The organism is Amycolatopsis palatopharyngis, from assembly GCF_003385185.1.
Classification (GTDB): Bacteria; Actinomycetota; Actinomycetes; order Mycobacteriales; family Pseudonocardiaceae; genus Amycolatopsis; species Amycolatopsis palatopharyngis.
In genome coordinates this window covers 1-55795 of record NZ_PQHZ01000037.1, presented here as the reverse complement: position 1 = coordinate 55795, position 55795 = coordinate 1, and the positions used below count along the sequence as shown (strand labels likewise).

Genomic DNA, 55795 nt, shown 5'->3' with positions numbered 1-55795 from the left:
GGGCCCGTAGCGCGAGGGTCACCGGCCCGCCCAGCACGAGTAGCAGCGGGGCCAGCATGTTCAGCATCATGTGCGAGGTCATGTGCGCGCTGAAGCTCACCGGGGTGTACGCCCCGAGCCCCGATGATGTCGCCACCACGACCAGGGCGCACCCGCCGAGCCACGCCGTGGTGCGTGCGAGCGGCCAACGCTCGCCCCGGCCCCGCAGCCGGCGCACACCGAGCAGGTACACCACCGCGGCCGCGAGGGCGGCGACACCCAGCAGCAGGTCGAGCCGCCAGACGGTCAGCAGGTTTTCGGGAGTGGGGGCCCCGGGCAGCGCGTAGCCGATCGCCACCTCGACCGCCTCCAGGGGCGGGCCGAACCACGACGGCGGCGGCACCTGAGCCATCCCCATCGTCACGGCGATGGTGAGCAGGATCAGCACGACCTCGACGGCGGCCAGCCGCAGCAGACTGCGCCGGACGGTGTCCGCGCGCAGCAGGCGTCGGCGCAGGAGCACACCCAGGGCCCCCAGGAACAACAGCCCGGCGAGTTTCGCCAACGCCATCCGGCCGTAGGCAGTCGTCAGCAGTTGCGCGGGCGACACGAGACTCAACGCCGTCAGCGCACCGGAGATGGCGAGCACCAGCCAGCACGCGAACGCGAACCGGCGGTAGCGGCGGACGGCGATGCCGGGATGGCCGGTCCCCCGCCGCAGGTGCACCACCAGCGCGACCAGCACACCGAGCCACAACGCGGCCGCCACCACGTGGTAGAGCAGGGCGTTGATCGCGTAGTCGTGATCCGGTCCCGCCGCCGCGTTGCCCACGGCTACCGGCGGCAGCAGCCCGGCGACGGCGACCGCGATCAGCGCCACCGTGGACCGCCACGACATCACCACCCGGCAGCATCCGGCGACCACGAGCGCGAGTACCGCCGACACGAGCCACGCCTTCGGCCCGTACACCGAGGAGAACAGTCCCACCAGCCCTGCCGGGCTGAGCATGTCGAGCACGCTGACCCCGATCGAGTCGGCCGCGTCGAACGGGATCAGCGCCAGCGCGCTGGCCGACCACACCCCGGCCGACCACCCACCGAGCCGCACCGCGGCCCAGCCCTCCGCGGACAGCCGCCCTCGCGGGGGTGATGCGGTGAAAAACGCCGCGTACACAAGCGAACCCACACAGATGGCACCGGCGAGATCGACAAGGAAACGCAGCACGTAGGTGCCGGCCTTGGTGACCGTGCCGGGATCGGAGTAGCCCAGTGCGGCGTAGCCGTCGCTCCCGCTGCCGAGGACCAGCGCGAGCACCAGCACCAGCGACGCCACCAGCCCACCGAGCAGCACGCCGACCACGAATGGACGCGGAGTCCGCATCATCCCCCGTCCCTCACATCACGACGAGCATGTAGACCATGCCCGCGGCCATCAGCGCAAGCGTCAGGCGCACGTCGAGTGCCGACGTCGCGTACAGCCCGAAGGTCTGCCCTGCACCATCCGGTGCAGCCGCACCCCCGGCGGCGCCGGCCTCGGCAACGGCAGGGACGGCACCGCGGACGAGGGCGACTCGGCTCCACAGTCCGGTTGTCCATGCGATGGCCTGAACGCCGAGGTAGAGCACCAGCAGGGATGTCAGCGGGGCCGGACGCGACGCCGCCGGGACGAACATGTACGTCATCGCCAGCAGGTCGACCACCACACTCACCCACAGTGGGTTCAGCGCTTGCTCCCGTCGCCTGAGCGAGACGACGATCGCCGCGAGCCCCACGCTCAACAGCGCGAACACCACGAGCCCGACCTCGTACATCCGTGGGGATTCGCTGTGCGGCTGGAGATACATCACGACCATGGCAGCGGCCATGACCGTGTGCGATACATGCCACCACTGTCGCTGCCCACTCATCGTCCACACGTGTCCGATGTGGACCACGGCGACGCCGGCGAGCAGCAGCGTCCACACCAGGCGCAGCCAGTCCGGCAGCAACGGGTTGGTCATCGACGGCATCCCGGCATGCCTCCTCCACTCCGTGAACGCACTACTCGTTCCGATCGTCACGTCGGCCACCCGGCCGGCGTGACGTGCCGAGGGAGTTGCCCGCGCGTTCGGAATCGCGCTGCGGACCGAGGGCATCAGCCCGGTCGTCGCCCTCGTCGAGCAGCCACCACGGCGTCATCGTCGGGCCCGATCCGTACGCCCGGTCGATCTGCCGGTCGGTACGGCGGGCCTCCCGCTCGTCCGACCGCTGCCACCGTTTGAGGAACGCCCCGATGAGCACAGCGGCGGACACGTCGCCGAACGCCCAGAGAATCCCGCCGCCGATGTACTGATCTCGCAGCGGGCTCGGCCCCCAGTCGCGGTCGAGCGCGAGGTAGTAGTCACCGGCCAGCAGGGTGTCCATCAACATGATCGGGATTCCGAGCAGGATGTGGATCGGCGCCAGGCCGACGACCAGCATGAACCGGAACAGAAACGGTGGCCGGTGCGGCACCGGGTCCACCCCGAGCAGTGACCAGTAGAACAGGAACCCGACCAGCACGAAATGCCAGTGCAGGAAGTCGTGCAGCGGCATGCTCCGCAGTGACGCGTCATAGACCGGGGTGTAGTAGTACACGAACTGGTTGGCCGCGAAGATCACGAAGGCCACGGCCGGATGGCCGATGATGCGCGCCGGGCGGCTGTGCACCACCGCGAGCAGCAGCGCGCGCCACCGGACCGGCAGGGTCCGCAGCGCCAGGCTCATCGGAGCGGCCATCACGAGCGGCACGGGCGCGATCATCTGCAGCAACATGTGCTGCACCGCGGGCACCATGAACAGCGTCCTGTCGTAGACACCCATCGAGGAGGACGTCCCGATGAAAATGAGGGCCAGTCCCACGAACCAGGACACCACCCGGGAGCGGCTCCACGTGTCACCGCGACGGCGCAGCTCCCGCACGCCCCACAGGTAGAGCCCTGCCGCCGCCACGAGCGGGAGCAACATCGCCGGGTCGAAGGTCCAACTCGTCAGCAGCCGCAGTGGCGTGATCGGTGGGGGCAGCGTCATCGTGCGGTCACCAGGTCCGGTGTGGACTTGCCTGCCGCTCGCCGTGAGTCCGGAGAGAACCGGCGCAGTCGCATACTGTTGGACACCACGAACAACGACGACAGCGCCATCGCCGCTCCGGCGATCAACGGGTTGAGCAGACCCACTGCCGCGAGTGGGATCGCGGCCACGTTGTAGCCGAACGCCCACAGCAGATTTCCGCGAATGGTGCGAAGCGTGGCGCGGGCGAGCGTGATCGAGTCGGGCACCACGGTCAGGTCGTCGCGCACGAGAATCAGGTCGGCGGCGTCGATGGCGATGTCGGTGCCCGCGCCGATCGCCATGCCCAGGTCGGCCGTCGCGAGCGCGGGGGCATCGTTCACGCCGTCGCCGACGACGGCGACGGCGTTGCCCTCGGATTGCAGCCTGCGCACTTCGCGCGCCTTGTCGTCCGGGAGGACGCCCGCGATCACCCGCTGTACGCCGATCTGCGCGGCCACCGCGCGCGCGGTGGCTTCGTTGTCGCCGGTGAGCAGCACGGTGCTCAGACCGAGCCGGTGCAGCTCGGCGATCGCGCCCTGGGCGGACGGTTTGACCAGATCGGTCAACGCCAGCAGGCCGATCACCCGACGGTCCCGGCCGACGACGACCGTCGTACGCCCACTGGCCTCCCACTCCCGGCGTCGTCGCTGCAGGTCGTCGGGCAACAGCAGGCCGCGCTCGGTGAACAACCGCGCGCGTCCGACGAGTACCTGGTGGCCGTCGACGACACCGCCGGCACCCAGCCCAGGCTCACTCTCGAACGACGACACACGGGGCAGCGGATCACCCAGCTCCGCCCGGGATGCCGCACGGATCGCCGAGGCCACGGGGTGCTCCGAGGACTCCTCCACCGCGCCGGCGAGGCGCAGCACCTCGTGCCGCTCGAAGTCGTCGACGCAGGCGACGTCGACCAGCGACATGCGGCCTTCGGTGACCGTGCCGGTCTTGTCCAGCACCACGGTGTCGACGTTTCGGGTCGACTCCAGTGCCTGGTAGCCCTTGATGAAGATGCCCAGGCGCGCTCCGCGGCCCGACGCCACCATCAGTGCGGTCGGGGTGGCCAGGCCCAGTGCGCACGGGCAGGCGATCACCAGAACGGCGAGCGCGGCACTGATCGACCGCTCGACCGAGCCGTCGACCAGGAGCCATGCCGTCAGGGTCAGCACCGCGAGCACGAGGACCGCGGGAACGAAGTAACCGGAGATGCGGTCGGCCAGGCGTTGCACGGAGGCCTCGCCGTTCTGGGCTTCCTCCACCAGCCGCACCATTTCCGCGAGCTGGGTGTCGCGGCCGACCTTCGTGGCCTCGATGACCAGCGAACCGTTCAGCACCACCGTGCCGCCGACGACCTCGGCGCCTTCGTCAGCCTCCGCCGGTACCGACTCGCCGGTCATCGCGCTGGTGTCGACCGCGGCGCGGCCTTCGACGACCCTGCCGTCAGCGGCGATGGTGCCTCCGGGGCGGACGAGGAACCGCTGGCCGACCCGGAGGAGTTCGGCCGGCACCGACTGCTGCGAGCCGTCCTCCAGCACGACGGTGACGTCTTTGGCCCGCAAGGCTGCCAGCTCGCGCAGTGCGCTGCCCGCCCGGCGTTGCGCCTTGGCTTCGAAGTAGCGCCCTGCCAGCACGAACGTGGTGAGCCCGACGGCCACCTCGAGGTAGATCGCCCCCTCCGAGCGCAGCAACAACCACCAGCCGGACTCCTCGGTGGCCTCGTTGAGCTGAAAGAACATCGCGTACACCGACCACGTCGTCGCGGCCAGGATGCCCAGGGACACCAGCGTGTCCATCGACGATGCCCCTCGGCGGGCGCCGGCGAACGCCGCCCGGTGAAACGGCCACGCTGCCCAGCCCACGACCGGCAACGCCAGGCCGATCAGCAGCCACTGCCAGCCCGGGAAACGCCACCCGGGAAGCACAGTGAAGGTCACCGACAGGTCCGCCACCGGCACGAACAGCAGGACCGAGACGATCAGCCGACGCCACAGTCGTTGGGCGCGGTCGTCTGCGTTCAGGTGTGCGGGAGGCGTCGTGTCCGGTCTGACGATGTCGGCGCCGTACCCGGCCTGCACCACGGTGTCGACCAGTACGTGAGCGTCGACGTCCTGTCCGGCCCGGACTCGCGCGCGTCCCGTGGCAAAGTTGACGCTCGCCTGCACCCCGTCGAGCTTGTTCAGTTTGCGTTCCACGCGTGACGAGCACGCCGCACAGGTCATTCCTGACACGGTCAGTTCGACCTGGCGCTCGGCCACGGCATTCTCGACAGGCGTCGATGTCGACGTCACCAGTACAACCCTTCGCGTCGACTGTGCAGGGCTGCCGTTTCACTCACGCAGCCCACGTGAAAACTACGGCACATAGTATTCCGGGCCAGTCGAGGAACTGTGGTGAGGTCCTGCGAAGGCGCTGTATCCGGTAGTCCGCCGTGGTGTTCGAGCAGCATTCCAGCCACTACGACATGGCCTTCGCTCCTGGACTACGGGCGAAGTCAGCCGCGACCTCGACCTCCTGGCTGGCCGACCCGAAATCGGGGAACGGCACCGGCCCGCGATCCGGGACCGGGGTCTGCGCGCAGCGCACGAGTGTGTGCGGTGATCATGGCCTGCAGGGTTTCGGTCTCGGCCTGGTAGCTCGTGGCGATCGTGCCGGCGAGAGCGCGAACGGGACCGGAGTCCACTCGCTCGAGCAAGTCGTCAACCAGGTTCAGGCCGCCTCGGTGGTGGCGCAGCAACAACCGGAGTAGCAACAGATCGAAGGGCGGACCGGACAGCGTGTGCAGGTGGGCGAGGTCATCCTCGCCAACAGTCGCCGACGCTCTGTCAGCCTCCCCGTCGCCGGGCAGCGATAGCGCGGGTTTCGCGTTCGTCGGCGAGTTCCACAGTTCCAGCCAACCGGCGATGCGCCCGAGGCGTTGCGCGTGCTCGCTCGCGACATCGAACACGTGCGGTGCAGTTGTCTGCTGCCGCTGTGGTCCTGCGCCAGTTCCGCGAGCCGCATCGCCCGCGCCTGATGGGCGGACAGCTCCTGAACCAAGCCGATCCAGGAGGGTACGTCAGGGACGCGACGCCCGTTGCGCACTCGCGCAAACGCCGCTCCGCTCACCGCCCCAATGAGGACCAGGGCGAAACCGAACACCGACAGCACAAGGAGCTGCCCCAGGTACGCACCCGTGAACACTCCTCGATCACCTCAATCACCACAGCGACAGCACAACAGCGCGAATACTATGACACATAGTACGAACTGTGGATGCATCAACGGCGGGGCCGGCAGCGTCGCCTGCAGTGTGGTGCGGCGGGCCGAGCCAGGCCCACGCCACACCTGGGTGGACACCGAGTGCACGTCGAGGTCACCGCGCCGACAGCCCCTGTTGCTACTCCGTTCGGCGCAGTGATCATTACTCCTGCTAGGTTAGTGACCGTGGGAGTTCGTCCAGTCGCTCAGCGTCGCCACATCCTGATGGCGGTGATCGCGGCCGCGGTGCTCGTCCCTTTCGTCGCACTGCACATCGGGCTGTGCGTGTCTGGAACCCACTCCGGTGGTGTCCATGCGACATCCCAGCCGGCCGCGTCAGGGCCTGTCGAACTTGTCGCCGGAAACGACTGCCATCACGAGCAGCCACACGAGATGCATGTGCCTTACGAGCCCGTCCACACTCTCCCCCGGACCGAAGGCCCACGCGACGCACTCGCCGTACTCGGCGCACTGACAGTCACCGCCACTGCGAGCAGCACGGCTCGGTCCAACCGGCGCTCGCCTGCGCGCAGCAGTGGTTCTCGCTGGCAGACCGGCCGCAGGCGGCTCATCGATCTCTGTATCGCGCGGTCCTGATACCCCCCGGTCGTACCGCCGCAGCTCCAGCACGCCGTACGGCCGACCGCCGCCCCTCGTACACCGCTGCGCGTCGCAGCCTGCCCGAATCGAGATCGAGACAGGTATGAGCCACACCCTTTTCACCGCACCACCGGTGCCATCGTCACCAGCCCAGCTCCTCACCACCGCCGCCCGTTGTCACTCACCTGGAACCGCCGTCGGCAACACCCCGGTGCTGTGGATCGGCGAGGCCTTCACGGGCTCCCGCCGAGGCTTCTGGGCCAAACTCGAAGGGGCCAACCCCGGCGGCATGAAGGACCGGCCCGCACTCCACATGGTCGCCAAGGCGAGGGAACGCGGCGACCTGGAGCCGGGCGCGATGATCGTCGAGTCCACCAGCGGCACTCTCGGTCTCGGCCTGGCCCTGGCCGGAATCGTCTACGGGCACCCCGTCACGCTCGTCACCGATCCCGGGATGGAACCGATCGTGCGACGCATGCTCGCCGCGCACGGTGCACGGGTGGAGCTCGTGTCCCGGCCCCACCCGCAGGGTGGCTGGCAGCAGGCCCGCCGCGAGCGGGTCCAGCAACTGCTCGACACCGGCCACGGCGCCTGGTGCCCGGACCAGTACCAGAACCCGGACAACGTGGACGCCTACGCCTCGCTCGCACAGGAACTGATCGCGCAACTCGGCCGCATTGACGTACTGGTGTGCTCCGTGGGCACCGGCGGTCACTCGGCCGGGGTGGCACGCGTACTCCGCGAGTTCTGCCCGCACCTGCGGCTCGTCGGAGTCGACACCGTGGGCTCCACGATCTTCGGCCAGCCCGCCGCCCCACGACTGATGCGCGGGCTCGGCTCCAGTATCTACCCCCGCAACGTCGACTACGCCGCCTTCGACGAGGTCCACTGGGTCGGGCCCCGCGACGCGGTCTGGGCCTGCAGAAAACTGGCGGCCACCCACCACGCCAGCGGCGGCTGGAGCGTGGGCGCGGTCGCACTCGTCGCCGGCTGGCTCGCCCGGAGCAACGACCCGGACACCAGGATCGCCGCCGTGTTCCCGGACGCCCCGCACCGCTACTTCGACACCGTCTACAACGACGAGTACTGCGCCGAGCACGGCCTGCTCGACACCGAGCCACCGCGCGAACCGGACACCATCAGCACCCCATGGGACCACGTGGTGCGTGGTTGGACCCGCTGTACCCACGTCGCCGATCCCACCGCCGCACGGGAGGCTCTGGCGTGAAGCAACTCATCACACAGTTCCGCACCTTCGACCACCCCAGCAGACTGTTGATGATCAACCAGTTCGGCATCAACGTCGGCTTCTACATGCTGATGCCGTACCTGGCCGGTTACCTCGCCGGACCGTTGGGCCTGGCTGCCTGGGCCGTCGGCCTGGTACTCGGGGTGCGCAACTTCTCCCAGCAGGGCATGTTCCTGCTGGGGGGAACACTTGCGGATCGGTTCGGCTACAAGCCATTGATCGTCGCCGGATGCGTGCTCCGGACCGCTGGCTTCGCGCTGCTGGCCGCCGTCGGCTCACTGCCGGCACTGGTGGTCGCGTCCGCGGCGACAGGCTTCGCCGGAGCCTTGTTCAACCCCGCCGTACGCGCCTACCTCGCCACGAACTCAGGAGAGCGGCGGGTCGAGGCGTTCGCGTTGTTCAACGCGTTCTACCAAGGCGGGATCCTGCTGGGCCCGCTCGCGGGACTGGCCCTGACCGCACTCGACTTCCGGCTCACCTGCCTGGTGGCTGCCGCTGTGTTCGCCGTACTGACGGTCGTTCAGGTGCGCGCACTCCCGCAGCAGAAAGCCCGCCGAGCGACCGAGCGGACCTCGGTCCTCGCGGAGTGGCGAGCGGTGGGCGCGAACCGGCCGTTCGTCCTCTTCGGACTGGCGATGATCGGTTCGTACGTGCTGTCGTTCCAGGTCTACCTCGCCTTGCCCCTGCAGGCGCGGCTGATCACCGGGTCCGAAACCGCCAGTACGGCACTGGTCACGTCACTGTTCGTCGTGTCCGGCGCCGTGGCCATCGCCGGACAACTGAAAGTCACCGCCTGGTTCACCCGGCGCTGGGGTCCGGTCCGCAGCATCGTGATCGGGATGGCCCTGCTGTCGGTCGCGTTCGTGCCGCTGCTGCTCGTGCCCTCGCGCGCGGCCTTCGGCTCCGTGCCGGCAGCAGCCGTCGTGCTCCTGTCGGCGGCGTTGCTCGCACTCGGCACCATCGCGGTCTTTCCCTTCGAAATGGACACCGTCGTGCGACTGTCCGGAAACCACCTCGTGGCCACCCACTACGGCTTCTACAACACTGTTGTCGGGGTGGGCATCATGCTGGGCAACCTGTTCACCGGAACCCTGTTCGACCTGGCCAGGCAAGCCGGTTGGCCGCAACTCGTCTGGGCCGGGTTAACCCTGATCGGCGGTGGCTGTGTCCTCGCGCTATACCTGCTCGACCGCAGCGGGCAGCTGACCGCCGAACCTGTCCCCGCATAGGTGCGCACCCACCTCCGCACGTTCACGCACACGAGCGCCGTCGACGCCACTGTGAACCTGGCGGGTTGGCCGGCTCTTCCCACCACTGCCGGAACGAACCGAGAACAAGCAGATATTGTGAAGGCGTGACACCCGAGGGCGCCGCCAGCACCTGGGCACGATGGGCCATGTTGTGTGCCCTCGTGCTGGGGGTCCTCGTCATGCACCACGCCATGGCGACCGACAGTGGCCACACCACGAGTGAGCACTCTGCCGCTACGGTCGTCAGTACCCACGGCTCGGTGGTCGCCCAGTCCGAAGACGGATCTCAGCCGCCTTCCGGTGCGCACGAACTCCTGCATCTGTGCCTGGCGATCTTGGTCGGCGCCTTCGCGCTTGTTCTCGCCGGACTGCGCCGCGAGGTCATCGTGGACAGGTTCCGCCCGGCACACGGCCGGGTCGGTGGATCCACACCTGCGCGTGATCCGCCTCTCGCCTGCGGGCGACAGATTCTTCTCACGGTGTGCGTTCTCCGGGTGTAACAGACATCCGCACTGTGCCTGACCAGGTGCTGGTGCGGACTCTGTCTACCCCAAACAACCACTTCCGTGAGGACACACATGCTACGAAAGACAGTGCTGCGATTCGCCCTGCCCGCGTCAGCCGCAGGCATCCTCTTCCTGGCCGGCTGTTCCGGCGAAGAGCCTGCCGTCAACGCCACGAACACGTCCGCGGCCGCAACCTCAGCCGCATCGGACCAGCAACAGGAGTTCAACCAGGCCGATACGGCCTTCGCCCAGCAGATGATTCCGCACCACCAGCAGGCCGTGGACATGGCCGAAATGGTGGCGTCCCGAACGGCCAACCCCGAGGTCGTCGAGCTGGCAGCACAGATTCAGCAGGCCCAGGCGCCGGAGATCGAGAAGATGACCTCCTGGCTCAAGGCTTGGGGTGCTCCCCTGCCGATGCCCGCCATGGACGGAATGGATCACGGCGAGATGCCTGGGATGATGTCGTCCGAGGTGATGGCCGAACTGGAGCAGGCAAAGGAAGGCGACTTCGATCGCCTGTGGCTGGAGATGATGATCGAGCATCACAACGGTGCGATTGAGATGTCCAACACCCAGCTCCAGCAGGGCGTCAACGCTGAGGCGAAAGAACTGGCGCAGGAGATCATCGATGCTCAGCAGGTGGAGATCACCACGATGACCGGCCTGCTCGCCGCCAACTGATCCGCGTTCACGCTGCTGTAGTGGGATCCATCGTCGCACTCCACTACAGCAGCGTGATGCCACTGAGTACGGATACAGCCGTACTATGACCGATAGTGGACAGGCAGCGCGGCGTTACCTTAGTGTGACCGCGCGGACCGGCGGGGCGGTCCCAGCTGCCAGTCCACGCACAGCCATGAGGAGATTCAGTACCCGTGAAACCCCATGCTCGCCGCATCACCACGCGCGCGTCGGCCGCCACCACGATGGCGTTCGCCGTGGTGTTGAGCTCGACAACTGCCGATGCCCAGCCCCCGACGAGCAGCTCCGATGCCATGGAGCGCTACGAGGAACTGGGAGCCCAGGCAGCGATGGCCGACGAGGACCTGCTCGAGGCCCAGGAAAACCTCAAAGACAAGCAGCGCGACAAGGAAGCTGCCGAAGCCGACCTCGCTGCCGCGACAGCTGCCTACGAACAAGCCCAGGGGGCCGAGGGTCAGTTCCGGGGGCACGTGGACAAGTTCGCCGCGGCAGCCCTGCAAGGCGCTCCCCTCAGCCGTATGTCGGCAGTGCTCACCAGCGACTCCAGCAGCGACCTGCTGGACCGGATGTCGGCACTGGACATACTCGCGGCCGACAAGGCGAATGCACTGGGTCAGCTCAGCGACGCCAAAAACGCAGCAAGTAAGGCCCAGGCCAGTGCCACCGAGGCGCGGAAGCGTGCCCAGCAAGCCACTACTGGCGCCCAACAGCTCGTCGACCAGGTCGAACAGCGCCAAACCAAGCTCGAAGACCAGATTGAGCAAGTGCGCGAAGCGCTGAACGACCTCGCCCCCGCGCAGCGCACCGAACTCGGCACCGTCCAGGACACCGGTTCCTACCTCGGCCCACCCGGAGCGGCCAACGACGCGCTCCAGGCAGCCCTGTCCCGACGAGGATCAGAGTACGAATGGGGCGCCACCGGACCCAGCGAGTTCGACTGCTCCGGACTGACCTCCTGGGCCTACCAGCAGGCCGGCATCTCCATTCCCCGCACCAGCCGGCAGCAGTACCAGGCCGGCAAGCAGGTCGGCCTCAATGAATTGCAGCCCGGAGATCTCCTGTTCTACGACGACGGAACCGGCAACCCCGGCGCCATCCACCACGTCGGAATGTTCGTCGGCAACGGCAAAATGGTTGACGCACCCACCGAGGGGCAACTCGTCGACGTCCGCTCCATGGAAGGCGACGGCCACTTGATCGGCGCACGACGCATGGTCGGCTGACAAAACAAACGAACCGAGAGTGCTCCTGAGCCGCTCACGCTCACCGTCTTCGGGGTGTCACGCAAGCAGAGACGCCCCGAAGACGGCCACGACGACAAGGACACACGCGATCACGGTGACTGCACGGCCCCCGGTGGTTCGCGATTCGGCAGGCAGTGTGACGGTGCCGATTGTCAGGGCCGGAAACGCCCTGGCCTTCCGAGCGCCATTCCCAGGAACACGCCCGGAGTTGTCACGTCCAACAACGCTCCTACGGGTAGCCGAAGCAACAGCGCCCACTCAGCGTCAGAGCACCGACTACCACCACCAGGAATCCTAAGCGAACCGCGACCGAGTAAGGTGTCGAGTTCTACCGTGCCGAACAAGTACGTCACGGCAAGGCCCTGAAGCTCAGCTTCCCTGAGCATGACCAGAGCACTCCCGCGGGCACAGCGCTGGCGACTTGGCCCTGGCAGACTACTATTAACAATAGTTGCAACATCGGCAAGCCGCTGCACGAAGGAAATTCTGGAACCTACTATCGGATCTAGTTCAACAGGCTGCCATTGTCATGGCTAGTAGCTAGCGCTCGCCTGCGGTATGCGCAGCCTGCACATTCGAGAGCGACAGCTGCCGTAGGATCGCCTGCATGAGGAGGCGCCATGCACGGTCTCGGTGAGCTCGAAGCAGCGGTGATGGATGTGCTCTGGCACGCGGAGGAGCCGATCAAGGTTCGCGATGTTCTGGAGCAACTCGATACCGGTAAACAACTCGCTTATACCACGGTCATGACCGTACTGGACAATCTCTATCGGAAGGAGTGGGTCGAACGCGAACTGCACGGCAAGGCCTACTACTACGAACCGACCTTCAGTCGTGAGGAAGCCGCCGCGCAAGCCCTGCGTGACGTGCTTGACGCCTCCGGTGACGCTGAAGCCGTGCTGATGCACTTCGTCGCCTCGGTTTCTGACGACGAGACCGACCTGCTCCGCAGTGCGTTGCGCCGGAAGCGCGTCCGTCGGCGATGACAGCCGCTCTCGCGCTGCTTGCAGGCGCGGTCGCGGTCGGCTGGCTCGCGCCGGCCGTGATTCGTCGTGCGGATCTTCGGTCTGGCGACCCTGTGCTGCTGATCGTGGTGTGGCTGGTGTCGATCGCCGGCGTTCTCCTCGGCGCCGCCGTGGGGGTCATGCTGCTGCTGATTCCGAGTCACGGTCCAAGCACCACGCTGCTGGCCGCCATCGATCAGTGTTGGTCGGCGATCCAGCACGGCTCACCGCCCCGCGTCGAGGAGCTGGCCGGCCTGCTCGGAGTAGCACTGCTGGTCGCCTTCGTAGCTCGCCTCGTCGTCGTGTTCGTCCACGGCGTTCGCATTAGGGCCCGGAAACGGCGCGAGCATCTCGCGATTCTCCGACTCGCTGCACGGTCGGAGCCCGGTTCGCCCGGCACGTTATGGCTGGCGCACGATCGGCCGCTCGCGTTCAGCCTTGCCGGTCGTCCCGGCGTCGTCGTGGCGACCGAGGGCCTCGTTCGTCACCTCGATCGTCCGGCGGTCGATGCCGTCTTCGCGCACGAGCGCGCCCACCTCGCCGGCCGCCACCATCTGCTCGTCGCTACCGCTGGGGCGTTTCGCGCGGCAGTGCCGTTCCTTCCGTTGTTTCGCCAGTCCCCACAGGCGATCAGTGAACTCATCGAGCTTGCCGCAGATGTGGCGGCTGTGCGTCATTGCGGCAGGGCCGCGGTCCGGTCTGCCTTGCAGGCGGTATCGAGTCACGGCTCACCGAGCACGTCGCTGGCAATGGCGCAACATGGGGTCGACATGCGAATGGTCCGCCTACGGAGCGGTCCCCCACCCCCTGGAAAGCTCCGACGCATGGCCTCGTGCGCCATGGCAGGCATGACCGCTGTAACTCTCCCGTTCCTCGTCGGGACCGGGCTACTCGTCGGACTCGCGCTGTTCAGCTGTCCCGCACCGTTGTGATCGCATTCACGGGAAGCGCATCAGCCTGTGGGACGCAAACCAGACAGGACAACGGCCACGAGGCGGTTCAATTCTACCTCTGATCGCAAGCTGCATGCTGCGGCAAGCGCATGGACGCAGTAGTTGGCGAGCTCATCAGCCGGCACGTCGTCACGCACGTTACCGGCATTCACAGCAGCCACGATCAGATCCGTGATCACTTGGTGAACCTGGTGCTCCGCGTGGGCAACGTGCTCATCCCGATGTACGAACGCCGATAGTTCATTGCCGTAAGGCTCGCGCCGGTGGTGGTGTACCCGCCGTTGATGAATTACAGCGTAGGCATAGAGCACGGCTTCGAGCCGACTGCCGCCATCGGAGGCGTGATCTCGGACCTCGAGGAGGTGCTCGAGGTGGCGTGCAACCTGACGCTCGTGCCACGCCAGCACGATCGCTTCGACGTCTGGGAAGTACTTGTACAGGGTCGCACGGCCGATATCGGCCCTCTCGGCGATCTGCGACATCGTCACCGACAGCAGGCCGCGCTCGGCCACCAGTGCCGAGGCGGTCTCCAGGATCGTGTCCCGCACCTCGCGGCGATGCGCCTTGATCGTCTCACTCCAGAGCTTCGGCACGAATCCAGGATACGCGATGATCGCAACTCGACACTCTGCATCGACAGAGACAGATTGTATCGATAAACTCTCTCAGTGGGTAGTTCGGTAACTGAGCGCCGTCCGAGGAGATGAAGATGAGTGAGATGTCCCGCCGCCCTGGTGCCGAGTCCGGCACCAGGGCTGAACCTGATCGTGGATCGACCAACGGGACTCCGCGTTGGGTGAAGGTGTCGGCGATGATCTTTGGCGTCCTGGCCCTGCTGATCGTCATCGTGCTCATCGTCGGCGGGGGCAACCTTGGCGAACACGGCCCTGGACGTCACATGTCCGGGAATCAACCCGTCGAAAAAATCGAAGCGCGGGCGCCTTTCAGTCCTCCGCCAGGTGCGGGCCCCAACCGATGACGATGTCGCCTCGAACGCGCAAGGCGGCCCTCACTGCACACGTCATCTCCTCGGTCGGCTGGCTCGGCGCGGTGGTTGCCTTCCTGGCTCTCGCTGTCGTCGGCTCGACCAGCCAGGACGACCAGTTGGTCCGTGCCGCTCTCCTTGTGATGCAGCCGATGACCTGGTTCGTCCTCGTCCCGTTGGCCTTCACTTCGCTGTTCACCGGGCTTGTCTCGGCACTGGGAACCACCTGGGGGCTGATCCGGCACTACTGGGTCCTGTTTAAACTCCTGCTAACCCTGATCGCCACCGTCGTCCTACTCGTGTACACGCAAACCGTCGGCTTCGTCGCAGACACTGCGGCCGAGGGCGCACTGTCTGGTAACAACCTGCGGGCGCTGGCCGGCTCGCCTCAACTCCACGCCACGCTCGCACTGCTGGTACTACTCGTGAGCACCGTGCTGGCGGTGTACAAGCCGCGGGGACTGACCCCGTACGGGCAGCGCAAGCAACACGAGCAGCGACGGCGAGCGAACCGTGCGGTATCCACGCGGTAGTTGCCACCACCCGTTCCCGAGGCTGAACGCGTTCTCCTACTGGCTGTACCTCTTCGGTGGCCTGACCGTCGTCGCAGGCTTTCTCACCCCCGGTGGCGCCGCCGACTTCGGCTGGTTCGCCTACACCCCACTGTCCAGCGCCATCAGCTCACCCGGCGTCGGCGCCGATCTCTGGATCACCGGCCTGCTCGTGTCCGGCCTCGGCACCATCCTCGGTGCAGTCAACATGGTGACCACAATCGCCTGCGCTCGACTACCACCTCAGCACCCTGCTCACACCCGTGCGACCACCCGGCTACCTCGAGACCCGTTACCTCGAAGCCCAGCCCCCAGGGTCGTGGCTGCATCCCGTGGCACTACTGGCCGCCCTGCTCGATAAACCATCCACAGTAGACAAGGTGCTGGACACCTGTGCCAGTTGCCGAGGGTTGGGCAGAAGCCGCACACCATTCGCCGCCGACGGCTTCGCCACCGGCGCCTACGTCGTTCGGCGGCGTGCACGTGGAAAGAAGGAGCGACCACGTCAAGGCGGCGAGGGCGGGCCGACCTCCACAGCGTTGCCCACACCTACTACGACAGCTAGTATGCAGTTGGTAGCAGGACCGTTGCGAGTCGTGGTGAACACGACACCGCTCTGTGCGACGGCTGACGCAGCCGTACGGGAGGGCCGATGCGGGCACGGCATCTCGTCCTGCTGCTGTGCCTGCTCGGCGTTGTGATGGTCGTGGTTCCTGTTGTCTTCATGACGGTCCTCGTCGCGGTCCAGCCCGCCGTCGGGCAGTCTTCACCGTCACGGGCGGGAGTCGCGGTAGCCCGGCTTCCACCGCTGGCCAGGAGCATGCTGCCTCTCGTCACTACACGAGTAAGCGAGCGCTGTCCAGAGTTGAGCGTAGTCAGGGTGCTCGCCGAGGTGCAGGCAGAGTCCGGCTGGAATCCCCGGGCCTGGAGTGCTGACGTGAACGGCGGCGCAGCTGGTCTGCTGCAGATCAACCAGGCGAACTGGGTCGGGCTGGGTGGTCAGTCGTGGCCCAGCAGCCCGCCACCTGCGGAGGCGGATATCTTCGACGCCAGTACGCACCTGACTTTGGGCATCGACTTCCTCTGCACCAACCTCCGTGCCATGGCTGAGTACCTGCAGCAAAGTGGCAAGGCGACCGACCCACTGGATGCCATGAGCATTTGCCACATAGCGGGATGCAGCCGTGTGACGGGTAGCCGCACCGGGATTCCGGTAGCCGGTGAAGCGGGTTGCGGTGCACGGTGCACCTCACTTATTCGACGGTACATCAGCAACATTCACCGTTACGAGAGTGAGTGGATGTCCACCCCCAAAATCGGTGGGTCGGAAGGCACTGTTCCACCAGGAGTCGACTTAGATCAACTTTCGGCGCCCACCCCGTATGTCGGCGGACCAACCGGATGCACTGAACCCGACCCCACCACGAGTGGTTGCCTGACCGCCGCCACAGCGAACGGCGTAGGAGAAATCCAGCGGACCTTTGAATCGCAGATCCGATCTGCCGGCTGCTGGGCTCCGCGGCCGTGGAACCCGACCAGCGACCACCCGAAGGGTCGGGGCTGCGACCTCTTCCCTGATCGGTCCGGCATCTTTCCCAGCGGCGAACAACTAGACGCCGGGTGGCGGATTGCTGCGTGGCTGCGCGTTCACGCCGAGGCTCTCCGCGTGAAGTATGTGATCTGGCAGGGCCGCTACTGGGATCCAACCACGGGGGATCGAGGCGGATGGGGCGAGCCGTACACCGGTGGCGGCGTGTATGACGCCAAAGACGCAACTGGCGGACACTATGACCACATTCACGTCAGCTTCAAGGAGTAGTTCAAAATGTGGGGAGCACGTCCGATTGCCACTGCTGTTGCGCTGGTCACCGTAGGCGGTGTGGTCTGGCTCCTGGCCGCGAACAGTCACTCCAGTGATCCCACAAGTTCCTTGCCTTCCTCGCCAGCCATCGAGCCGACAGCCCGTCCGATCGGACCACAGGCGCGGGACGCCGCGTCCGACCAGCAGCAACTACCAGGGACGCCCGACACGAGTTTCTCGCCTGACGTCGACTTTCGGCAACCGCAGGCTGTCGCTCGCGCCTACCTCGTCGCGGCACATACCGTGACGGCGGCCGACCGGGGCAAGAGCAACCGACGGGTTCTGCCGTACCTCGCACCCGACAACCCGGCCAACCCACGCGGGCTGGTCGTCGCGGAAACCCCGACAGTGGGCCGCTTCACGGTGACGGTTGACCAACTCACTGTCGTTGGCTCAAACGAGTCGGGGCGCCGGATCGCTTACGAAGCACGGTGGTCGATCGCGGCCGACGAGTCATCCGAACCGGGCCGGCAGCGAAGCACTTTTGTCGTCTTGGCCCGCCAGCCCGACGGGCGCTGGCTGGTTACCCAGGAGACAGCACGTATCCAGCCAGGCGACTGAAGCCCTATCCACTACCCGTTTCTACGTCTCCGATTGCTTCCCAGCAGCGGCGAGTCGTGGGATGACTGATGGGGATTGACGCCGAACGTGTGCTTGTAGGACAAATTGCCGCCGAGCCAACCGGTATAGCCAAGGATCGCTGCTTAATGCGGTGAGCACCAGTCCACACGAGAGAACCGCGCCTGCGACCTCAATCAGCCGCAGCAGGAAGGAGACCAGAAGCAGGATTAGCAAGACACCTGTACCGCTGATCAGTCCGGTCGGTGCGGATTGGGTAACCGCGAACTCCACGTATACGCTCACGCCCAGATGAACGCTTCACAGGGCCGACTGTGAACACTAAGGTAAGTAGTAGATGCTTGCTACAGCCTCCGTACGAGTTGCGGGGAGGTGTCGTAAGCAACCTCGTAGCAGGTCGCGAAGCCGACCCTGTTCGGGGGCCCATCTCGAAGACCCTGTCCACGATCGTCGGGACCTCCGAGCCCCGCGGCTATGCGGTCGAGTTCGGGATCGCTCTGGGATGGACCGAACCTGTTCGACGGTTCGGAGAAGATCACCAGATCCGGTTGCGGTACCCATTCGGAACGGACAGCGGTGACCAGTCGGTCGGCTTCGGCAAGGTGGTTGGCCCGGATCGTGGCACTTTCCCCAGCAGCCCGATACCGAAGGTCGGGGTCGTTCCCTGCACCACGGCGACCGTCGCGGTACCGGCCGGCGTCGGGCTCGGTCTCCAGGGCCAGGAGGCTCGCCAGGCCGGCCACGAGCGGGATCGCGGTCAGCGCGACAGGAGTGACCCACCGACGCGGGCCCCGACGAAGATGCAGCAGGCAGGACCGCAAGACCACACCCGGTGAGCGCGACCCCGAAGCTCACCAGTGACGCTCCTCAGAATGCGGCAAGGGCCAGGAATTCTCCCTCCGGCTGGGAGAACGCAATACGCGCCCACGGGAAACGGCCGTACGGTACGCGGGAGCGCGAAGTACAACAACTCCAACACCACGAGGCCGAGCCAGGGCCAGACGCCGAAACCGGCGCCGAAGAACTCGTAGAGCCAGCTGAGCAGCGGCAGCAGATACGCGACGCCGAAGAGGAAACCGTAATCGAAACCGGCACGCGCAGGGCGGCCGTTCAACGCCATCGCAAGCAACGCAAGACCCAACGGCGCCAACCACCACAAGGGTCGAGGCGGGAGGCTACGTAGAGCACCCCTCCACGGAGATCACCGCCACGAGACGGACGCACGTACTCACCCACGATGAGCGGGACGACAGCGCGCTCCGTTGGTTCGTCGCTTCCGGATGAGATCGTGGCACATCGGTGTAATCGCTTCATGTGAACGAGCCGTGCGAATGCTACGTGGTCCAGACCGCATGCTGAGCAGACGTTACTTTTCCGCAACGGAGCGGAGGTGCGTGGCAGTAAATCATGACTACGTCTTGATACCCCTACCTCCTAACTGTATCTTGTTGCCAGCTTGACCGGCTGTGTCGCCAGCTTGATGGGCAGCATGGCCAGTTTCCGGGCGCACGACAGCTCATACGCACCACCACAACGTCGTGGAGGCAAGTATGTTTCTCAGATCTCGTCGTCGAATCCTCGCAGCGGTGTCTTCCGCCATCGTGGTCGCTCTGGCACTTTCCGGGTGTGGTTCCGGCGAATCCTCGCCGACAAGCCGAAGCGGACCACAGCAAGCGAACGAGGTGATAATCGGTGTCGGCGGCGACGAGGGAACTTTGACTCCGTACACTCAGCAGACCGGCTTCCCTGGCAACAATCTGGTCGCGCTGGTCTATGACAAGCTGCTGGAACGGGACGCGAAGAACGACCTCAAGCCGTTGCTGGCCACGGGATTCGAAGCCAATCCCGACAATACGGCGTTCACCGTGCAACTGCGACCTGACGTGAAGTGGCACGACGGCAAGCCGCTCACAACCGAGGATGTCGCGTTCAGCGTTGACTACTACCGGCAGAACCCACAGGGCGACTCGGCGCCCTCGATCCAGGGGATCCAGGACGTCACCGCACAGGACGACACGGTGATCTTCACCTTGACCTCGCCCGATCCCGACTTCCCGAATCGGCTCCTAGCCGACATGCGGATCCTGCCGAAACACATCTGGCAGTCCATCGACAGCCCGGAAACCGCGACCGTCGAGCAAGCGGTCGGCACCGGGCCATACAAGCTGGTCAGCTACACCAAGGACCGAGGGTACGAACTCGCGGCAAACCCGGATTATGCGATGGGCGAGCCGAGGATCCAGACGATCAAGATCTCGATCATTCCCGATCAGCAGACGGCGCTTGCTGCGTTGCGAACTGGCGAAGTCTCGATCCTCACGCGAACGATTCCCGAGGAGCAGGCGACCGGGCTGGAAGAACAGCGCGGGGTGAAAATCCAGCGCGGATCCAGCTTCACCAGCATTCTCCTCGCGTTCAACAACGGTCACCCGGCTTTCGAGGAACCGAAGGTACGATCCGCGATTTCGTCCGCAATCAACACCCAGAGGTTGGTTGACACTGTCCTGCGCGGTCGCGGCCTGCCGGGCAGTCCGGGATTCTGGCATCCCGAAGCGCCCGGGGCGGACACCAGCCTGAACCACCAGTACAACCCGCAGCGTTCGGTAGCACTCCTTGAAGAGATTGGCGCTCAGCCCGGGCCGAACGGGATCCGGGTGCTGGACGGCACACCGATGAACTACACCCTGCTGGTGCAGTCGAGCAGTCCGGAACGCATACGCAGCGCCGAGTTGATCCGAGACATGCTCAAGGAGGTCGGCATCGGCGTCGAGGTGCGCTCCATGGACTCCGACTCCGTCGACGCCAAGGTATGGCCGGAGCTCGACGTCACCAAGGGCCGGGACTACGACATGACGATGTGGGGCTGGTCGGCCCCGGTCATGCTCGACAAGACGTCGATCGCGAACATTCTGGACTCCGACACCAGCGTCGGACGATTGAACATCACTGGCACCAACGACCCGGACATTGACCGGCTCACAGGTGAGCTACGCAGTGCGACCACAAGCGAGGCTCGGCAGGAAACGCTCGACGACCTGCAGGGGACGGTGGCTGAGAAGGTGCCATTCGTCACTCTGTACTACCCCGAGAACACTTACGGCTATCGGCAGGACGCCTATGGAGGGTGGGTGTACCAGGACGGACAGGGTCTGTTCAACAAAATGTCCTTTGTGGATCTGGGATGGTAGTCGCACGACATCTTGCCGCGCGATTCGGCGAGTACGGCATCGTGCTGGTGTTCGCCCTCGCCATCAACTTCGTGTTGCCGAGAGCGCTGCCCGGTGGCCCACTGAAGACACTCGGCGGTGGAGAGAACGCCGGCGCTCTGTCAGCCGAGACGCAGGCGCAGATCCTCGCCGAGTACGGTCTCGACCGCCCCCTCTGGGAACAGTTCCTGGTATATCTCGGTAAACTCGCCACCTTTGACCTCGGAAACTCCTTTGTAGATGGCTCACCGGTCACGGACGCCATCGGCAGAGCTCTGCCGTGGACGCTACTGCTCGTGGGCACGAGCATCGTGCTCACTTTTGTCATCGGTGTATCCACCGGAGCACTGGCCGGGTTCCGCCGTCGCAAGGGAAAGGGCAGTGGCCTGCTCACCGGTGCGCTGCTGTTCGATTCGATTCCGTCGTTCTGGCTGGGTATGTTGTTCATCGCCCTGTTCGGTGTGGTGCTCGGCGTGCTGCCGACGTTCGGTGTCGGCGCCGGCTTCGCCGAGCCCACCGAACTGGCGCAGTATCTCGTGCTACCGGTACTGACGCTCACCCTCACCGGGTTCGGGCAGTTCTTCCTGGTCACGCGGTATTCGATGCTCTCGGTGCTGGCTAGCGATCCCATCGAGCACGCACGGGCGCGGGGAATCCCCCTGCCGAGGCGCATCTTCCGGCACGCATTGCGCCCGGCCTTACTGCCAGCACACACCGTGCTGCTGATCGAGATCGGCTACCTCGTCGGCGGGGCACTCGTGGTGGAGACGGTCTTCGCCTACCCGGGCCTCGGCCGCGTCACCTTCGAGGCCATTCGCGCCCGAGACTTCCCCCTCATGCAAGGAACCTTTTTGGTACTGACCGTGGCGGTCGTGTTGGTGAACGCGATCGCCGACGCGACGTACGCGCTGATCGACCCCCGGGTCAGGAAGCAGGCCGCGACGACATGACGAGCACGGAAGTAGTCGCGGAACCAGCCGACCCGGTGACCTCCGGAAAGGCTCGCCGCAGCGCACGTGACCTGCTCGGCATCCCTGGGCTCCTCGGCGTGACGATCCTCGGGCTGCTGATCCTCGCTGCCCTCGTGGGTCCACTGTTCCTCTCCAACGAAGGCCTGTCCCCAGTGGCGGAACCGTGGGCGGAGGCAAGGCCCGGGCTCTGGCTCGGCGGGGACGATGTCGGCAAAGATCTCTTCGCCCAGCTCGTCATCGGCAGCCGCGCGTCCCTGTTCGTCGGCATCGCCGTCGCGTCGGTCGTGACCGCCACCGCCGCCCTGATCGGCGGGTTCGCCGCCGTCGGGCCACGCTGGCTGTCAGCCGTGCTGATGCGGTTCGCCGACGTAACACTCGCGCTGCCGATGCTGCCACTGCTGATCCTCGCGGCCGCGTTCCTCGGTCCCGGCGTCGGCGTGCGGGTGCTGTTACTCGCCGCACTGACCTGGGCGGGACCGGCCCGCGTCATCCGGGCAGGCGTGCTCGCGGCCTGGTCCGCACCGCACGTCGAGGTGGCGAAGGCGATGGGCGCGCCGGTGTCCCACCTGCTCGTGCGGCACGCCTCCTACGCCGTCGCGCCACTGCTCATCCCGATCTTTGTCCGCGCCGCGATGGGCGCCGTCATCGCCGACGCCAGCCTTTCCTTCCTCGGTCTCGGCGACCCGACCTCACCGAGCTGGGGAACGATTCTGTACTGGGCATCCACCAACGGTGCGTTCCTCACCGACGCGTGGGCCCGCTGGGCACTGCCACCCGGACTCATCATCACCCTGACGGTGGTGGCACTGGGTTTGATCGGGGTCGCCGTGGAGGAACGGATCAATCCGACGTTGCGGAAGGTGCGCTGATGCTCGAGATCAAATCGCTGCGCGCCGGTTACGTTCCCGGGGTGGCCGCGGTACGCGACGTCGACCTCCGGGTCGCGGCCGGTGAAGCCCTCGCGCTCGTCGGAGAAAGCGGTTCCGGCAAGTCGACGATCGCGAAGGTTCTGCTCGGTCTGCTGCCGGGCGGCAGCTGGGTCAGTGGGTCCGTCCGCCTTGACGACGACGAGTTGGTGGGCCGGGGCGAGCGGGACTGGCAAAACCTTCGTGGCCGCCAGATCGGCATCGTCCCACAAGGAGCGATGGGCGGCCTCAATCCGGTTCGTCGCATCGAGGCCCAGTTCGTCGAGGCGGTCCGGCTGCACACGCATGCGTCATCCACCGCTGCGCGGACGCGTGCTCGCGAGCTGATCAAGTTGGTGCAGCTCGACCCTTCGGTGCTCGGCGCCCACCCGCACCAGCTCTCCGGTGGCATGCGTCAACGGATCGCGATCGCACTCGCGCTCGCAGGGGAACCGCGGCTACTCGTGGCCGATGAGCCCACAACCGGCCTTGACCTGATCACACAGGAACGGCTGCTGGCGCTGCTCGCCGAGCTGCGTACCACCCAGCACCTCGGAATGTTGGTGATCTCCCACGACCTACCCGGTTTGCTCTCCGTCGCCGACCGCGTCGCCGTGATGTACGGCGGGCGGATCGTGGAGCAGCGGCCCGCAGAAGCGTTGCGCGAGAATTGCCACCACCCCTACACGCACGGCCTGCTCGCGGCGACCGCCTCCGTCGAACCAGACACCACATGGGCGGCCATTCCGGGCGCCGCGCCGCCGCCGGGTGCAGAAGTGCAGGGCTGCCAGTTCGCGGCTCGCTGCCCAATCGCGATACCCGAGTGCGAGGACGCGGAGCCGGCGCTCAATCAGCACCGCGACGGTGAGGTGGCCTGTCTACGAGTCGGGCACGCACCGGTGCCCGAGTTCCCCGCGGTTCCTCGAGGGCACGTCACTGACGCCCTCGCCGCGCCAGTTGTGCAGGCACGCGGTATCAGCATCACCTTCCGCAGCCGCCGACGAGAGGTGCAGGCCTTGTGCAGTGTCGACCTGGCCCTGCGCCCGGGCGAGATACTCGGCGTTGTCGGTGAAAGCGGCTCGGGCAAGAGCACGCTGGGCCGGGTGTTACTCGGCCTGCTCGCGCCGTCGAAGGGCACGGTGATCGTCGGGGGCGTCGAGCTGACCGGACTACGTGGAAGACGGCTACGCTCTGCCCAGCGCAGAATCGGGTTCGTGCACCAGGATCCGTACGGGTCATTACACCCGGCGATGCCGGTGTTCTCGCTGGTTGACGAGCCGCTGAAACTTGGCGGCGTGGAACGAACCCGGCGTAGCAACTTGGTCGCTGACGCACTCACGGCAGCGGGGCTGCCGACCGATCCGGACTTCCTCCGTCGGCTGCCCGCTGCCCTGTCCGGTGGTCAGCGGCAACGGGTTGCGATCGCTCGTGCGCTGGTTGCCGACCCCATCGTCCTCGTCGCGGATGAGGCCACCTCGATGCTCGACGTCTCCACGCGCGCCGGGATCGCCAGCACACTGCGCCGGCTCGCCCACGACCGCGGCCTTGCCGTACTTTTCGTCACCCATGACCTCGGCGAGGCCATGCAGTCCTGTGATCGCGTGGCGGTACTTCGGGAAGGAGTGCTGGTCGAGTCCGGGACGCCGCGCAGTCTCGCCGAACAGCCGGAGCACGTCTATACCGCCGCGCTGATCGACGCCGGTCGCCAGCGAGCGAACTGAACAACCAGGTGCGATTCCAGTGTGCACCGTCCGTCGAGAGGAGAGTGTGCGATGAAGGTGTTGATGCTCGCGAGCTTCGGCCTGGAGATCGTCGAGTGCGCCGGAGCTTTGGCGAAGGCTCTCGCTGCCGGCGATGAGGTGCACGCAGCTGTGCTGCTGTCCCGGAAAAGCAGCAGACCGCAGATCTCCGAAGCGGCGAAGATCATCGGGATCGAGGACGTCACTTACCTTGGTGCGGCCATCGGGGAGATCGAGGTGACGCCGACGGCAAAGGTACCGATCGTGCGGCTACTCCGAACAGTTCGTCCCGAAGTCGTCATCATGCAGGACCCGGAGCATGCGCAACATGATCTCGATCCCGACCGAAGGATGATCGCACTGCTGTACGCGGAATCCCTCGCGATCGCCAGTCGCGACTGGCGAATCGACGAATGTGGTGGAGGTGATCCGCTGCAGGTCCCCACGATCTTCTACATGACGCCCGAGCGGCCCAACTGCGTCGTCGAGATCTCCGACGTCCTTGGCGTCAAACAACAGGCACTCGATGTGCTGGCACAGCAGAATTCCTTCAGCGCACAGCACTGGCGTGCCCAGGCCGCCGACACCACCCTGCAGAAGGTCGCACCAGGGTGGACGCCAGGAGACACTGACGAGGAACTCGGCCGCCTCGGCGAGCGCCAGATCTTCCTGTCACTGGCAGTGGCCAGTGGCCTCGGCAGCCACAGCGGTGCCGTACTCGGTGAGCCCTACCGGCGCGAAGGCACCTTTCTCCTGGACCGGCTGAGTAAGTAACCGACATGGGTACCACTGCCACTCATTCCGGAATTGGCCACGACAACGGCAAGGAATGGCGCAGGGACCTGGTGACGTCATTGCTCGGAGTCTGGTTGGTCGGTGCGGTATTCAGCGACGGCTGGGCGCACTTCAATGTTCCCGAACTGGAAAGCTTCTTCACGCCATGGCACCTGGCTCTGTACTCGGGGTTCACCGTGACGGCCGGATGGATCGCATTCCTCACCTTGGGAAACCGTCAGCCAGGCGTCCCCGTTACCGCTTGGCCGCCCTACGGCTACCGCGCGGCGGTCCTTGGCGTCGTTGTCTTCGGAGTTGGGGGCGTCACCGACCTTGCCTGGCATGAAATATTCGGCATCGAGATCGCCGTCGACGCCCTCGTCAGCCCCAGCCACTTGCTGCTGGGCGCCGGTGGCCTGCTGATCCTGACCAGCCCACTGCGCGCACAGCGGGTGCTGGCGCCGGCCGGTGATCGCTACCCAACGCCGCCATGGACATTTCCATCCGTGCTCTCGCTCGTGTTGACGACGGCACTGGTCGCCTTCTTCCTGCTGTACACCTCGCCGTTTTCTACGCCGGCGCCGGTCCAACCCTTCGTACCCACGCCGGCGAACTCCCCTGGGCACCAGGCGGCGGAGTTACCGGTAATCGCCGCACTGGCCGGATATCTCGTGGCAACGGTGACGATCACTGTGCCGTTCTTGCTGATGCTGCGCAGCCACGCGGGCCTACCTCGCGGCGGGGTGACGCTACTCGTCACCACCGTCGCGGGGCTGTCGGTTGCCGTGGTCGACTTCCCGCCGATCGCCGTAGCCGGAGCCATCGGCGCCGCCGCCGGAGCCGTGGTGGTGGACGTAGCGCTGAGGTTCCTTCGTGTTCGAACAGCCCGCGGCGCTGCACGGCCCGCGCTCCTCGGCGCCCTGGCGGCGACCACGATCTGGTCCGGTCAGCTTGTCGGTCTCGCATTGGCCGACGCGCTCCGCTGGCCCCCATCGCTTTGGCTCGGCCTCGTCGTCCTCAGTGCGTTCACCGCTGCAGCGTTGGGCTTGCTCGTCTCCTCGTCGAATGCATCGGGAACACGTTCCGAGTCATCCGCCAGACCTTCCCGTTCCTGATCCAGTTTCCCGCACCGCTTCGAGCAGCAGTTGGATCTCCCGCTCAGTGTTGTAGTAGTGCACGGAAGCGCGCACGAGCTCATCGATCCCGCGGTTCTCCATGTCGAGTCTTGTGGAGGGCACCCTGGACACACTGACGTTGATGCCGCATACCCCCAGCCAGGCCTTCACATCTTCGGGCGCAACGCCCTCTATCGTGAACGTGACGATCCCGCAGAGCTCTGCGCCCACGTCCCGCAGTGTCACGCCGGACACCCCGGCGAGTCCACGCCGGAGTTCCTCGGCCAGGGCGTACACCCGGTCGCGAATACACTCGACTCCCCAGTCCAGCGCGTAGTCGATGGCCCTGCCTAGCCCGATCTTGGCCGCGTAGTTGAACTCCCACGACTCGAAACGTCGGGCGTCTGAGCGCATCCGGTACTCGTCTCGTGCCACCCAAGTGGCGGCGTGCAGGTCCAGCATCGGCGGAGACAGTTCGTCGAGCACGTCGCGACGAACGTAGAGCAAGCCCGTGCCACGCGGCCCGCGCAGGTACTTGCGTCCCGTTACCGACAGCATGTCGCACCCGATCTCGGCGACATCGAGCGGTAACTGACCGGCCGACTGGCACGCGTCAAGCAGGTAGAGCACGCCTGCTTCCCGGGCTACCTTCCCTACCTCTGCCGCAGGGTTAACCAACCCGCCGTTGGTCGGTATGTGGGTCAGCGACACGAGGCGTACCCGCTCGTCGATCAGCTCTCGCAGTCTGGACACCGAGATCTGCCCGGACTCGTCGTTCGGCACGACCTCCACCGCGAGGTCGTGCCGCTGCGCAAGTTGCAGGTAGGCGATGAAGTTGCTGGCGTACTCCGCCTCACTTGTCAGAATTCGGTCGCCTGGGGTGAAGGGGATGGAGTAGAAAGCCATGTCCCACGCGCGAGTGGCGCTGTCGACCACGGCGACCTCGTCGGACCCGCAACCGAGCAGGCGTGCCGCCGAGCCGTAGACCGCATCAATCTGGCCTGCGGCCGCCGCGGCAGCTTCGTATCCGCCGACGCGGGCCTCGAGCCGCAGGTGCGCAACGGTGCTGTCCAGTACCGGCGCGGGCATCAGCGCGGCACCGGCGTTGTTGAAGTGGACGACGTTCTCACAACCTGGGGTCTCCCGCCGCGCCCGGTCCACGTCGAAAGTGTGCACGGCAGTCACCGTCATACGACCTCCTCTCCGACCCGGGGCGCGGGCGCGTCCGCCAGCGCCCCGGAGTGATCGACCAGCCGGAGGAACGATCGCACTCGTTCCTTTGCCGGACGGGTGAAGAAGGTCTCGGGCGAGGCCTCCTCCACCACCACTCCCCCGTCCATGAACACGATCCGGTTCGCGACTTCTCGGGCAAAGTGTGTCTCATGGGTGACGATCACCATCGTCATGCCGTCGGCGGCCAGCTCCTGGATCACTTCGAGCACCTCGGCGTGCAGCTCGGGGTCAAGTGCGGAGGTTGGTTCGTCGAATAGCACGGCTTCTGGTTCCATGGCGAGCGCTCGGGCGATCGCGACCCGCTGCTTCTGCCCACCGGACAGTCGCGAGGGATGCACATCGCGCTTGTCCGCCAGGCCTACCCGTTCCAGCAGCCGCTCGCCGAGGGCAACCGCTTCGGGCATGGGCAGCTTCCGCACCTGTCGCGGCCCCTCGATCACGTTGCCCAGTGCTGTCATGTGTGGGAACAGGTTGAACTGCTGGAACACCATGCCGGTCCGCTGCCGGGCGCGTTGCATCAACTTCGCCCGTCCACGACGGTCGCGACGTGTACCGCACTCGAAGGCGCAGTCGCAGATCCGCACGTGACCGGCGTCGGGCTCCTCGAGCAGGTTCATACAACGCACCAGTGTGGTCTTACCCGACCCGGACGGGCCCATGAGCACGACAACCTCGCCGCGCTCGACGGAAAGGTCGACCCCACGCAGCACCTCCAGGTCGCCGAAAGCCTTATGAATGCCGCTGAGTTCAATGGTGGTGGTAGTCATACGTACGCCTTTCCCATGCGCTTCTCGAGTATCCCCTGGCCCACAGACAGCAGCGAGTTGATGATCCAGTAAATTGCTCCGATCATCAGAAACGCTTCCATGTACCGGAAATTAGAGTTGCCGATACTTTCCGCCACCCTGGTCAGCTCCACGACAGTGACCACCGAGGCAAGCGAAGTATCCTTCATTAGCGCGATGAAGCGCCCGCCGACCGCCGGAGTCGCGACTCGGATGGCCTGCGGAAAGACTATTCTGCGGAAGGTCCGCCAGTAGGGCATGCCAATGGAAGATGCGGCCTCCCACTGTCCGTTGTCGACTCCCAGAATTCCGCCGCGGAAGTTCTCGCTCAGGTAGGCCGCGCCGAAAAGGCTTAAGGCGAGAATCGCCGACGGTATCGGCGTAAGTTGCACTCCAAGTTGTGGCAAACCAAAATAAATGATCATTATCTGGATCAGTAGGGGGGTGCCCCGAAACACCGAAACGAACGCGATCGCGGCACCCCTGAGAATCTGAAAGTCTGAGATTCGTGCTAGTGCGACCAGTGCACCAAGCACGGAACCCAGCACAAAGGACACCACGCCAAGCAGCAAGGTGACGCTCAAGCCGCGGAGCACCATGGGGAACGAGTTGACTAACATGTCCATTGTGGTGCTCCTAACCCTGATCGGCGGGCAGGGCCTGCAGTTCTTGCGTCATGTCGAGGTCGAGCCACTGTTGGGAGATGCGGGTCAACGTGCCGTCCGCCATCATGTCCGAAATCGCCTGGTCGATCTCCTTCTTGAACTCAGTCGAGCCCTTGCGGAACGACATCGCGTTGACCTCGCTCTCCAGGAGCTTCCCGACCGGCCTCACCTGCAGCTGGTTCTGCTTGGCAAGGTAGGTTCCCTGGAAGCGAGAGACCAGCATCGCATCGGCGTTGCCGCGGGAAAGGTCGGTAAGGCCCAGTGTCGCGTTCTGGTACGTCTTGACCTGCACACCCGGGATCTCCTCCCTGGCGAACTTCTCCTGGGTGGTACCGGCAGACACCGCGACGGTCTTTCCCTCCAGATCTGCCAGGGAGCTGACTGCACCGCCTGCGGCGGGCACAAAGATCGAGACACCGTTAACCTGGTAAGGACGGGAGAAGTCAACCTGCTTCTTCCGCTCATCGGTGATCGTCTGACCAGAGATCACGATGTCGAAGCGCCCGGCGCGGACGCCTTCGATAAAGCTCTGGAAGTTCGAGGCGACGAACTCTACGTCCTCGACGCCTATCCGCCGAGCCACCTCGTGCGCGACGTCCACGTCATAGCCGACGGGCTTGCCCGCATCGTCCAGGTAATTCCACGGCGGGTTGGCCTGGGTCAGCGCGACACGCAGTGTGCCGTTGTCCTGAACACGCTGCAGCACGTTGTCGGTGCCCCCACCCGAACAACCAGAGAGAACTGCGCTGGCCGTAACAAGAAGTAGTGAGATGGCCGCTCTAAGTGGCCTTTGGACTGGTGGCATTCCCATGACGTCTCCTCGACAGTGAATCCGCTGACAAGACGGCCCATCGCACGGGATGAGCCGGCTTCGCCGTGTTCGGTCGGGGCCCTGGTTTCAGTCGCGCGTCGCGTCACTCGAGTAGGTGAACACTATGCCCCCGTTGGGTATACAGTCAATGACCGCCTGAGATACACGGCAAGAAGTAACGCTCACGCGACAGTCGGGGCGTGCAGGTGCTCGTCTACAGTCGAACGATTGCCCAGGCTTATTACTACACGTGGTCTCCCTTGCCGAAGCAGGGTCCTGCGCCGAATCCTCAAGGCAGCGCCCGGAAAGGAGGTAACAGCCTCCGGATCACACCCAAGGTCCCGACTTCGGCATGTCCTCCTACCCATTGCCAGCTATCGATCCGAGCCAGCCCACAAGGCCGGCCAGGGGACGCAGCACCTGCGAGAGGTGTTCGTGTAGGTACAGCAAACAGACGAAGAAGTGCTCTGATCGCCGGCGGGGTTGGTCGCGAGACTCGCCGCGGCCATCTGGCCGGCGTCCGCAACGGAGCTCACGGCGATCCAGATCGTGATCAAAACACTTCGCTGTCTGCACAGCGTGATCCTGCTGGACGCACCACGAAGTTGTGGCAGACGACCGGGCGTGGGGAACGCCTGCTACCAAAGGCACGACGGATGTGTGGGAGCACGACAAGTTCGCCTATCTCGGTATGTTCGACGAACCCTGTGGCGACGGCACCGGAGAACTGCTACGGGATTCGAGACCGTTACCGACGAGGACGCCATCGCCGCCGCACAGGACCGTCAGCCGAGTTCCACGGATCACGATGAACACGCAATCCGCGGTTCTCGTCACCCTGTCACAATTGCTCAGTCGGCATCCGATTCGACGGCGCAAGTGTCCGTTCTGCACGTTCGCTTCCGCCATCTCAGGATCACCGCCGCGATAAGGACAGCCAGCGACACCACCGCAAGTGCCGGTTGGATCGGTGCCCACAGTCCCAGTGCACCTGATACACCGAGAAGTCCGATGACGATCTTGTTGCAGACCGGACACCCGACTGCGAGCGCGGAGAGCAGCGAGGACCCGAGAACACGTGTGCGGCCACGATCACCGGCGGAGCCCTGGACGACGATCGCAAACCACAGGCCGGTCAGCCCGACCGTCAGCAACAACGCCGGGTATTCCCACCAACGCACGGGAGTCATCCTCGTGAACCAGTCGGTATCGATCACATCCGTAGGAACGCCAACGATCGCGGCACTGACGAGCGTCGCCCCGACTCCCCTGCCCCATCGCCAGGACGGTACGGCGACAGTAGTGCGAGACAGCGGAAGCTGGACCTGACCCATCCGCACACAACCTCGTCTCCGGCTCCCGCGCACAACTACGACCTATATTAGTACATCAGAGCGGCTCAGACCCGGTTTCGGTCGTTAGATGTCCGCGCCCGCCTCCCGTAGCCAGGCCAGCGGGTTGAGCTTCTTACCGCTCGGGCCCCAGACCTCGAAGTGCAGATGTGGTCCGGTGGACCTGCCCCGATTCCCAACCTCCGCGATCACGTCGCCTGCCTCGACCCGCTCCCCTACGCTCACCGAGTACGAGTTGATGTGACCGTAGACGGTGACACTGCCGTCCTCGTGCTGAAGGCGAACCCACAGTCCGAATCCACTTGCGGGTCCGGCATCGAGGACGACACCCGTCATGGCCGCGCGGATCGGCGTCCCAATCTCGTTGGCGATGTCGAGGCCGTAGTGGGTGGCGCCCCATCGTGGCCCGTAGTTGGAGGTGATCCTTCCCTGAACGGGCGCCACCACGCGCCCGCGGGCGGCCTCTTCCGCCGCTTCCCGCTCCTGCCGTTTCTTCGCTTCCGCCGCTTCCCGCTCCCGCTGCCGCCTCTCTTCCGCCTCGCGGGCGATTCGCTCGTTGCTGACCTGCTTCGCGGCCTTGAGATGCGCCGCCTCGTCCTGCGGAGGCATCGTCTGCGGCGAGAGGAAAACACCCGCCCCTGTGCCGTCTCCGCCCACGCCGGACCTGCCACTTGGGTCGTCTGCGTCCATCGCGAGCAGTGTGATTCGCGGCTCGTGATGAGTAACCGGCGGCTCGGTGAGAACTTGGAGGGCTGCGGCACCGGCGCCTGCGGCGACACCGACGACCACGGCGGCCGCACGCAGGTTCGGCGTTGGTCCACGTCGACTCGAGACCACCAGAGCTGGCACCCCGTCGGAGTATGTACTTGCAGTGGGGGCTGTGGGCTTGTCCCGAAGGCCGGCAGGCCTGGACGATCGGTGTCGGGGCACGCGCTGCCTCTCCGTGTCGGGTTGCCAGCGACCTGGCTCCGTTGCGCGAACGTTACCACTACTGCGCATAGTAGGTCGCGGGCGGTGTGACACGGTCCATATCCCTGCCGAGGCGTGTAATGCACGAGAACTCAGGTTCGACCCGTCGCCCACCGTCTACAATCACCTCTTCCTCCGGCGGGATTCGAAGATCAGGAGCGGCGCGGAGCAGGGCAACATCTACTATTATTAATAGTACTATTGTATATAGTACCCACCGTTATTCGTAGCTCGTTAAACAGACTTCGATCTTTCGCTGGGGTTCGTTCCTACGACCGAACTGTAGGACGCGCTCGCGTTGACCGCCCACGCGACACTAGGAAGCGATAGGGTCACCGCGGTTTCCACTCGCCATCGTGCTGACAGCTGCCAGGATCAGAACGAGCACTCCGACGATGACGTTGTTCCAGTACACCGGCTCACTCGGACTCGTCTCACTGAGTGGCAGGACAAACGGCGCAACGATCAGCCACGCGCCGAGCACGAAGTTCGTCCAACTCAGTTCCGAGAAGTTGGCTGGTGACGCGGTACGAACTAGTGCCATCACCGCAATCGCGAGGCCGATAATCACCTGGTTCCAGGCCGCGTTGTCCTGCTCGCTGTAGTTGAGCACCCAGGGTGAGACGGTCAGCCACACACCGAGGAGAACATTCGTCCCGCTAGTGAAGGACGTAACCGACAGAGCTGAGGCGGAGGAACGGTTCGAGGTACTCGAACTTCTGTCGGCCTGGTTTCGTGGTTCTGTCATCGTGAACCCCGCCTCGGTAAAGGACACGCCGGTACAGACCACGACTTCCCGCCGACGAACCATCGAAACACCTCGTGTGGCAAACCTCGGGTCGACGAGCTGCCCGACCCCACCCGAAGCGCCATGTCAGCGCCTTGCAGGACAGGCAAGGGAAGCCAACAGGGTGTGCCCGTCGGCCGCTGCGGACGGGCACACCCTGCGTTTCCTACATCACCTGGCGGCGACGGGCTCCTCGACGGTGAGGGCGTCGGTGGTCTCTGGCGTCACGGCGTCTGTCGTCGTGCTGGCACGGAACCTCCGGAGTCGGAGGCTGTTGCTGACGACGAACACCGAGCTGAACGCCATGGCCGCACCGGCGATCATGGGATTCAGCAGACCGGCTGCGGCCAGCGGCAGGGCTGCCACGTTGTAGGCGAATGCCCAGAACAGGTTGCCCTTGATGGTGCCAAGGGTCCTGCGAGCCAGCCGGATCGCGTCGGCCGCCACCCGGAGATCACCACGTACCAGCGTCAAGTCGCTGGCCTCGATGGCGACATCGGTGCCGGTACCCATCGCGAGGCCGAGGTCGGCCTGCGCGAGGGCGGCGGCGTCGTTGATTCCGTCGCCGACCATCGCCACGACCTTGCCCTCGGACTGCAGGCGCGTCACCACGTCCACCTTGTCCTTCGGCAGCACCTCTGCGATGACCTCGTCGATGCCCACCTCGATGGCCACCGACCTGGCGACCGCTTCGTTGTCGCCGGTCAGGAGCACCGGGGTGAGCCCGAGCTCGCGTAGCTGCGTGATGGCTTCCCGAGAGGTCGCCTTCACGGTGTCCGCGACGACGAGGACGGCACGCGCCTGCCCGTCCCAGCCGACGGCGACCGCGGTCTTGCCTTGCTTCTCCGCGGCGGCCTTGGCCTCGGCCAGTTCGGCGGGTAGGTGCTGGCTCCACTGCTCCAGCAGTGCGGTACGCCCGACCAGCACCGCCCGGCCTTCGACGTTGCCTTGGACCCCGAGGCCCTCAAGGTTTGTGAAGTCCTCGACAGCAGCCAGTTCCCCGACGCGTTCCTCGGCGCCGCGAGCGATGGCTTGCGCGATCGGGTGCTCGGAGGCGTTCTCCAACGCACCCGCGAGGCGCAGCACCTCCTGGACAGCTACATCGTTGGCAACGTGCACCTCGACCAGCGCCATCTTGCCGGTCGTGACAGTACCGGTCTTGTCCAGGACAACGGTGTCGATTCGCCGCGTGGACTCCAGCACCTCCGGCCCTTTAATAAGGATGCCCAACTGGGCGCCACGCCCTGTTCCCACGAGAAGGGCCGTGGGCGTGGCCAGGCCCAGAGCGCACGGGCAGGCGATGATGAGTACGGCTACCGCAGCGGTGAACGCCGCCGACACCGAGCCACCGGCGCCTAACCAGAACGCCAGCGTACCGACGGCGAGGGCGATGACGATGGGCACGAACACCGCGGAGATCCGGTCGGCCAGCCGCTGTACGGCCGCCTTGCCGGTCTGTGCCTCCTCCACGAGCTTGGCCATCTGTGCCAACTGGGTGTCGGACCCGACTCGGGTGGCCCGTACAACGAGGCGTCCACCCGAGTTCACGGTCGCGCCGACAACCGTGTCGCCGGGACCGACCTCGACGGGGACGGACTCGCCGGTGAGCATGCTCGCATCGACGGCCGAGCTACCTTCCTCGACGACGCCGTCGGTCGCGATCTTCTCGCCCGGCCGGATCACGAAGTGGTCGCCGACTGCCAGTTGATCGGTGGGGATGCGCTCTTCGCGGCCGGCTCGCAACACCGCGACTTCCTTGGCGCCCAGCTCCAGCAGCGCCCGCAGGGCCGCGCCTGCCCGCCGCTTCGAGCGTGCCTCGAAGTACCGGCCGGCGAGAATGAACGTCGTCACGCCGGCGGCCACCTCGAGATAGATGTTGCCGTCGCCGCTCATACGCTGGACCGTGAGCTCGAACGCGTGGGTCATCCCGGGCACACCCGCGCTGCCGAACAGCAGTGCGTACAGCGACCACAGCAGCGCCGCCAGGGTGCCCATCGAGATGAGTGTGTCCATCGTCGCGGCGCCGTGCCGTAGGTTGGCCCACGCCGCCCGGTGGAACGGCCACGCGGCCCAAACCACCACTGGCGCTGCCAGGGTGAGGGAGATCCACTGCCAGTAGGTGAACTGCAACGCCGGGATCATCGCCAGCAGGATGACCGGGACCGACAGCACGATCGCCCCGATAAGCCGCTGCCGCAGCGAGCGGATCGGGTCCTCCGGTTCCTCGGCGCCTTCGCCGGCGGCACCTGACTCCACGCCTCGGGCTGCGGGGAGCGCGGCGGAGTAGCCTGCGGCCTCCACCTGCTCGACCAGCTGCTCCGGTTCCACCCCGTCACCAAAGCTGACCTTGGCCTTCTCGGTGGCGTAGTTGACGGTGGCGTTGACCCCGTCGAGCTTGTTCAACTTCCGTTCGATCCGCATGGCGCACGACGCGCACGTCATGCCGCTGATCGCCAGTTCGATCTCGTGACCGGCATCCGGCTTCGAGTTCGTCACGTCAGAGGTCATCGTGATGTTCCTTCCTCGATCCGGGATCAGTGGTGATCGCCATTGGTCGCGACGGTGAACTCGGCGGTACGGACCTCGCCCTCGTGCCGGAAGTCCAGGAACAGGCGGTACGTGCCTGCGGAGGGAACCTCGGCAAAGAATGTGACCTGGGGACCGGGTGTTGTCCTGCCGTCTCCCGGCGTTCCTTCGGGGTGAACGTGCAGGTAGGCCAGGTCTCCTTGCCGCAAAGCAACCAGGTGCCCGTAGGCGCCGAGGTAGGGCTGCAGGTCGCTGATCTCACGTCCGTCCTTGGTGACCGTCAAGTTCACCTTGGAGGTCTGTCCCGGCACGAGGTCGCCGTTCAGGCGCACCTGGTAGCCGTCGACGTTCGACACCCTGGACGGCTCGTAACTGGCCGGCCGGTAATCGCCTGGTGCAGCCAGATCGACGCCCAGCGTCACACCCTCATCGCCTGCGGGCACGAAGTCGGCGAACGCCCGGTAACTTCCGGCCTGTGCGAGCTCGAGCGGGACCGTCCAGGTGCCGCCGGTGCTCATCTCCGGATGCACGTGCTGGAAGCCGGCAGTGTCGCGCCGCACGACGATCAGGTGCATGCGTTTCTCGTGCTCGACGTCGAAGCGGGTCAGCGCCTCGCCGTCGCCACCGAGGATGCGGAAGGAAAATTCTTCGGTTGTCCCGGGGTTGAGCGTCGTGCTGGTGGGCGTGAGGGTGTACCCGCCCCTGGACGACGCCAGCCCGCCGGGCTGGTCGGGTTGCACGGCCTCCGCGACGGTGCCGCTGTGAGTGTCCCCGTGCCCGGCGTCCTCGGTGCCGTGCGCGCCGGCCTGACCGGCGAAGGGACCGACAGCGGTGCCGGTCGTCCAGCCGCCACCGGCGACCAGGACGAGCGCTACACCGTAGGCGGAGAGCTTCCCTGCTGTGTTCATGTCCGTCCTTACCGCGGGCCGCTGCCCGCAGATCCAGAAGTGACCGCTCAGGCGGTCAGTTCATATCCAGCCTCTTCGACAGCGGCGCGTACGTCGTCGGCCTCAATGTCCTTCGCACTCTTCACGGTGACCGCTCCGGTGGGCAGATCCACCAGAACCTCGGTGACCCCATCGATCTCGCTGACCTCTTCGGTCACCGAACGCACGCAGTGGTCGCAGGTCATCCCCTTGACGGTGTAAGTGGTCTCGGCCATGACACTTCCCTTCGATCTCTGGTTTCTGTTGACAGACGGTCACGACCGCACGAGTCGCGCGATCGCTTCACTGGCTTCGCGAACCTTCTCTGTGGCAGTGTCACCACCTTGCTCGATCGCTTCGGTCACACAGTGCTTGAGGTGCTCGTCCATGAGGCCCAGCGACACCGACTGCAGCGCCTTGGTGGCCGCCGAGATCTGCGTGAGCACGTCGATGCAGTACTCGTCGTTCTCCACCATCCGCTGCAGTCCCCGCACCTGTCCTTCGATGCGACGCAGGCGCTTGAGCAGGTTTTCCTTGTCTCCGGAGTATCCCCGCATGTCATTTCTCCTCTACTTCATGCCGACGAGCCAATGTTACCCCTTACCCGTATTCGGGCGAGTAACCATGGACCTCACCGCGCCTCTATGTATACCGTAGGGGGGTACCGCAGTCAAAGGAAGGGACGAGCGATGCATGTCACGATCGACTTCGACAGGTGCGAGGGACACGGCCTCTGTGCGCTGGCCGCTCCGGCAGTTTTCTGGATCGACGATGAGGGCTACACCCAGTTCGTGGCCGAACCACCAGAAAACGAGCGGGACAAGGTCATCAGCGCAGTCCAGGAATGCCCGGCACGCGCGATCCAGCTTCGCTCGCCGGGCCCAGCATGAAGCGCCCGACCGGGCGCGTGGTCATCGTCGGGGGTGGCGTTGCGGGTCTGCGCGTTGCCGAAGCACTCCGCGGCCATGGCTTCAGCGGTGAGCTGCTCGGCATTGGCGCCGAAGAACACGCCCCGTACCCACGTCCACCGCTGTCCAAGGCTGCGCTCCATAAACCGGGCGGGGTCGAAGTGCTGACCAACTCGGCTACCGATGTGCGCTGGAGCTTCGGTACCGCGGCCGTAGACCTCGACCTCGCAGGTCCGTCCGTGACGCTCGACGACGGCCGACTCATTGAGTCCGACGCCGTCGTCATCGCAACTGGCGTTCGAGCCCGCACACTTCCCGGCACGGCAAGCGCGCTGTCACTACGCACTGTCGAGGACGCAGAGCGAGTGCGCGCCGTCCTGGCCGGAGCTCCAGGACATCTGGTGATCATCGGCGCCGGATTCATCGGGTCCGAGGTCGCCGTCGCCGCTCGCGTAAGGAATTGGGAAGTCACAGTGGTCGACGCGCAGACCACCCCGCTGGCCGCTGCGCTCGGACCGGCCGTCGCACAATGGCTGTGGGAACAGCATCGGGCACGGGGTGTGCACATCCGCTTCAGCCAACCAGTTCGCTCCGCGGATAAGGTCGGCACGCGATGGCACGTATCACTCGACAACGGCGCCGTACTCGAGGCCGACGCCGTCATAACGGGTCTGGGAGCGAAGCCCAACACCGAGTGGCTCGGAATGTCCGGACTGGATGTCAGTGACGGGGTGCTCACGGATGCGCGACGACGGGCAGTGACCGCGGACGGCACAGTAGCCGGCAACATCATGGCTATCGGCGACGTCGCGCGCACTCCGTCCCCGCTGACCGGAGGCCGGGCGATCCGCTGGGAGCACTGGACTGCGGCGGTGGCCGATGCGCGCCGCGCGGCAACAGTACTCGTTGGACTGGAGCCACCTCCCGAGTTACCGACCGTCTTCTGGACAGACGTCTACCAAGATCGGATCCAGGTCCTTGGCCTACCTCGCGGCACGGAGTCCGAGCCCGAGCCAGGCCCGCGTGGTTTCTGCGTGCGCTACGACAGTGCGGGCATCCTCAGCGGCGCCGTGGCGGTGAACTGGCCGCAGCGGCTGGCCGTGCTGCAGCGGGAGATCACCAGGGCCGGTGTGGCGACATGAAGGAGCTATGGAAAGCAGGCCACCACAAGCACGTCCGCGGCTCGACGGTCTCGGCGGAGGCCATACTGCGCCTCTGCTGCGGCATGCTGCTGCCCCTGGTGCGGGCACGCGTCCACCGTCGCGGTCGTCAAGTGTCGATTGACGCTGTGGTCAGCGTCTCGGCGACCTCCTCCTGCGCCAGCCGCGACTGATCTGCCATGTTCGCCTCGCCTACCACCTCACCCTCCTTGAAACGCTATACCCAACGGGGGTACTGTGTATGGAATTAGCCGTCGAACACGAAGAGGACCAGAGAATGAGCACTGACGTGTACACCGTAAAAGGCATGACCTGCTCGGGCTGCATGAACAAGGTGACAGCCGCAGTGACGTCCGTGGCAGATGTCGACGATGTGGACGTCGACATCTCCAGCGGCGAAGTCACTGTCATCAGTAAAGTTCCGGTCGACAACCAACTCGTTCGTGCGGCCATCAACAACGCCGGCTATCAGATCGTCGACTGAGCATGACGGGTGAGCAGCAACCCCAGGCGCCAGTAGTCATCAAGACGGTTGACAACGGCCCCTACCAGATCAAGGGTCCGATCCAGGTCGTGGACCACGACAACAACACGTTCGAGATCGGCGCAGGACGCACGCAGTTGCTCTGCCGCTGCGGCCAGTCCGCCAGGAAACCGTTCTGCGACGGTTCCCACGCGAAAACTGGCTTCCAAGCCAGCGAACGATCCGTTCTGACTGCCGAACAGTAGACCGGCGGTGGGTGTGGGCGCGGACACGACCACACCCACCGCCAATCAGCATCACCACGTCACCACAGCTCGCATCTCGGGTATCCGGGGATGTTGCCACGAGCACGGCTGCGCTGCCCAGTGAATGTCCGATAAGGATAGTGGGAGCGGCGAGCACGGCACGAAGGCTATTCGCAGCGGACACCACGTCATCGAGATTGGATCCGAAGTCGGAGTTGCCAAAGTTGTCACCGGACTCGCCAAGGCCGGTGAAGTCGAATCGTAGTACCGCGATCGGCGGACTCCGTTAGCGCGCGAGACAGTCGGACGCCTGGCGATACAGGGAATGTACGAGGCGCACTCATCGGTACCGTCGCGAGCCTTACGGTGATGTTGTTCGCGATGACGCTGTTGATCCAGCACCCGGTCTCCGCTGTCGGTGGAGTGCTGCTGTACGGGATCGCGGCGTTCTCCGTCGTGGCCCCGCTCCAGCTGCGGGTGATGACCAAGGCGGGTGACGCACCCGATGTTGCCTCGGCCGCCAACATCTCGGCGTTCACGCTCGGCTCCGCACTCGGGATCTGGCTCGGAGGCCTTGCCATCGACTCCGGACTCGGTGTGGTCTCGGTGAACTGGATCGGCGGCATTATCAACGGCGCAGGCCTCCTGTTCGCGGTGTCGTCGCTGTGGCTGGACCGCATCATCCCGGCACAGCCTTTCGAGGAGCAGCCGACTGCCGTCGCACATCACCACTGATAACGAAGCTGAAGGCGGGCGCCCACCTTCACCGGTGTCGAGCTGAAACTCGGCGTCATCCAGAGCGCGAGCAGGCTAAGTCGGATGCAGCCCAGCCTGCGGCGAAGCCCGTAGACGAATATCCTCTGCGATCGTGAGTAGTAGACACGTCGCAGTTCGACGGCGACAGAGTTGGAGGTGTGGTCCAAGGTGAACGTCGGCGGCGCACTTCTCCTCTTCGTCCTGATGTTCATCATCGCCTCGGGTCTGTACGGCGTCGCGTTTCTCGTCCGGCTTGGCAAGACGATGACCGAGGTGCGGCCGTTCCTTTCTGGCCACGACCCGACCGAGCACGCGGTGTCCCGCTATCACGTCCGCTGGTACGCCATCACCATGGTCCTCCTGGCGTTCGACATGGAGATGGTGTTCATGTACCCGTGGACACTCGTCGTGGCCGAGAAGGGCGTCTCGTCGGTCGTCGAGATGTTCGTCTTCCTCGGGATCCTCATGGCAGGGGTTGTCTACGCGTGGAGAGAGGGAGCCCTGCGATGGACCTGACCTCGTGGCTGTTACGGCACACCCCGCCGCGCCCACTGGTGGTGACCACACCCGGTGGGATCGGGGCGCGACTCGCCGTCGAACGCGTCATCCGGGAACGCGGCTGGCGAGTAGCAGCCAGTCCTGCCGAGGCGAACATCCTCGTCGTGGCCGGGCCGATCACCAGGCAGATGCAGCCATACGTCCAGCAGGTATGGAGTTTGGTACCGGCGCCGCGCGTTCGCGTGGACGTCGACACCGCGGCAGCCGCATGGGCGGAACTGGATGCGGCGACGAGAACACTTCGAGATGCCGGCCAACAGCGTGAGCAAGCAGTCCGCGCCTCGCAAGACACGCACGAAACGCCTGGGCACGAACAGCACGAGCACGAGGGACATGAGGGGGACGGCGATTCAGGACAGTCCGAACACGGCCAGCACGAGCAGCACTCTGGTGAGCACGACCAGCACGAGGAATCCGACGACCAGGGCCACAACCATCACGGCCACGACATGGGCGACATGGAAATGCCTGGCGGCGTTCCGATGGCCGACCGGGCAGAAGATCGCGACGGCCTCATGCTCGACCAGCTCCACGTCCCACTCGGCCCATTGTTGCCGGAATGGCCTGCCGGTCTCGTCATCCGGACGACCTTGCAGGGCGATGTCATCCAGGAGGCGACAGCCGAGGTAGTCGGTCTCGACGGCGCACCACGGGAGCCATTCTGGACAGACCGCAGTTCACCGCCGGTGGAAGCAGCACGCCGAGTGGCTGCTCGACGGCTGGACTCCTGTGCGAAGTTGCTGTCCATCGCCGGCTGGCCTGACGCCTCGTCGCAGGCGCGCGTGCTACGGGACCAGGCCCTACGCGGAGAGCACGTCACAGAGACAGCCAAGTCATTCGCCCAGTGGGCCCGCCATGTGCGGCGCTCCCGCATGCTCCGCTGGTCGTTGACGGGAGTGGGAGCCACTCCAGACGACCCGTCCACTCCCCCGGCACTGGGAGATGACGCACTAACGCGACTGCACACGTGGATCGCGTCGGCGTCAGCTGCGTTCGATCAGTCGAAGCTGGCCGAAGTCCACGAATCCGAACTCGACGGAGCCCAAGAGGCCCAGTGGACGCTGGCTGTCCTGCCCGCTCTACTCGAAGGCCAGGAACTCGCCAACGCCCGCCTGCTCGTGGCGAGCCTCGATCCCGACCTCGAGACACTCACCCACCACGAGGTCCACCATGGTTGAGGCGACCGGCTGGCTCGGGGCACTGCTACTGCCGTTGGTGCTGGTGGCCTTCGCGCTGGCGGCTGTCGCGCTGGATACCGGGCTCGCGGCGCGAGCTGCTGGAAGCAGCGGTAACTTACGTGCGACGGCGACAGCACCGTTGCGATCCGTGGCCGGCTTACTCGTGCAACAGCGGCGACGCACTCTCGCCGCCGACACCCTGCTGTGGCGGGGCTCCGGCATCGCGTTGCTGACCGCGGCCGTGGCGGCTTCGTTCGTCACGCCACTCGGGCACTGGGCAGTGGGAGACCTGTCCGTCGGGGTCGTGTGGTTCAACGCGATGGAGATCGTCGCGTGGGCTGCCGTCTGGCTGGCTGGCTGGGGAGCCAACTCGGCGTTCGGCCTGGTGGGCGGCTACCGGTTCCTCGCCCAGGGACTGGCGTATGAGCTGCCGCATATGTTCGTGCTGACGACCGCGGCACTCGGCGCGGGCTCACTGCGGATCGCGGATATCGTCGCGGCACAGCAGGACCTGTGGTTCGTGGTCTGGATGCCGATCGCGTTCGTCGTGTTTCTGGCCTCGGTTCTTGCGATGGCGTTCTTCAGCCCGTTCGACCATCCCGTGAGCCGTGACATCGCCGGCGGGGCAATGGCGGAGATGTCCGGTGTGGACAGGTTGGTGTTCGCCGGGGGACGCTGGCTGCTGCTGGTGTCCGGAGCGGCGATGTCGGTTCCCCTGTTCCTCGGCGGAGGATTGGGACCGGTGCTACCGGCCTGGCTGTGGTCGCTGGTGAAGACCGCTGTGGTGCTGGCCGCGCTCGTCTGGGCCGGACGGCGGCTGCCCACCATCCGGATGGACAGGTTCGAGGAGATCGCGTGGATCGTGCTCATTCCCGCGACCCTGCTCCAGGCCCTCGTCGTGGCTGTCGTCGTCATATGAAGGGCTGGACATATGTGGTCTGAGATCGCGTTCTGGCTGTGCGCCGCTGGGGCCGTCATCACCGGCATTCTGGTGTTCCGCGTGGACTCCATGGCGCGGGCCACCTTCTCGCTGTTGGCATCGTTCGTGTTCGCGGGGGTCACGCTGCTGCTGGTGGAACTCACCTACCTGGGCGTGCTGGTCATCCTTATGATGATCATGGAGATGGTCATCATGGTGGTCTTCATGCTGATGTACATGATGAACCCTGCCGGTCTCATGCCGATGTCCATGGTGCACAACCAGAAGGGGTCGCTGGCGATCTCGATCGGAACGTTCGCCGTACTGGCCACCGGAATCTTCCTGATCGACTGGCCCACCACCTCCGCGCAGCCGCCACCGGACCCAACGCTGGCGCTGGGCGAAGCCCTCATGGGTTCGAAGATGCTCGTCATGATCGTCCTTGGCCTTGCCCTGTTCGCCACGATCATCGCCACCGTTGTGCTGTCGACGCAGCGGGGCCGCTACGACCGCTTCGGTGACCGACTGGATCGCAAGCGCCCCGACGACCCGGTCCGGGGAGGTGTCGGTCAATGACCCTGCAGGACTACCTGTTGCTCGCGGCGGCGCTGTTCAGCGTCGGGCTGTACGGCGCGTTGTCCCAGCAGTCCATCGTCATGATCATGATGGGGCTCGAGCTGATGATCAACGCGGTGATCGTCGGCGGCGCCGGCTTCTGGTACTTCACTTCGCCCGCTCGCGCGGACGGCCAGGTTTTCGTGGTGCTTGCCGTCACTGCCATGGCGATCGAGATGGCGGCCGGATTCGCGGTGACCACGGCAGTGTTCCGAGCGAGGGACGTTGACATGACCGACATGGCCGCGGATCTGAAGGACTGAAGCCATGCTCTGGTTGCTTGTCGGGATTCCGCTGGTCGTCGGAACAGCCCTGCTCCTGTCCGGCCGCCGCGCCGACCCCTACGCCGGAGTTGTTGCGATCGGCGCCACCGTGTTGACGCTGGCGGCGTCGATCCTCGTGGCCGTGGACCGGCCCGCGATCTCGGCCTCCTATCTGGAGGGTGTCGCCTTCGGCCTGCAGGTCGACGGGCTGTCGGCGGTCATGGTGATCACCGTCGCGGTCGTCCTGCTCGCGGTGCTGGTGTTCGCGGCGGGTGAGTTCGGCCGAGACGAGGCGCGGGCGCGGTTCTTCGGGTTCATGCTGGTGTTCGCGGGCGCGATGCTGGTGACGGTCACCGCAAGCACCATGGTTGCGCTGCTGATGGCGTGGGAAGTGATGGGCGCGATGTCCTACGCGCTCATCGGCTTCTGGTGGCGCGATGCCGGACGCGCGAGCTCGGGAACTGTGGCGTTCCTGACCACGAGGGCCGCTGATCTCGGTCTCTATCTCGCGGCGGGCGCCGCGCTGGCGGGCGGCGCGGGGGCGCTCGAACTCAGCGAGCTGGCTCGGCTGCCGGACGGCTGGCGGGACGTGGTTGCCGCGGGTGTTGTGCTTGCCGCGATGGGCAAGTCGGCGCAGCTTCCGTTCAGCTTCTGGCTGTCTCGGGCCATGGACGGCCCCAGCCCGGTGTCGGCGCTACTGCACTCGGCCACGATGGTCGCGGCCGGGGCGTACCTGCTGTTGCGGCTGGAGCCGCTGCTTTCGGCCACCGCGTGGGCGGCAGTCTTCGTCGCGTGGCTCGGCGCGCTCACCGCACTCGCGCTTGGCGCGGTAGCGCTGGTGCAACGCGATCTCAAGCAGTTGCTGGCAGCGTCCACGTGTGCCCAGGTCGGGTTCATGGTGCTCGCCGCGGGCGCGGGCGGCGTAGCGGCCGGAAGCGCACACCTGGTGGCACACGCGCTCACGAAGAGTCTGTTGTTCCTGGCCGCGGGGGCCTGGCTCGCCGCGCTGGGCACGAAGAACCTGCCCGACTTGCGTGGGGTAGCCAGGCGATACCCGGTCGTCGGGGCCACGTTCACTGTCGGCGCGGTGACTCTCGCTGGGATCCCACCGCTGTCGATCTGGGCGACCAAGGACGTGGTGCTGGCGGCAGCGCTGCACGAGTCGACACCGCTGTACCTGCTGGGGCTTGCGGCTGCCGCGCTCAGCGCCGCCTACGCGGCGCGCGCCGTCGTCCTCGTCTGGTCCGCACCCGCTCTCGACCCAGCGTGGGACACCGACCGGCAGGGAACCCGCCAGGTCACCCCGTGGCAGCGTCACGCTCTACCACCGTTGGCGGCGGGCGCGGCGCTGCTCGGCATACTCGCCGTGCACAGCGTGTGGTCTGAGTTCGCGGCCATCGTGGCCGACGGCCAGGAGCCGACGCCGGTGTGGTGGGAGTATCTCCTGTCCGCAGTGGTGGCCGTGGCCGCCGCTGGCGCCGCGGCCGGCGTGGTGTGGCAACGCGGCGACGTACCGATGCAGCAACGCCTCGGCGAGTGGCTCGGTCTGGAGGCGCTCGCGCGCGCCGGCGTCGCCGTTCCCGCTCAGCGGGCTGCCGAACTGCTCGCCCGGTTCGACGACCGGGTCGTGGACGGTGGAGTGCGCGCCACCGCCGTGGTCGGCACCTCGTTCGCCGGCACGGTAGACGCGCGACTGGAGTGGTCGGTCGAGGCAACCGTGCGGGCATTGGCGAGCGGTTTTCGCAAGCTCGGGAGGTTGGCCCGGCGGCCCCAGACCGGCCAGCTCCATCACTACTACGCCCAAGCCGTCGTCGTTCTGGCGGCGCTGGCAGTCCTGCTGGTCGTGTTGTGATGCGTAACTCTTCGCCTGGCAGTAACACCAGCACAGATTGGAACGGGAGGTGAGCGTGCTCAGCATCGTGGTATTCCTGCCGCTAGCGGTCGCGGCCGGGCTGCTGGCCATGCCACGGATCAGCGACGTGGTAGTGCGCTGGACCTGGATTACGGCCAGCGCGGCGGAAGTCGCCATGGTCGTCGCGCTGTGGGTCAACTACTCCCCCGGCCAATCCGGATTCGGTTACGAGGTCAATCAACGTTGGATCCCGACCGTGAAGTCCGGTTACCACATTGGAGTCGATGGACTCAGCCTGCCGTTGGTGGGCGTGACCACGGTGCTCTTCCTTGCCTGCGCGATCTACTCCCTGCGCCAGACCCATAGGGTCCGCGCGTTCGCAGCGCTGTTCCTGTTCCTGGAAACGGTCAGCCTCGGCCTGTTCGTCTCGCTGGACCTCATTCTCTTCTTCGTGTTCTTCGACCTGTCCATTGTGGGCATGTACTTCGTGATCGCCGGCTGGGGCCACAAGGACGCGGCTCGCGCCGCGCTGAAGTTCTTCCTCTACACCTTCGTGGGCTCGCTGGCGCTGCTGCTCGGCTTCATCGGCCTCTACGTCGCCGCCGAACCCAGCACGTTCGACATGGTCCAGTTGAGCGAGCAGAACCCGCTCGCGGGCAAGGGCACTCTCGGTGCCCTGGTGTTACTCGCGATCGTCGTCGGCCTGGCCATCAAGACACCCACGGTGCCGTTTCACACCTGGCTTCCCCCCGCGCACACCGAAGCACCAGCCGCTGGATCAGCGATCCTGGCTGGCGTACTGCTGAAAATGGGAACATACGGTTTCGTCCGGATCGCGATGCCGATGTTGCCCGACGCCTGGCGCACCTACGCTCCGGTCATCGTGATCGTCGGAGTGGTCAGTGTGCTCTACGGAGCGCTGGTCGCCCTGGCACAGCGCGACTTCAAACGAATGATCGCCTACACCTCGGTCAACCACATGGGCTACATCATCCTCGCGGTCGGCGCGGCCGGGCTCGTCGCCTCGTCGGACTCGCAAGCACATGACCTCGCCGTGACAGGGGCGGTGACCCAGATGGTGAGCCACGGGCTAATCACGGGGGCACTGTTCCTGCTCGCAGGCGTGCTGTACGAGCGGGGGCACACCTACGACATGAGCTCGTACGGCGGGCTGGCCGCCAAAGCCCCGAAGTTCGCCGGAGTGACCGCCGTCGCCGCTTTCGCGTCACTGGGCTTGCCCGGGTTCTCCGGGTTCATCGCCGAGTTCCAGATCTTCACCGGCTCGCTCGGCGGTGCGCCCGTCGCCACGGCACTGGCCTTCCTCGGCATCCTCATCACGGCCGCGCTGTTCCTGCGGGCGTACCAGCGGATCTTCCTGGGGTCGCCATCAGCCGGCAGCAGCGGCACCGGCACCACTGACCTGACCGCCGCCGAGACGGTGTCGATCGTGCCGCTGATGGTGTTCGCCGTCGTGATCGGACTCTTCCCACGCTTCCTGCTGGACCTCATCGAGCCCGCCGCCAGTACCCTCGGCTCCCTGCTGAGTCGCTGACATGGACGCTTCGATGACTCAGGAGCTGACCTTTCTGCTCCCCGAACTGTTCCTCGCCGGCGCCGCCGTTTTCGGTTTGCTGCTGGGTTCCTACCTCCCCCGGCAGTGGCAGTGGCTGGTTCGTGCACTTGCCGCGGCCGCATGCGCGGGTGGGCTCGCGGCAACGGTCGCCAACTGGTCGCGGCCGGGCATGACGGTGTTCGAGGGCACCTATTCGATCGATGTGGCCACCAACGCTGTCCGTGCGATGGTGCTGGTGTCGGTGCTGCTGGTGCTGGGCCTGGCCGCTGCGGACATTCGTGGCGATCGGCGGGAAGCCGAGTTCGTCGTCCTGCTGCTGCTCGGCGCGCTCGGCGCAGTGCTGCTCGCCGGCGCCAACGACCTCCTGCTGCTCGCGGCCGCCTACCTCTTAGCCAGCGTGCCGCTTTATGCGCTGACCGCGTTCGCCAAGGACTCTCCGGGCACCGAAGCCAGCATGAAGTACTACCTCATGGGTGCGCTGGTCGGTGTGACGATGCTGTTCGGGCTGATGACCCTGTTCGGCGTCGCTCGTTCTACTGCCTATCCGCAACTGTCCGAGTCGCTCCCGTCCGCTGCCGGGGGCGCCGTCGCGGTCGGTGCCCTCTTGCTCCTGGCCGGGCCACTGTTCAAAGCCGGCGCCGTACCAATGCACTTCTGGGTACCCGACGTCACTGAAGGATCTCGCCCGCCGGTCGCCGCCCTGATCACCACCATTCCCAAGATCGGCGCCGTCGTCGCGATCTACCGATTCGTCTCAGCGGCCCTCGCCCCGACGGCGCTGGACTGGGGACTGTTGATCGCGGTACTCGCGGCCCTCACGATGACGCTGGGCAACCTTGCCGCCTTCTTCCAGGACAACGTCCGACGGCTGCTGGCGTACTCGACCATCAGCCAGGTCGGCTACCTACTCATGGCGGTCGCGGCCGCCGGAAGCGCGCCCCTAGCACTGCCCAGCCTGCTGCTCTATCTCGCCGCCTACGCCGTCACCAACCTCGGAGCGTTCGCCGTCGTCTGCGCTCTACCCCGCGCCGCGACCATCGTTGACTACCGCGGGCTACTACGCCGACATCCCTGGCTCGCGCTCAGCCTGGTGGTCTGCCTCCTCGGGCTCGTCGGCACACCACCAACCGGCGTGTTCGCCGGCAAGCTCACGGTGTTCACCGCGGCGTTCGATGCGGGTTTCGGCTGGCTCGTCGTCCTGGCGATCGTCAACACCGTCGCCAGCCTCTTCTACTACCTGCGCTGGATTGCACCGACGACGCGCAGCGAACCCGGCACCTTCGAACAGGTGAACCGGTGGCCCGCCGTTACGGCCTACATTGCGGCGCCGGTCTCACTCGCCATCGGCCCGCTGGCCGGACTCATCCTGACCGCATTCGAGGGAAACCTCATCCTCTCCTGACCGGCCGACGCGGCTTAACGTCGCGGGCCTGAGGAGGCACCCACGCGAACGCCAGGCCTGCGAAGTGCATAAACAGCGGCGTGGGTATGCCGAGTGCGACTGTGTCTCGTAACCGAGCACCCGCCCGTCTAGAGGTCTGCAGGATCCTGCCAAGCCTGCCCGAGATGCGAGCCAGCTTCTCGGTTCGCGGACGGCGGGCAGTGTCGTAGGCTCGCAGGCCGCCCTTGACGCCGTGTTCGTCGAGCCCGGACGCGATGCTCCTTAGAGTCCGCACAAGGTCCACGGTCACTGCCGTCACTTTCGATGATCTGCCCGAGACGCTTTGGATATCCAGTTGCAGACGTACCCCCTACCCGTATAGTGTCGCGGCGGCGAGGAGGTCGTATGCGACGTTTAGCGGAAGTCAAACCCGAGGACGCTCCAGCCCGATCACGTGAACTGCTGACCGACATCATCACCCGGCGCGGAAGTGTCGGTCCCATGGTGTCGACCATGGCGCACTCCCCCGCGCTTCTGCAGGGGTATCTCGAATTTTCCCGTGCCATGAAACGCGCCAAGCTGCCCCGAGCACTCGGCGAGAAGATCTCTCTGGCAGCACAGGAGTGGATCGGGTGCGACTTCTGCCTCCAGGCCCACGCAGCCGCCGGACGGGCAGCCGGACTTACCGACAACGACATCGCGCTCGCCCGGCAGGCAATGTCGACCGACGCACGGGAGACGGCTTTGATCTCGGCTGCCCTACGGATCCTGGCCGAACCATCATCGCTGAGCGACGAGGACGTGATTCAACTGCGATCGCACGGCTGGAGCGACCGGGTAATCGTCGAGGTCGTGGGCCTGGTCACCCTCAACCTGCTCACCGGAGCCTTCAATCTGGTGGCCGGACTGGAACCGGAGACCGAAGACCACAGCGGAGACATCGCCCAACTCGGCGCTTCCTGATCCAGCGCAGTCGACGCACCAAAGCCGAACCAACCGAATAACGAGAAAGGCACCACCCTTGTCCGACGTCCAGCACCACCATCCCGCCGCGGGTCCCGCTCCACATCCCGACCACGATCACCACGGCGCCGATCAAGACGAGCACAGCCATGCGAACCACCACGGCTCACACCCAGCCACGTGGGCGAGCGCCGCTTCCGCGACCCTTCACTGCCTCACCGGATGCGCCATCGGCGAAGTGCTCGGCATGGTCATCGGTACCTGGCTTGGCTGGAGTGCGGTGGCCACGATCGCGCTGGCGGTCGGGCTCGCGTTCGTCTTCGGTTACGCGTTGAGCATGCGCGGAGTGCTCCGGGCGGGCGTCGGGTTCAAGCAGGCGCTCAAGGTGGCACTGGCTGCCGACACCATCTCGATCACCGTCATGGAAATTGTCGACAACGGCGTGATGGTCGTCGTTCCCGGGGCGATGGAGGCCGGGCTGGCGAGCGTGCTGTTCTGGGGCGCGCTGGCCTTCGCTTTCCTCGTCGCTTTCGTGGTGACGGTACCGGTCAACAAGTGGCTGATCGGCCGTGGCCTCGGCCATGCGGTCGCCCACGCCTACCACCACTGACCGAACCACGGGGCGACGCTAGAAACTTGGAACCCTTTCGCAATCAGCTTCTCCGTGGCCGATCTGCCAAAGCGAAAGGTCGGCCACGGAGAGACGCGACATAACGCCTGGAGTGCGGTAAGCAAGCTGATAACCAGCACAGCCGCTCATCTACGGAAGCGGTGCCAACTCGTCAACACGATCTGTGTGCATCTGGCCGTCCCGAAAGGCGCGGCCCACGCGCAGTCGGATACCGCGGTTCGCTCGTGTCGCTTTGAGTACATCCAGGACCTTAGGGGTCGCGCCAGAATCGAGATACCGCGCAACACCATCGTCGCCAACCACCCCGTACCCGCTTTCGACGCAGTGCCCCATGAGCGCACAATCGAGAGTATGCCTACGGGCTTTCGACAGTAGCGCGTTCTGTGGGTACTTCCGCAAGCACGCGATGTCGACGACATAGCCCTCGAACGTCTCCTCGTCGGCCATCAGTCCTCCGTCGCGATCTTGTGTCCCGAGAATGTCGTCTCCGTCCTACCCAACCCAGACTCACGGAAACCTCAGTACTGCCCGGAAGCAGCGCAATGCGTAGCTGCTTCGCAACTTGTGCCGTGGCTGCGTGATTCGGCAACGACTCATTGTGCGACAGACGACGATGCCTTCCGCTGGGAAGTAAGGTTCCAGGGTGGTGCCGTGCGCTGCCGCTCCATCGATACGACTTCGGTAGGCCGTGACGTTCTCGCGAACGAGAAGTCGACTTCCTGCATGGCTTTCACTGGCATGTCGTAGATCGGCGTCTGACTCATCGCGGCACCTCACCCAGCCCTATAGTGCGCTTCATCCCCGCTCTTGTTGTTCGATCCTAAGACTAGGTAGGTGCCGCGGGCGCGGAAGGAGTACCGCGCCCGCGGCTCGTCGGTTCGGGAGCCGACGGCGGGGTCGCACGCAGGCAACGCACCACCCCTCTTCTTACTATACCAGATAGTAGGCCCGGCAAATCGGCAGCGGAAACATCCGGAGTGACTGCTGGGGCCGCTGTTGCAGTTGAGACAGATGTGGCCAAGGTATACACTTTCGACAAGTACTAGCTCAGGTAGTTGGTAGTGAGGCGGGAGTAGGTCATGAGTCCACGTAGACCTTTTGCGTGTGTTGTTGTGGCCATGTCAATTGCGACACTCTCGCTCGCCGGTTCGCCCGGAACAGCTTTCGGAACCCCACCTCCACCGAACCCGAGCGACGGGGAACTCGCGGAAGGCCGCACAGCGGTGCAGACCGCAGCCGAACAAGTTGGCGTCCTGGCGAGTCGGGTGGCCGCGGCGGGAGCGGCGCTGGATGCGGCACAACTGGAACTGGCCGCCAAGTACGACAACGTCACCGTGGCGCAGCGGCAGCAGAAGGTAACGCGAGAAGTAGCAGACGCCGCACAAGCGGCCGCCGAAGGCGCCCGAGTCGAAGTCGAAGCCGTGGGTGCACATATCCAGCAGGCACAACGGCAGGTCGACAAGTTCGCTGCCGCTAGCTATCGGCAGGGAAGTGCGGTCGGGTCGATCAGCGCATACCTGGGCGCCGAAAGCCCGAAAGACCTCCTTGCCCGTGCCGATCTGTTGAACGCCATAGGTGGCGCAGAACTTGATGCGCTCGACACGATGAGTCGCGCCCTTGTTGACAAGGCGAACCTGAACTCGGCAGCCCGTGCCGCGTTCGCGGAAGCCCGCACGCGGCAGCAGCAAGCCGAGGAAGCCGAAGCCGCGGCGACAGCGGCGTATGAATCCGCGGTGGCCGCCGAGGCCGCTGCTCAGAGACGTGCGGTCCAGCTACTCTCCGATCAGGACGAACTCGAGCAGCAACTTGCCGACGCGCGGCGCAATCTCGCCGGCTTACAAGGCCAGCGCGACACGTTCGACAATTGGGAGGCTGCTCAGCAGGCAACGCGACAAGCGCCTTCGCAACCGACACAAGATGGTCAGAGTGCCGCTCCCACACCCAGTTCGGCCACAACCGGGACAGCGCAGCGACCACCCGGCCGGGCATTGGCACCGACCACGGGAACGATCACCTCAACTTACGGGCCACGCTGGGGCAACATCCACTACGGACTCGACATAGCCAACAGCATCGGCACACCCATTGTGTCCGTCCTGGACGGCCGAGTCGTTTCATCCGGCCCCGCCAGTGGGTTCGGGTTGTGGGTTCGAGTGCGCCACGACAACGGCACCGTCACTGTGTACGGCCACATCAACCAAGCGCTCGTCAGCGTGGGTCAACGCGTCGGCGCCGGTCAGCGGATCGCCACTGTGGGAAACCGTGGCCAGTCGACGGGACCGCACCTGCACTTCGAAGTCCACAAAGGTGGACGCAAGATCGACCCGCTGTTGTGGCTGCGCAGCAACGGTGTCTCCATCTGAGCTGGAACAGACTTGCGGACAGCGCAGAGTCAAGATCCTGAGCGGCATGAAAACCGGATTCGGTGGCGACCTAGACCTTGGTTGGACCGCTGGCGCTGCCTGCCGCCAGGTGTGACCACTCACGATCGCGGCGATGCGGTGTGCGGCCATGTTCGTGACGTGCTGCAGAAGCGCCTGGATGACGTCCGCGGCCAGATCGCCGAACTCGTAGGACTGGAGGGCCACTTGGAATCGCTGCTACACCGAGCCGAGCAGAAGCCTCCCAGTGAACACGACTTAACCGCCGTCTGCTGGATCCTTGATAACGAACTCGGCAACACCGGCTCGCCAGCTTCCCGCGATGCCGACGGCCAGTCACTGACGTGCACCCTAGCGTCCTCGGCCATGCTGATGTCATCGCGCCCTTATACTAACCTACGTCGTAGATACGTATCAGGCAGGTAGAAGCTGATCGAGGAGCGGGCATGCGGCACCAGCGGCCAGAAGCGATGACTACGTGGATCTGACCGAGTTGGCTTTCTCCGGCCCCCTTGTGGTTGGCCGCACTGCTGTCGACGGCGGCTGGGACGGTGTCGTTCGCATCCCCCTGCTGCCTTCCGTTGGTGCCCGGCTATCTGGGCTACCTCGCCGACCTTGTGGGCGCCGATGCGCCGGAGGTCACGGATCCAGGCCAGTGGTACCCAGGTTGGCCCCGCCACTGGCCGCGGCCTACTGCTCATCCTCGCCTACTGCCTCGGTCTCGGTCTCCCCTTCGTGCTGCTCGCACTCGGTGCGAATTGGGCAGTACGTGCCACCACTTGGCTGCGTCGCCACATCCGCCGCGTTCAGCAAGTCGGCGGCGCGTTTCTCCTGGCCCTCGGCGTTGCCTTGGTCACCGGCCTGTGGGGTCAGCTCATCAGCTGGCTCCAAGGCCCCATCGCCGGGTTCACTCTTCCGACCTGATCTCAGGATCGGCACCGCGTTTACCCGAGCTTCCTGCGGGGACACGCGCTTTGCACCCGTGACCAACTACTAGGGTATATAGTAGCTGGTTTGCCGTTCAACGTTGGACTCCAAACCAAGAGTGGCTGTTGCCTACTCGATGTCGACCGCCGTGTCCGCAAGCGTGAAACCAGCCTTTTCCAACCGCTCCACCAACATTGCGGGAACCAGTTCAGCGGGGTCGTACGACACCGCCACCATCCCACTCGCGTGACTTGCCCTTGTGGCAAGCACTCCGTGTACTCCGGTCAACGCCATGGCCGCCCGACGCGCGCAACCGTCGTCGTGGAGGCCGGCAACGATGAGGCAGATCTCGTCCTGCATCTCATTCCCCTTCGTCAAGCAGATTCTGACCACATCGGACGACGGTGAAGCGCCTGCCAGGGACTGAGCGCCAGAGATGACGATGGCCCGCCTTTAGTGACGTCGCAACTCGGAGGCCATGGCGAGCGCGAACGGACACGCGCCGGGGCGCGACCGGCGACCGAGGCGGCAATGACGAGTGTCGGGCAGGACAAGCAAAACGACGCCCACCAGTCGACCACGAGCCAACCAGTCTCCTAAGTTGTATAGTAGAGTGGTCGGCGGGAACCGACTCCCAGCGTATGGAGGAAGCATGGACTCACTGCTGTACACCGTTGCCATCCTGGCTTGTCCGGTGGGGATGGGCGCGATGATGTGGATGATGATGCGCGGCCAGGGCAAGAGCTCCAGTAGCGGACAGTCGGAGCAGGTGCAGCAGCTACGCTCCGAGATCGATGAGCTCAAGGCGGAGCGCGAGTCTCGACGCGCAGAAGGATCTCGCTGACATGCCTACCTGGTTCTCTGCGTTCGTCGCAGTCGCCGCGATCACCGCTGTCTACTTCTTCTGCATCCGCCCGATGCGCAAGGGAAACTGCGCGATGATGCCTGGTTCCAAGCACGATGCTGACCTCGATCGACAGATCGCGGACCTGCAGGAAGAGCTTCGGGTCCTGCGTGCGGAGGACTCGCTGGAGTCAGGGCGGCTTCCCCGGCGACCAGCGCCACCCACTGAGGGGTAGTCCCGCACTGCTGTTGAAAGGTAAAGCCCATGACCGGCTCGAACGTTCGGGCGTCGGACGCTGACCGGGAGCAGGCAGTCACCCTGCTACAGCGGGAAGTCGGTACCGGGCGGTTGACCCTGGACGAGTTCTCTGAGCGCTCAGCCGCCGCCTACCAAGCACGTACTGTCGGCGATCTCGCGACCTTGACCAGCGATCTCCCGCGCACCGATCCGGCCCCGACGCCGCGTACCCTTCGTATTGATTCGCGCAAACTCATGTCGCTCGCGCTGCTTCTGGGCATCGCGTTGCTCGCCTTCGCCGGTCCACTCGCGGCGGGCGCCATGGCCGAGTTGACGACGCTCCTCTCAACAACCTGCCACTGAGGAGTGGTCTCGTTCCAGATCAACCAGGATCCAGACCGGAGTCTACAGGGGTACGCACTTTGTGCGGCTCTGCGCAAGCACCGAACTTTGTTCCTCTCGGTAGATGCCTGTTGCGCTCGGAGTTGGTTGTGGACCTCGGCATCCTTGGGCAGCTGACCTCTGCGGACGAGCCGGTGGAAGATGCGACGCGGTTCCCGCGACGCCATGTCCTGCGGCGGCGGCGAAGTCGACTCGTCCACCGCGGAAGCACCTCGACGACGACCCGTCGGTGGGCACCTTCTCGCCCGGCCGCACCGCCAGCGACTGCCCGGGTTCGACCTCGTCCAGATCGACCAGTTCCTCGGTGCCGTCGTCACGACGGACCCGTGCCTGCTTCGCGCCCAGCTCGAGCAGTACGGCGATGGCGCGTGACGCCCGTCCCTTGGCGCGCGCCTCGAAGTACCGGCACAGCAGGATGAACGCCAGGATCAGTGCGGCAGTCTCGAAGTAGAGATCGCTGCGGGCACCCGCAACAGCTGCACCAGGGAGAAGGTGTAGACCGGCAACTGCCCAGGGCGGTCAGCGAATTTACGTTCAGCTGACGATGCCGTGCGCGGGCTGCCGCGTCGGTCAGGATCGGCCAGGCCAGCACCAGCACCAGCACGGCGATTCCCAGCGGCCCCACACCACACCTCCGAACGTCACCAACTAAGCTACTACGTAGACTAGTTGGTGACCGTCGCAGGAGGCACTGCCGGGTTGTGTGACGGGAGGCGCCAACGACCGGCGGCACTTACGATGGGTCTTAGGCCGACTGACGGAAAGGCGGTGATGGCCTTGATGAACGGCATGATGGGAATGGGCTGGTGGATGGTGCTCTGGGGACTGCTCGGACTGGCGGTGCTCGTGCTCGTGGTACTGACGATCGTTCGGCTGGTCCGCTCGGACTCCAACCGTTCCGGCACCCGAGCAGGCGAGGATCCAGCCCAGCTCGAGCTGCGACGTCGTTACGCCGAGGGGCAGATCGACCAAGAGGAGTACCTGC

General features: G+C 65.5%; 60 protein-coding genes and 4 pseudogenes (1 of these 64 cut by a window edge). 41 read left to right on the top strand and 23 right to left on the bottom strand.

Translation table 11 applies throughout. The features are described 5' to 3' along the window. From D0C15_RS24330 to D0C15_RS24310, 5 genes are all read right to left on the bottom strand, one after another. Positions 1 to 1363: the 5' portion of a bifunctional copper resistance protein CopD/cytochrome c oxidase assembly protein gene (locus D0C15_RS24330; RefSeq protein ID WP_245976180.1), read on the bottom strand. The gene continues 602 nt to the left of window position 1, outside the view; the window shows 1363 of its 1965 coding nt (coding positions 1-1363); the start codon lies at positions 1361 to 1363; its stop codon lies beyond the left edge, outside the window. Positions 1364 to 1373: 10 nt separating this feature from the next. Beyond that, positions 1374 to 1988, bottom strand: a complete 615-nt coding sequence (locus tag D0C15_RS24325; protein ID WP_116049730.1) for a DUF5134 domain-containing protein — start codon at positions 1986 to 1988, stop codon at positions 1374 to 1376. A gap of 31 nt (positions 1989 to 2019) precedes the next feature. Beyond that, complete coding sequence (locus D0C15_RS24320; RefSeq protein ID WP_116049728.1) at positions 2020 to 3027, bottom strand: cytochrome c oxidase assembly protein; 1008 nt, start codon at positions 3025 to 3027, stop codon at positions 2020 to 2022. Beyond that, positions 3024 to 5333 (bottom strand): heavy metal translocating P-type ATPase, encoded by a 2310-nt coding sequence (locus tag D0C15_RS24315; protein WP_245976178.1) that lies wholly within the window; start codon positions 5331 to 5333, stop codon positions 3024 to 3026. The genes D0C15_RS24320 and D0C15_RS24315 overlap by 4 nt, the downstream gene beginning before the upstream one ends. Before the next feature lie 203 nt (positions 5334 to 5536). Beyond that, positions 5537 to 5989 carry a DUF305 domain-containing protein gene (locus tag D0C15_RS24310; RefSeq protein WP_162830237.1) on the bottom strand — a complete coding sequence of 151 codons (453 nt, stop codon included), beginning with the start codon at positions 5987 to 5989 and terminating at the stop codon, positions 5537 to 5539. Between the two features lie 479 nt (positions 5990 to 6468). Here D0C15_RS24310 and D0C15_RS24300 point away from each other — a divergent pair, with 479 nt between their 5' ends. From D0C15_RS24300 to D0C15_RS24270, 7 genes are all read left to right on the top strand, one after another. Continuing rightward, positions 6469 to 6879 carry a hypothetical protein gene (locus tag D0C15_RS24300; RefSeq protein ID WP_162830236.1) on the top strand — a complete coding sequence of 137 codons (411 nt, stop codon included), beginning with the start codon at positions 6469 to 6471 and terminating at the stop codon, positions 6877 to 6879. A gap of 106 nt (positions 6880 to 6985) precedes the next feature. Next, positions 6986 to 8110, top strand: coding sequence for a PLP-dependent cysteine synthase family protein (locus tag D0C15_RS24295; protein WP_116049718.1), 1125 nt, complete (start codon positions 6986 to 6988; stop codon positions 8108 to 8110). Beyond that, the gene (locus D0C15_RS24290; protein WP_116049716.1) at positions 8107 to 9360 is read left to right on the top strand and encodes an MFS transporter; all 1254 of its coding nucleotides are present in this window, start codon (positions 8107 to 8109) and stop codon (positions 9358 to 9360) included. Before D0C15_RS24295 ends, D0C15_RS24290 begins: the two co-directional genes overlap by 4 nt. 125 nt (positions 9361 to 9485) lie before the next feature. Then, the gene (locus tag D0C15_RS24285; RefSeq protein WP_211323310.1) at positions 9486 to 9881 is read left to right on the top strand and encodes a hypothetical protein; all 396 of its coding nucleotides are present in this window, start codon (positions 9486 to 9488) and stop codon (positions 9879 to 9881) included. Positions 9882 to 9959: 78 nt separating this feature from the next. Then, positions 9960 to 10571, top strand: coding sequence for a DUF305 domain-containing protein (locus tag D0C15_RS24280; RefSeq protein WP_116049713.1), 612 nt, complete (start codon positions 9960 to 9962; stop codon positions 10569 to 10571). A 245-nt stretch (positions 10572 to 10816) separates the two neighbouring features. After that, on the top strand, positions 10817 to 11815 hold the full coding sequence (locus D0C15_RS24275; protein WP_245976176.1) for a C40 family peptidase: 999 nt from the start codon (positions 10817 to 10819) through the stop codon (positions 11813 to 11815). A 641-nt stretch (positions 11816 to 12456) separates the two neighbouring features. Beyond that, the gene (locus D0C15_RS24270) at positions 12457 to 12822 is read left to right on the top strand and encodes a BlaI/MecI/CopY family transcriptional regulator (RefSeq protein WP_116049710.1); all 366 of its coding nucleotides are present in this window, start codon (positions 12457 to 12459) and stop codon (positions 12820 to 12822) included. 242 nt (positions 12823 to 13064) lie between these two features. On the opposite strand, the gene D0C15_RS35520 is transcribed toward D0C15_RS24270, so the two are convergent. Beyond that, positions 13065 to 13190, bottom strand: a complete 126-nt coding sequence (locus tag D0C15_RS35520; protein WP_281270729.1) for a hypothetical protein — start codon at positions 13188 to 13190, stop codon at positions 13065 to 13067. Here D0C15_RS35520 and D0C15_RS24265 point away from each other — a divergent pair. Further along, the gene (locus D0C15_RS24265) at positions 13143 to 13772 is read left to right on the top strand and encodes a M56 family metallopeptidase (protein ID WP_245976184.1); all 630 of its coding nucleotides are present in this window, start codon (positions 13143 to 13145) and stop codon (positions 13770 to 13772) included. The genes D0C15_RS35520 and D0C15_RS24265 overlap by 48 nt on opposite strands. 20 nt (positions 13773 to 13792) lie before the next feature. Here D0C15_RS24265 and D0C15_RS24260 read toward each other — a convergent pair whose 3' ends face one another. Continuing rightward, positions 13793 to 14386 carry a TetR/AcrR family transcriptional regulator gene (locus D0C15_RS24260; RefSeq protein WP_116049706.1) on the bottom strand — a complete coding sequence of 198 codons (594 nt, stop codon included), beginning with the start codon at positions 14384 to 14386 and terminating at the stop codon, positions 13793 to 13795. 116 nt (positions 14387 to 14502) lie between these two features. Between D0C15_RS24260 and D0C15_RS24255 the strand changes: the two genes are divergently transcribed. The 6 genes and pseudogenes from D0C15_RS24255 to D0C15_RS24230 all read left to right on the top strand — a co-directional run bounded on the left by D0C15_RS24255 (position 14503) and on the right by D0C15_RS24230 (position 17751). Beyond that, positions 14503 to 14772, top strand: coding sequence for a hypothetical protein (locus D0C15_RS24255; RefSeq protein ID WP_116049704.1), 270 nt, complete (start codon positions 14503 to 14505; stop codon positions 14770 to 14772). 2 nt (positions 14773 to 14774) lie between these two features. Beyond that, complete coding sequence (locus D0C15_RS24250; RefSeq protein WP_116049701.1) at positions 14775 to 15311, top strand: DUF2269 domain-containing protein; 537 nt, start codon at positions 14775 to 14777, stop codon at positions 15309 to 15311. Then, a pseudogene (locus D0C15_RS24245) lies at positions 15307 to 15570 on the top strand (cbb3-type cytochrome c oxidase subunit I); the annotation flags it as partial. The gene D0C15_RS24250 and the pseudogene D0C15_RS24245, both read left to right, overlap by 5 nt. Before the next feature lie 22 nt (positions 15571 to 15592). After that, positions 15593 to 16030 (top strand): hypothetical protein, encoded by a 438-nt coding sequence (locus tag D0C15_RS35895; RefSeq protein WP_483964188.1) that lies wholly within the window; start codon positions 15593 to 15595, stop codon positions 16028 to 16030. Then, positions 15982 to 17148: a lytic transglycosylase domain-containing protein gene (locus D0C15_RS24235; RefSeq protein WP_116049699.1), complete on the top strand. Its 1167-nt coding sequence runs from the start codon at positions 15982 to 15984 to the stop codon at positions 17146 to 17148. Before D0C15_RS35895 ends, D0C15_RS24235 begins: the two co-directional genes overlap by 49 nt. Positions 17149 to 17154: 6 nt before the next feature. Next, complete coding sequence (locus D0C15_RS24230) at positions 17155 to 17751, top strand: hypothetical protein (RefSeq protein ID WP_116049696.1); 597 nt, start codon at positions 17155 to 17157, stop codon at positions 17749 to 17751. 775 nt (positions 17752 to 18526) lie between these two features. Here the strand turns inward: D0C15_RS24230 and D0C15_RS35775 are convergent. Further along, positions 18527 to 18934: pseudogene (locus tag D0C15_RS35775) on the bottom strand (hypothetical protein); the annotation flags it as partial. Between the two features lie 550 nt (positions 18935 to 19484). On the opposite strand from D0C15_RS35775, the gene D0C15_RS24215 reads away from it, so the two are divergent. From D0C15_RS24215 to D0C15_RS24190, 6 genes are read left to right on the top strand one after another with little or no spacing between them, the layout of a single operon-like run. Next, positions 19485 to 20957, top strand: a complete 1473-nt coding sequence (locus tag D0C15_RS24215; RefSeq protein WP_162830235.1) for an ABC transporter substrate-binding protein — start codon at positions 19485 to 19487, stop codon at positions 20955 to 20957. Next, on the top strand, positions 20951 to 21925 hold the full coding sequence (locus tag D0C15_RS24210; RefSeq protein WP_116049687.1) for an ABC transporter permease: 975 nt from the start codon (positions 20951 to 20953) through the stop codon (positions 21923 to 21925). The genes D0C15_RS24215 and D0C15_RS24210 overlap by 7 nt, the downstream gene beginning before the upstream one ends. Continuing rightward, positions 21922 to 22815 carry an ABC transporter permease gene (locus tag D0C15_RS24205; RefSeq protein ID WP_116049685.1) on the top strand — a complete coding sequence of 298 codons (894 nt, stop codon included), beginning with the start codon at positions 21922 to 21924 and terminating at the stop codon, positions 22813 to 22815. Before D0C15_RS24210 ends, D0C15_RS24205 begins: the two co-directional genes overlap by 4 nt. Beyond that, positions 22815 to 24572, top strand: coding sequence for an ABC transporter ATP-binding protein (locus D0C15_RS24200; protein WP_116049682.1), 1758 nt, complete (start codon positions 22815 to 22817; stop codon positions 24570 to 24572). The genes D0C15_RS24205 and D0C15_RS24200 overlap by 1 nt, the downstream gene beginning before the upstream one ends. A 51-nt stretch (positions 24573 to 24623) precedes the next feature. Further along, complete coding sequence (locus D0C15_RS24195) at positions 24624 to 25364, top strand: PIG-L deacetylase family protein (protein ID WP_116049680.1); 741 nt, start codon at positions 24624 to 24626, stop codon at positions 25362 to 25364. Positions 25365 to 25369: 5 nt separating this feature from the next. After that, positions 25370 to 26479, top strand: coding sequence for a hypothetical protein (locus D0C15_RS24190; protein WP_116049678.1), 1110 nt, complete (start codon positions 25370 to 25372; stop codon positions 26477 to 26479). Here the strand turns inward: D0C15_RS24190 and D0C15_RS24185 are convergent. The 11 genes from D0C15_RS24185 to D0C15_RS24135 form a co-directional block, all read right to left on the bottom strand. Next, complete coding sequence (locus tag D0C15_RS24185; protein ID WP_116049676.1) at positions 26453 to 27670, bottom strand: aminotransferase class V-fold PLP-dependent enzyme; 1218 nt, start codon at positions 27668 to 27670, stop codon at positions 26453 to 26455. The genes D0C15_RS24190 and D0C15_RS24185 overlap by 27 nt on opposite strands. Next, complete coding sequence (locus tag D0C15_RS24180; RefSeq protein WP_116049674.1) at positions 27667 to 28479, bottom strand: amino acid ABC transporter ATP-binding protein; 813 nt, start codon at positions 28477 to 28479, stop codon at positions 27667 to 27669. Before D0C15_RS24180 ends, D0C15_RS24185 begins: the two co-directional genes overlap by 4 nt. Further along, positions 28476 to 29123, bottom strand: coding sequence for an amino acid ABC transporter permease (locus D0C15_RS24175; protein ID WP_116049672.1), 648 nt, complete (start codon positions 29121 to 29123; stop codon positions 28476 to 28478). The genes D0C15_RS24180 and D0C15_RS24175 overlap by 4 nt, the downstream gene beginning before the upstream one ends. Positions 29124 to 29133: 10 nt before the next feature. Then, positions 29134 to 29868 carry an ABC transporter substrate-binding protein gene (locus D0C15_RS24170; RefSeq protein ID WP_245976175.1) on the bottom strand — a complete coding sequence of 245 codons (735 nt, stop codon included), beginning with the start codon at positions 29866 to 29868 and terminating at the stop codon, positions 29134 to 29136. Between the two features lie 956 nt (positions 29869 to 30824). Beyond that, a complete protein-coding gene (locus D0C15_RS24165; protein WP_245976173.1) occupies positions 30825 to 31154 on the bottom strand; it encodes a hypothetical protein in 330 nt (109 codons plus the stop codon). 237 nt (positions 31155 to 31391) lie between these two features. Beyond that, the gene (locus D0C15_RS24160; RefSeq protein WP_245976171.1) at positions 31392 to 32162 is read right to left on the bottom strand and encodes a M23 family metallopeptidase; all 771 of its coding nucleotides are present in this window, start codon (positions 32160 to 32162) and stop codon (positions 31392 to 31394) included. A 448-nt stretch (positions 32163 to 32610) separates the two neighbouring features. Beyond that, a complete protein-coding gene (locus tag D0C15_RS34275; protein ID WP_281270728.1) occupies positions 32611 to 33042 on the bottom strand; it encodes an SPW repeat protein in 432 nt (143 codons plus the stop codon). Between the two features lie 210 nt (positions 33043 to 33252). Next, on the bottom strand, positions 33253 to 35589 hold the full coding sequence (locus tag D0C15_RS24150; RefSeq protein WP_116049663.1) for a heavy metal translocating P-type ATPase: 2337 nt from the start codon (positions 35587 to 35589) through the stop codon (positions 33253 to 33255). A 26-nt stretch (positions 35590 to 35615) separates the two neighbouring features. After that, on the bottom strand, positions 35616 to 36515 hold the full coding sequence (locus D0C15_RS24145; RefSeq protein WP_116049660.1) for a hypothetical protein: 900 nt from the start codon (positions 36513 to 36515) through the stop codon (positions 35616 to 35618). A gap of 47 nt (positions 36516 to 36562) precedes the next feature. Further along, positions 36563 to 36769 (bottom strand): heavy-metal-associated domain-containing protein, encoded by a 207-nt coding sequence (locus D0C15_RS24140; protein ID WP_116049658.1) that lies wholly within the window; start codon positions 36767 to 36769, stop codon positions 36563 to 36565. A gap of 39 nt (positions 36770 to 36808) precedes the next feature. Continuing rightward, a complete protein-coding gene (locus tag D0C15_RS24135; RefSeq protein ID WP_091676901.1) occupies positions 36809 to 37090 on the bottom strand; it encodes a metal-sensitive transcriptional regulator in 282 nt (93 codons plus the stop codon). A gap of 132 nt (positions 37091 to 37222) precedes the next feature. On the opposite strand from D0C15_RS24135, the gene D0C15_RS24130 reads away from it, so the two are divergent. From D0C15_RS24130 to D0C15_RS35770, 4 genes and pseudogenes are all read left to right on the top strand, one after another. Beyond that, complete coding sequence (locus tag D0C15_RS24130) at positions 37223 to 37423, top strand: ferredoxin (protein WP_116049656.1); 201 nt, start codon at positions 37223 to 37225, stop codon at positions 37421 to 37423. Next, positions 37420 to 38583 (top strand): NAD(P)/FAD-dependent oxidoreductase, encoded by a 1164-nt coding sequence (locus D0C15_RS24125; RefSeq protein ID WP_116049653.1) that lies wholly within the window; start codon positions 37420 to 37422, stop codon positions 38581 to 38583. Before D0C15_RS24130 ends, D0C15_RS24125 begins: the two co-directional genes overlap by 4 nt. A 295-nt stretch (positions 38584 to 38878) precedes the next feature. Next, a complete protein-coding gene (locus D0C15_RS24120; RefSeq protein WP_116049651.1) occupies positions 38879 to 39085 on the top strand; it encodes a heavy-metal-associated domain-containing protein in 207 nt (68 codons plus the stop codon). 2 nt (positions 39086 to 39087) lie between these two features. Continuing rightward, positions 39088 to 39219: pseudogene (locus tag D0C15_RS35770) on the top strand (CDGSH iron-sulfur domain-containing protein); the annotation flags it as partial. Here D0C15_RS35770 and D0C15_RS35765 read toward each other — a convergent pair. Further along, on the bottom strand, positions 39155 to 39604 hold the full coding sequence (locus D0C15_RS35765; protein WP_425455418.1) for an alpha/beta hydrolase family protein: 450 nt from the start codon (positions 39602 to 39604) through the stop codon (positions 39155 to 39157). The pseudogene D0C15_RS35770 and the gene D0C15_RS35765 sit on opposite strands and share 65 nt — an antisense overlap. Before the next feature lie 95 nt (positions 39605 to 39699). Between D0C15_RS35765 and D0C15_RS24105 the strand changes: the two genes are divergently transcribed. From D0C15_RS24105 to D0C15_RS24055, 11 genes are all read left to right on the top strand, one after another. Further along, positions 39700 to 40065, top strand: a complete 366-nt coding sequence (locus D0C15_RS24105; protein ID WP_162830233.1) for an MFS transporter — start codon at positions 39700 to 39702, stop codon at positions 40063 to 40065. A gap of 189 nt (positions 40066 to 40254) precedes the next feature. Beyond that, positions 40255 to 40602, top strand: a complete 348-nt coding sequence (locus D0C15_RS24100; RefSeq protein WP_116049643.1) for an NADH-quinone oxidoreductase subunit A — start codon at positions 40255 to 40257, stop codon at positions 40600 to 40602. After that, entirely contained in the window at positions 40593 to 41822 is a 1230-nt protein-coding gene (locus D0C15_RS24095) for a hypothetical protein (protein ID WP_116049640.1), read from the top strand. The genes D0C15_RS24100 and D0C15_RS24095 overlap by 10 nt, the downstream gene beginning before the upstream one ends. Then, positions 41815 to 42741 carry a complex I subunit 1 family protein gene (locus D0C15_RS24090; protein WP_116049637.1) on the top strand — a complete coding sequence of 309 codons (927 nt, stop codon included), beginning with the start codon at positions 41815 to 41817 and terminating at the stop codon, positions 42739 to 42741. The genes D0C15_RS24095 and D0C15_RS24090 overlap by 8 nt, the downstream gene beginning before the upstream one ends. Before the next feature lie 12 nt (positions 42742 to 42753). Further along, positions 42754 to 43317 (top strand): NADH-quinone oxidoreductase subunit J, encoded by a 564-nt coding sequence (locus D0C15_RS24085; protein WP_116049635.1) that lies wholly within the window; start codon positions 42754 to 42756, stop codon positions 43315 to 43317. Continuing rightward, a complete protein-coding gene (nuoK, locus tag D0C15_RS24080; protein WP_116049633.1) occupies positions 43314 to 43619 on the top strand; it encodes an NADH-quinone oxidoreductase subunit NuoK in 306 nt (101 codons plus the stop codon). Before D0C15_RS24085 ends, nuoK begins: the two co-directional genes overlap by 4 nt. A 4-nt stretch (positions 43620 to 43623) precedes the next feature. Then, on the top strand, positions 43624 to 45471 hold the full coding sequence (locus tag D0C15_RS24075) for a proton-conducting transporter transmembrane domain-containing protein (protein ID WP_116049631.1): 1848 nt from the start codon (positions 43624 to 43626) through the stop codon (positions 45469 to 45471). Between the two features lie 55 nt (positions 45472 to 45526). After that, on the top strand, positions 45527 to 47023 hold the full coding sequence (locus D0C15_RS24070; protein WP_116049758.1) for a complex I subunit 4 family protein: 1497 nt from the start codon (positions 45527 to 45529) through the stop codon (positions 47021 to 47023). 13 nt (positions 47024 to 47036) lie between these two features. Next, positions 47037 to 48446 (top strand): NADH-quinone oxidoreductase subunit N, encoded by a 1410-nt coding sequence (locus tag D0C15_RS24065; RefSeq protein ID WP_245976170.1) that lies wholly within the window; start codon positions 47037 to 47039, stop codon positions 48444 to 48446. A gap of 384 nt (positions 48447 to 48830) precedes the next feature. Next, positions 48831 to 49388 (top strand): carboxymuconolactone decarboxylase family protein, encoded by a 558-nt coding sequence (locus tag D0C15_RS24060; protein ID WP_116049626.1) that lies wholly within the window; start codon positions 48831 to 48833, stop codon positions 49386 to 49388. A gap of 58 nt (positions 49389 to 49446) precedes the next feature. Then, complete coding sequence (locus D0C15_RS24055) at positions 49447 to 49998, top strand: DUF4396 domain-containing protein (protein WP_116049624.1); 552 nt, start codon at positions 49447 to 49449, stop codon at positions 49996 to 49998. A 150-nt stretch (positions 49999 to 50148) separates the two neighbouring features. On the opposite strand, the gene D0C15_RS24050 is transcribed toward D0C15_RS24055, so the two are convergent. Further along, complete coding sequence (locus D0C15_RS24050; protein WP_116049622.1) at positions 50149 to 50466, bottom strand: hypothetical protein; 318 nt, start codon at positions 50464 to 50466, stop codon at positions 50149 to 50151. Positions 50467 to 51353: 887 nt separating this feature from the next. Here D0C15_RS24050 and D0C15_RS24045 point away from each other — a divergent pair. Together D0C15_RS24045 and D0C15_RS24040 are read left to right on the top strand one after the other, a co-directional pair. Then, positions 51354 to 52382 (top strand): M23 family metallopeptidase, encoded by a 1029-nt coding sequence (locus D0C15_RS24045; RefSeq protein ID WP_245976168.1) that lies wholly within the window; start codon positions 51354 to 51356, stop codon positions 52380 to 52382. 496 nt (positions 52383 to 52878) lie between these two features. Further along, positions 52879 to 53324, top strand: a pseudogene (locus D0C15_RS24040) (cytochrome c biogenesis CcdA family protein). Positions 53325 to 53456: 132 nt separating this feature from the next. Here D0C15_RS24040 and D0C15_RS24035 read toward each other — a convergent pair. Continuing rightward, on the bottom strand, positions 53457 to 53705 hold the full coding sequence (locus D0C15_RS24035; protein ID WP_211323309.1) for a heavy-metal-associated domain-containing protein: 249 nt from the start codon (positions 53703 to 53705) through the stop codon (positions 53457 to 53459). A 274-nt stretch (positions 53706 to 53979) separates the two neighbouring features. Here D0C15_RS24035 and D0C15_RS24030 point away from each other — a divergent pair, with 274 nt between their 5' ends. From D0C15_RS24030 to D0C15_RS24020, 3 genes are read left to right on the top strand one after another with little or no spacing between them, the layout of a single operon-like run. After that, entirely contained in the window at positions 53980 to 54171 is a 192-nt protein-coding gene (locus tag D0C15_RS24030) for a hypothetical protein (protein WP_116049617.1), read from the top strand. A gap of 1 nt (position 54172) precedes the next feature. Continuing rightward, positions 54173 to 54406, top strand: coding sequence for a hypothetical protein (locus tag D0C15_RS24025; protein ID WP_116049615.1), 234 nt, complete (start codon positions 54173 to 54175; stop codon positions 54404 to 54406). Between the two features lie 29 nt (positions 54407 to 54435). Continuing rightward, positions 54436 to 54771, top strand: coding sequence for a DUF1707 SHOCT-like domain-containing protein (locus D0C15_RS24020; RefSeq protein ID WP_116049612.1), 336 nt, complete (start codon positions 54436 to 54438; stop codon positions 54769 to 54771). Positions 54772 to 54813: 42 nt separating this feature from the next. Here the strand turns inward: D0C15_RS24020 and D0C15_RS35890 are convergent, their stop codons facing one another. After that, entirely contained in the window at positions 54814 to 55098 is a 285-nt protein-coding gene (locus D0C15_RS35890; protein WP_483964189.1) for a hypothetical protein, read from the bottom strand. A gap of 483 nt (positions 55099 to 55581) precedes the next feature. Between D0C15_RS35890 and D0C15_RS24010 the strand changes: the two genes are divergently transcribed. After that, a partial coding sequence (locus D0C15_RS24010) for an SHOCT domain-containing protein (protein ID WP_116049610.1) occupies positions 55582 to 55795 on the top strand: 214 nt, incomplete at its 3' end.

Excerpts from the sequence above, each read along its gene's own strand:
- D0C15_RS24060 (WP_116049626.1), top strand. The coding sequence starts at position 48,831 with ATGCGACGTTTAGCGGAAGTCAAACCCGAGGACGCTCCAGCCCGATCA.
- D0C15_RS24150 (WP_116049663.1), bottom strand. The coding sequence starts at position 35,589 with ATGACCTCTGACGTGACGAACTCGAAGCCGGATGCCGGTCACGAGATC.
- D0C15_RS24230 (WP_116049696.1), top strand. The coding sequence starts at position 17,155 with ATGTGGGGAGCACGTCCGATTGCCACTGCTGTTGCGCTGGTCACCGTA.
- D0C15_RS34275 (WP_281270728.1), bottom strand. The coding sequence starts at position 33,042 with ATGACAGAACCACGAAACCAGGCCGACAGAAGTTCGAGTACCTCGAAC.
- nuoK (WP_116049633.1), top strand. The coding sequence starts at position 43,314 with ATGACCCTGCAGGACTACCTGTTGCTCGCGGCGGCGCTGTTCAGCGTC.
- D0C15_RS24090 (WP_116049637.1), top strand. The coding sequence starts at position 41,815 with ATGGTTGAGGCGACCGGCTGGCTCGGGGCACTGCTACTGCCGTTGGTG.
- D0C15_RS24195 (WP_116049680.1), top strand. The coding sequence starts at position 24,624 with ATGAAGGTGTTGATGCTCGCGAGCTTCGGCCTGGAGATCGTCGAGTGC.
- D0C15_RS24280 (WP_116049713.1), top strand. The coding sequence starts at position 9,960 with ATGCTACGAAAGACAGTGCTGCGATTCGCCCTGCCCGCGTCAGCCGCA.
- D0C15_RS24325 (WP_116049730.1), bottom strand. The coding sequence starts at position 1,988 with ATGCCGTCGATGACCAACCCGTTGCTGCCGGACTGGCTGCGCCTGGTG.
- D0C15_RS24295 (WP_116049718.1), top strand. The coding sequence starts at position 6,986 with ATGAGCCACACCCTTTTCACCGCACCACCGGTGCCATCGTCACCAGCC.
- D0C15_RS24275 (WP_245976176.1), top strand. The coding sequence starts at position 10,817 with ATGGCGTTCGCCGTGGTGTTGAGCTCGACAACTGCCGATGCCCAGCCC.
- D0C15_RS24180 (WP_116049674.1), bottom strand. The coding sequence starts at position 28,479 with ATGACTACCACCACCATTGAACTCAGCGGCATTCATAAGGCTTTCGGC.
- D0C15_RS24140 (WP_116049658.1), bottom strand. The coding sequence starts at position 36,769 with ATGGCCGAGACCACTTACACCGTCAAGGGGATGACCTGCGACCACTGC.
- D0C15_RS24120 (WP_116049651.1), top strand. The coding sequence starts at position 38,879 with ATGAGCACTGACGTGTACACCGTAAAAGGCATGACCTGCTCGGGCTGC.
- D0C15_RS24320 (WP_116049728.1), bottom strand. The coding sequence starts at position 3,027 with ATGACGCTGCCCCCACCGATCACGCCACTGCGGCTGCTGACGAGTTGG.
- D0C15_RS24065 (WP_245976170.1), top strand. The coding sequence starts at position 47,037 with ATGACTCAGGAGCTGACCTTTCTGCTCCCCGAACTGTTCCTCGCCGGC.
- D0C15_RS24255 (WP_116049704.1), top strand. The coding sequence starts at position 14,503 with ATGAGTGAGATGTCCCGCCGCCCTGGTGCCGAGTCCGGCACCAGGGCT.
- D0C15_RS24210 (WP_116049687.1), top strand. The coding sequence starts at position 20,951 with ATGGTAGTCGCACGACATCTTGCCGCGCGATTCGGCGAGTACGGCATC.
- D0C15_RS24085 (WP_116049635.1), top strand. The coding sequence starts at position 42,754 with ATGTGGTCTGAGATCGCGTTCTGGCTGTGCGCCGCTGGGGCCGTCATC.
- D0C15_RS24205 (WP_116049685.1), top strand. The coding sequence starts at position 21,922 with ATGACGAGCACGGAAGTAGTCGCGGAACCAGCCGACCCGGTGACCTCC.
- D0C15_RS24050 (WP_116049622.1), bottom strand. The coding sequence starts at position 50,466 with ATGGCCGACGAGGAGACGTTCGAGGGCTATGTCGTCGACATCGCGTGC.
- D0C15_RS24250 (WP_116049701.1), top strand. The coding sequence starts at position 14,775 with ATGTCGCCTCGAACGCGCAAGGCGGCCCTCACTGCACACGTCATCTCC.
- D0C15_RS24145 (WP_116049660.1), bottom strand. The coding sequence starts at position 36,515 with ATGAACACAGCAGGGAAGCTCTCCGCCTACGGTGTAGCGCTCGTCCTG.
- D0C15_RS24190 (WP_116049678.1), top strand. The coding sequence starts at position 25,370 with ATGGGTACCACTGCCACTCATTCCGGAATTGGCCACGACAACGGCAAG.
- D0C15_RS24135 (WP_091676901.1), bottom strand. The coding sequence starts at position 37,090 with ATGCGGGGATACTCCGGAGACAAGGAAAACCTGCTCAAGCGCCTGCGT.
- D0C15_RS24270 (WP_116049710.1), top strand. The coding sequence starts at position 12,457 with ATGCACGGTCTCGGTGAGCTCGAAGCAGCGGTGATGGATGTGCTCTGG.
- D0C15_RS24020 (WP_116049612.1), top strand. The coding sequence starts at position 54,436 with ATGACCGGCTCGAACGTTCGGGCGTCGGACGCTGACCGGGAGCAGGCA.
- D0C15_RS24175 (WP_116049672.1), bottom strand. The coding sequence starts at position 29,123 with ATGGACATGTTAGTCAACTCGTTCCCCATGGTGCTCCGCGGCTTGAGC.
- D0C15_RS24105 (WP_162830233.1), top strand. The coding sequence starts at position 39,700 with ATGTTGTTCGCGATGACGCTGTTGATCCAGCACCCGGTCTCCGCTGTC.
- D0C15_RS24075 (WP_116049631.1), top strand. The coding sequence starts at position 43,624 with ATGCTCTGGTTGCTTGTCGGGATTCCGCTGGTCGTCGGAACAGCCCTG.
- D0C15_RS24095 (WP_116049640.1), top strand. The coding sequence starts at position 40,593 with ATGGACCTGACCTCGTGGCTGTTACGGCACACCCCGCCGCGCCCACTG.
- D0C15_RS24025 (WP_116049615.1), top strand. The coding sequence starts at position 54,173 with ATGCCTACCTGGTTCTCTGCGTTCGTCGCAGTCGCCGCGATCACCGCT.
- D0C15_RS24200 (WP_116049682.1), top strand. The coding sequence starts at position 22,815 with ATGCTCGAGATCAAATCGCTGCGCGCCGGTTACGTTCCCGGGGTGGCC.
- D0C15_RS24235 (WP_116049699.1), top strand. The coding sequence starts at position 15,982 with ATGCGGGCACGGCATCTCGTCCTGCTGCTGTGCCTGCTCGGCGTTGTG.
- D0C15_RS24030 (WP_116049617.1), top strand. The coding sequence starts at position 53,980 with ATGGACTCACTGCTGTACACCGTTGCCATCCTGGCTTGTCCGGTGGGG.
- D0C15_RS24185 (WP_116049676.1), bottom strand. The coding sequence starts at position 27,670 with ATGACGGTGACTGCCGTGCACACTTTCGACGTGGACCGGGCGCGGCGG.
- D0C15_RS24130 (WP_116049656.1), top strand. The coding sequence starts at position 37,223 with ATGCATGTCACGATCGACTTCGACAGGTGCGAGGGACACGGCCTCTGT.
- D0C15_RS24125 (WP_116049653.1), top strand. The coding sequence starts at position 37,420 with ATGAAGCGCCCGACCGGGCGCGTGGTCATCGTCGGGGGTGGCGTTGCG.
- D0C15_RS35520 (WP_281270729.1), bottom strand. The coding sequence starts at position 13,190 with ATGCTCGCGCCGTTTCCGGGCCCTAATGCGAACGCCGTGGACGAACAC.